General features: G+C 51.5%; 53 protein-coding genes (1 of these 53 running past the window's edge). 34 read left to right on the forward strand and 19 right to left on the reverse strand.

Going from position 1 to position 57671, the window contains the following annotated elements:
• The 3 genes from FHD02_RS19240 to mdtD all read left to right on the forward strand — a co-directional run.
• A partial coding sequence (locus FHD02_RS19240; protein WP_220394201.1) for a hypothetical protein occupies window positions 1–298 on the forward strand: 298 nt, incomplete at its 5' end.
• A 31-nt stretch (window positions 299–329) separates the two neighbouring features.
• Window positions 330–1034, forward strand: coding sequence for a FadR/GntR family transcriptional regulator (locus FHD02_RS19245; RefSeq protein WP_042311382.1), 705 nt, complete (start codon window positions 330–332; stop codon window positions 1032–1034).
• Between the two features lie 3 nt (window positions 1035–1037).
• Window positions 1038–2465 carry a multidrug transporter subunit MdtD gene (gene mdtD, locus FHD02_RS19250; RefSeq protein ID WP_038635809.1) on the forward strand — a complete coding sequence of 476 codons (1428 nt, stop codon included), beginning with the start codon at window positions 1038–1040 and terminating at the stop codon, window positions 2463–2465.
• On the opposite strand, the gene rbsR is transcribed toward mdtD, so the two are convergent.
• From rbsR to kup, 7 genes are all read right to left on the reverse strand, one after another.
• Window positions 2431–3423 (reverse strand): ribose operon transcriptional repressor RbsR, encoded by a 993-nt coding sequence (gene rbsR / locus FHD02_RS19255; protein WP_087857265.1) that lies wholly within the window; start codon window positions 3421–3423, stop codon window positions 2431–2433. The genes mdtD and rbsR overlap by 35 nt on opposite strands.
• 3 nt (window positions 3424–3426) lie before the next feature.
• Window positions 3427–4356: a ribokinase gene (gene rbsK, locus FHD02_RS19260; protein WP_042311386.1), complete on the reverse strand. Its 930-nt coding sequence runs from the start codon at window positions 4354–4356 to the stop codon at window positions 3427–3429.
• Window positions 4357–4496: 140 nt separating this feature from the next.
• On the reverse strand, window positions 4497–5387 hold the full coding sequence (gene rbsB, locus FHD02_RS19265) for a ribose ABC transporter substrate-binding protein RbsB (protein WP_006687780.1): 891 nt from the start codon (window positions 5385–5387) through the stop codon (window positions 4497–4499).
• A gap of 24 nt (window positions 5388–5411) precedes the next feature.
• Window positions 5412–6377 carry a ribose ABC transporter permease gene (rbsC, locus tag FHD02_RS19270; protein WP_003023762.1) on the reverse strand — a complete coding sequence of 322 codons (966 nt, stop codon included), beginning with the start codon at window positions 6375–6377 and terminating at the stop codon, window positions 5412–5414.
• Between the two features lie 5 nt (window positions 6378–6382).
• Entirely contained in the window at window positions 6383–7888 is a 1506-nt protein-coding gene (gene rbsA / locus FHD02_RS19275) for a ribose ABC transporter ATP-binding protein RbsA (RefSeq protein WP_079226197.1), read from the reverse strand.
• Window positions 7889–7895: 7 nt separating this feature from the next.
• Complete coding sequence (rbsD, locus tag FHD02_RS19280) at window positions 7896–8315, reverse strand: D-ribose pyranase (RefSeq protein ID WP_137361479.1); 420 nt, start codon at window positions 8313–8315, stop codon at window positions 7896–7898.
• A gap of 192 nt (window positions 8316–8507) precedes the next feature.
• Window positions 8508–10376 carry a low affinity potassium transporter Kup gene (kup, locus tag FHD02_RS19285; protein WP_003827003.1) on the reverse strand — a complete coding sequence of 623 codons (1869 nt, stop codon included), beginning with the start codon at window positions 10374–10376 and terminating at the stop codon, window positions 8508–8510.
• A gap of 329 nt (window positions 10377–10705) precedes the next feature.
• Between kup and ravA the strand changes: the two genes are divergently transcribed.
• Window positions 10706–12202, forward strand: coding sequence for an ATPase RavA (gene ravA, locus FHD02_RS19290; RefSeq protein ID WP_220394202.1), 1497 nt, complete (start codon window positions 10706–10708; stop codon window positions 12200–12202).
• The gene (gene viaA, locus FHD02_RS19295; protein WP_008786554.1) at window positions 12196–13647 is read left to right on the forward strand and encodes an ATPase RavA stimulator ViaA; all 1452 of its coding nucleotides are present in this window, start codon (window positions 12196–12198) and stop codon (window positions 13645–13647) included. Before ravA ends, viaA begins: the two co-directional genes overlap by 7 nt.
• Window positions 13648–13650: 3 nt before the next feature.
• On the opposite strand, the gene asnA is transcribed toward viaA, so the two are convergent.
• On the reverse strand, window positions 13651–14643 hold the full coding sequence (gene asnA / locus FHD02_RS19300; RefSeq protein WP_003827009.1) for an aspartate--ammonia ligase: 993 nt from the start codon (window positions 14641–14643) through the stop codon (window positions 13651–13653).
• 151 nt (window positions 14644–14794) lie between these two features.
• Here asnA and asnC point away from each other — a divergent pair, with 151 nt between their 5' ends.
• From asnC to phoU, 20 genes are all read left to right on the forward strand, one after another.
• Complete coding sequence (asnC, locus tag FHD02_RS19305; RefSeq protein ID WP_003023780.1) at window positions 14795–15253, forward strand: transcriptional regulator AsnC; 459 nt, start codon at window positions 14795–14797, stop codon at window positions 15251–15253.
• 88 nt (window positions 15254–15341) lie between these two features.
• Entirely contained in the window at window positions 15342–15791 is a 450-nt protein-coding gene (gene mioC / locus FHD02_RS19310) for an FMN-binding protein MioC (RefSeq protein WP_003827013.1), read from the forward strand.
• 372 nt (window positions 15792–16163) lie between these two features.
• Complete coding sequence (mnmG, locus tag FHD02_RS19315; protein WP_220394203.1) at window positions 16164–18053, forward strand: tRNA uridine-5-carboxymethylaminomethyl(34) synthesis enzyme MnmG; 1890 nt, start codon at window positions 16164–16166, stop codon at window positions 18051–18053.
• Window positions 18054–18155: 102 nt separating this feature from the next.
• Entirely contained in the window at window positions 18156–18779 is a 624-nt protein-coding gene (rsmG, locus tag FHD02_RS19320; RefSeq protein WP_003827017.1) for a 16S rRNA (guanine(527)-N(7))-methyltransferase RsmG, read from the forward strand.
• Window positions 18780–19393: 614 nt separating this feature from the next.
• Complete coding sequence (gene atpI / locus FHD02_RS19325) at window positions 19394–19774, forward strand: F0F1 ATP synthase subunit I (RefSeq protein ID WP_003827019.1); 381 nt, start codon at window positions 19394–19396, stop codon at window positions 19772–19774.
• Between the two features lie 7 nt (window positions 19775–19781).
• Window positions 19782–20597, forward strand: a complete 816-nt coding sequence (gene atpB, locus FHD02_RS19330) for a F0F1 ATP synthase subunit A (RefSeq protein WP_003023792.1) — start codon at window positions 19782–19784, stop codon at window positions 20595–20597.
• Between the two features lie 46 nt (window positions 20598–20643).
• Window positions 20644–20883: a F0F1 ATP synthase subunit C gene (atpE, locus tag FHD02_RS19335; protein ID WP_003023794.1), complete on the forward strand. Its 240-nt coding sequence runs from the start codon at window positions 20644–20646 to the stop codon at window positions 20881–20883.
• A gap of 59 nt (window positions 20884–20942) precedes the next feature.
• On the forward strand, window positions 20943–21413 hold the full coding sequence (gene atpF, locus FHD02_RS19340; protein WP_003827022.1) for a F0F1 ATP synthase subunit B: 471 nt from the start codon (window positions 20943–20945) through the stop codon (window positions 21411–21413).
• A gap of 14 nt (window positions 21414–21427) precedes the next feature.
• Window positions 21428–21961: a F0F1 ATP synthase subunit delta gene (gene atpH, locus FHD02_RS19345; protein WP_003827024.1), complete on the forward strand. Its 534-nt coding sequence runs from the start codon at window positions 21428–21430 to the stop codon at window positions 21959–21961.
• A gap of 12 nt (window positions 21962–21973) precedes the next feature.
• On the forward strand, window positions 21974–23515 hold the full coding sequence (atpA, locus tag FHD02_RS19350) for a F0F1 ATP synthase subunit alpha (RefSeq protein ID WP_003827026.1): 1542 nt from the start codon (window positions 21974–21976) through the stop codon (window positions 23513–23515).
• 50 nt (window positions 23516–23565) lie between these two features.
• Window positions 23566–24429, forward strand: a complete 864-nt coding sequence (atpG, locus tag FHD02_RS19355; protein ID WP_006687765.1) for a F0F1 ATP synthase subunit gamma — start codon at window positions 23566–23568, stop codon at window positions 24427–24429.
• Window positions 24430–24455: 26 nt separating this feature from the next.
• The gene (gene atpD / locus FHD02_RS19360) at window positions 24456–25838 is read left to right on the forward strand and encodes a F0F1 ATP synthase subunit beta (RefSeq protein WP_003023806.1); all 1383 of its coding nucleotides are present in this window, start codon (window positions 24456–24458) and stop codon (window positions 25836–25838) included.
• A gap of 20 nt (window positions 25839–25858) precedes the next feature.
• The gene (locus FHD02_RS19365) at window positions 25859–26278 is read left to right on the forward strand and encodes a F0F1 ATP synthase subunit epsilon (RefSeq protein ID WP_003023809.1); all 420 of its coding nucleotides are present in this window, start codon (window positions 25859–25861) and stop codon (window positions 26276–26278) included.
• 675 nt (window positions 26279–26953) lie between these two features.
• Window positions 26954–28324 carry a bifunctional UDP-N-acetylglucosamine diphosphorylase/glucosamine-1-phosphate N-acetyltransferase GlmU gene (glmU, locus tag FHD02_RS19370; RefSeq protein WP_220394204.1) on the forward strand — a complete coding sequence of 457 codons (1371 nt, stop codon included), beginning with the start codon at window positions 26954–26956 and terminating at the stop codon, window positions 28322–28324.
• Window positions 28325–28691: 367 nt separating this feature from the next.
• Window positions 28692–30521: a glutamine--fructose-6-phosphate transaminase (isomerizing) gene (gene glmS / locus FHD02_RS19375; protein ID WP_003827031.1), complete on the forward strand. Its 1830-nt coding sequence runs from the start codon at window positions 28692–28694 to the stop codon at window positions 30519–30521.
• A gap of 334 nt (window positions 30522–30855) precedes the next feature.
• Window positions 30856–31896 carry a phosphate ABC transporter substrate-binding protein PstS gene (pstS, locus tag FHD02_RS19380; RefSeq protein WP_003827033.1) on the forward strand — a complete coding sequence of 347 codons (1041 nt, stop codon included), beginning with the start codon at window positions 30856–30858 and terminating at the stop codon, window positions 31894–31896.
• Between the two features lie 143 nt (window positions 31897–32039).
• Window positions 32040–32999, forward strand: coding sequence for a phosphate ABC transporter permease PstC (pstC, locus tag FHD02_RS19385; RefSeq protein ID WP_008786549.1), 960 nt, complete (start codon window positions 32040–32042; stop codon window positions 32997–32999).
• A complete protein-coding gene (gene pstA / locus FHD02_RS19390) occupies window positions 32999–33889 on the forward strand; it encodes a phosphate ABC transporter permease PstA (protein WP_003827037.1) in 891 nt (296 codons plus the stop codon). Before pstC ends, pstA begins: the two co-directional genes overlap by 1 nt.
• Before the next feature lie 46 nt (window positions 33890–33935).
• Window positions 33936–34709: a phosphate ABC transporter ATP-binding protein PstB gene (pstB, locus tag FHD02_RS19395; RefSeq protein ID WP_003023821.1), complete on the forward strand. Its 774-nt coding sequence runs from the start codon at window positions 33936–33938 to the stop codon at window positions 34707–34709.
• Between the two features lie 14 nt (window positions 34710–34723).
• Window positions 34724–35449 carry a phosphate signaling complex protein PhoU gene (gene phoU / locus FHD02_RS19400; protein ID WP_003023824.1) on the forward strand — a complete coding sequence of 242 codons (726 nt, stop codon included), beginning with the start codon at window positions 34724–34726 and terminating at the stop codon, window positions 35447–35449.
• 121 nt (window positions 35450–35570) lie between these two features.
• Here the strand turns inward: phoU and yieH are convergent, their stop codons facing one another.
• Window positions 35571–36236 (reverse strand): 6-phosphogluconate phosphatase, encoded by a 666-nt coding sequence (yieH, locus tag FHD02_RS19405; protein WP_003827040.1) that lies wholly within the window; start codon window positions 36234–36236, stop codon window positions 35571–35573.
• A gap of 167 nt (window positions 36237–36403) precedes the next feature.
• Here yieH and adeP point away from each other — a divergent pair, with 167 nt between their 5' ends.
• The 5 genes from adeP (at window position 36404) to phsC (ending at window position 43374) form a co-directional block, all read left to right on the forward strand.
• Window positions 36404–37741, forward strand: coding sequence for an adenine permease AdeP (adeP, locus tag FHD02_RS19410; protein ID WP_220394205.1), 1338 nt, complete (start codon window positions 36404–36406; stop codon window positions 37739–37741).
• Window positions 37742–38056: 315 nt separating this feature from the next.
• Window positions 38057–39763 carry a histidine ammonia-lyase gene (gene hutH, locus FHD02_RS19415; protein ID WP_220394206.1) on the forward strand — a complete coding sequence of 569 codons (1707 nt, stop codon included), beginning with the start codon at window positions 38057–38059 and terminating at the stop codon, window positions 39761–39763.
• On the forward strand, window positions 39760–41340 hold the full coding sequence (locus tag FHD02_RS19420; RefSeq protein ID WP_249935549.1) for a flavocytochrome c: 1581 nt from the start codon (window positions 39760–39762) through the stop codon (window positions 41338–41340). Before hutH ends, FHD02_RS19420 begins: the two co-directional genes overlap by 4 nt.
• A gap of 1 nt (window position 41341) precedes the next feature.
• Window positions 41342–41758 (forward strand): cytochrome c3 family protein, encoded by a 417-nt coding sequence (locus tag FHD02_RS19425; protein WP_137361470.1) that lies wholly within the window; start codon window positions 41342–41344, stop codon window positions 41756–41758.
• An 8-nt stretch (window positions 41759–41766) separates the two neighbouring features.
• Window positions 41767–43374, forward strand: a complete 1608-nt coding sequence (gene phsC, locus FHD02_RS19430) for a thiosulfate reductase cytochrome B subunit (RefSeq protein WP_137371340.1) — start codon at window positions 41767–41769, stop codon at window positions 43372–43374.
• Between the two features lie 41 nt (window positions 43375–43415).
• Here phsC and FHD02_RS19435 read toward each other — a convergent pair whose 3' ends face one another.
• The 10 genes from FHD02_RS19435 to rpmH all read right to left on the reverse strand — a co-directional run bounded on the left by FHD02_RS19435 (window position 43416) and on the right by rpmH (window position 52754).
• The gene (locus FHD02_RS19435) at window positions 43416–44879 is read right to left on the reverse strand and encodes a sigma 54-interacting transcriptional regulator (RefSeq protein ID WP_255597425.1); all 1464 of its coding nucleotides are present in this window, start codon (window positions 44877–44879) and stop codon (window positions 43416–43418) included.
• 209 nt (window positions 44880–45088) lie between these two features.
• Complete coding sequence (locus FHD02_RS19440; protein WP_003023832.1) at window positions 45089–45655, reverse strand: NADPH-dependent FMN reductase; 567 nt, start codon at window positions 45653–45655, stop codon at window positions 45089–45091.
• A 30-nt stretch (window positions 45656–45685) separates the two neighbouring features.
• Complete coding sequence (locus FHD02_RS19445; protein WP_042311427.1) at window positions 45686–46435, reverse strand: 4'-phosphopantetheinyl transferase superfamily protein; 750 nt, start codon at window positions 46433–46435, stop codon at window positions 45686–45688.
• Window positions 46436–46601: 166 nt separating this feature from the next.
• Window positions 46602–47561 carry an HTH-type transcriptional regulator YidZ gene (gene yidZ / locus FHD02_RS19450; protein ID WP_042311429.1) on the reverse strand — a complete coding sequence of 320 codons (960 nt, stop codon included), beginning with the start codon at window positions 47559–47561 and terminating at the stop codon, window positions 46602–46604.
• Window positions 47530–48711 (reverse strand): MFS transporter, encoded by a 1182-nt coding sequence (locus FHD02_RS19455; protein ID WP_137361467.1) that lies wholly within the window; start codon window positions 48709–48711, stop codon window positions 47530–47532. The genes yidZ and FHD02_RS19455 overlap by 32 nt, the downstream gene beginning before the upstream one ends.
• 185 nt (window positions 48712–48896) lie before the next feature.
• Window positions 48897–50261: a tRNA uridine-5-carboxymethylaminomethyl(34) synthesis GTPase MnmE gene (gene mnmE / locus FHD02_RS19460; RefSeq protein ID WP_137361466.1), complete on the reverse strand. Its 1365-nt coding sequence runs from the start codon at window positions 50259–50261 to the stop codon at window positions 48897–48899.
• Window positions 50262–50366: 105 nt separating this feature from the next.
• A complete protein-coding gene (gene yidC / locus FHD02_RS19465) occupies window positions 50367–52013 on the reverse strand; it encodes a membrane protein insertase YidC (protein WP_006687746.1) in 1647 nt (548 codons plus the stop codon).
• 2 nt (window positions 52014–52015) lie between these two features.
• Entirely contained in the window at window positions 52016–52273 is a 258-nt protein-coding gene (gene yidD / locus FHD02_RS19470) for a membrane protein insertion efficiency factor YidD (RefSeq protein ID WP_003023846.1), read from the reverse strand.
• Window positions 52237–52596 carry a ribonuclease P protein component gene (gene rnpA / locus FHD02_RS19475; RefSeq protein WP_003844432.1) on the reverse strand — a complete coding sequence of 120 codons (360 nt, stop codon included), beginning with the start codon at window positions 52594–52596 and terminating at the stop codon, window positions 52237–52239. The genes yidD and rnpA overlap by 37 nt, the downstream gene beginning before the upstream one ends.
• A gap of 17 nt (window positions 52597–52613) precedes the next feature.
• A complete protein-coding gene (gene rpmH / locus FHD02_RS19480) occupies window positions 52614–52754 on the reverse strand; it encodes a 50S ribosomal protein L34 (protein WP_003023858.1) in 141 nt (46 codons plus the stop codon).
• Between the two features lie 606 nt (window positions 52755–53360).
• On the opposite strand from rpmH, the gene dnaA reads away from it, so the two are divergent.
• The 4 genes in view from dnaA to gyrB are tightly spaced (at most 28 nt apart) and all read left to right on the forward strand, a layout consistent with a single transcriptional unit that may run on beyond the window.
• Window positions 53361–54764 (forward strand): chromosomal replication initiator protein DnaA, encoded by a 1404-nt coding sequence (gene dnaA, locus FHD02_RS19485; protein ID WP_003827078.1) that lies wholly within the window; start codon window positions 53361–53363, stop codon window positions 54762–54764.
• A 4-nt stretch (window positions 54765–54768) separates the two neighbouring features.
• Complete coding sequence (dnaN, locus tag FHD02_RS19490) at window positions 54769–55869, forward strand: DNA polymerase III subunit beta (RefSeq protein ID WP_005121477.1); 1101 nt, start codon at window positions 54769–54771, stop codon at window positions 55867–55869.
• On the forward strand, window positions 55869–56942 hold the full coding sequence (gene recF, locus FHD02_RS19495) for a DNA replication/repair protein RecF (RefSeq protein ID WP_038635725.1): 1074 nt from the start codon (window positions 55869–55871) through the stop codon (window positions 56940–56942). Before dnaN ends, recF begins: the two co-directional genes overlap by 1 nt.
• Window positions 56943–56970: 28 nt before the next feature.
• Window positions 56971–57671: the beginning of a DNA topoisomerase (ATP-hydrolyzing) subunit B gene (gene gyrB / locus FHD02_RS19500; RefSeq protein ID WP_220394207.1), read on the forward strand. It continues 1714 nt past the right edge of the window; the window shows 701 of its 2415 coding nt (coding positions 1–701); it begins with the start codon at window positions 56971–56973; its stop codon lies beyond the right edge, outside the window.

The following is a 57671-nucleotide window of genomic DNA, read 5'->3' on the forward strand; positions in this document are numbered from 1 at the left end:
AATTGTTAAAGAGCAGTGCCGCTTCGCTTTTTCTCAGCGGCGCGGGGTGTGCATATTACGCTATCCCGCTTCAGAGTCAAGCGTTTATTTACGCTTTTCTCCGCTGACCCGGCGGAGTGTAATCCGTTGTTCCGTGTCAGTGGAGGCGCATTATAGGGAGTTATTTCAGGCTGACAAGGGGAAATTTAAAATAACTTTCCGAGTGCGTATTTTTTCACCAAAAACACCATTAACATGCCATAAAATAAGCAATTTGCCGTTTTTGCAGCCGCAATCACACTTCCTGGTGGCATACTAATGAATAAGAAAAAGAGTAAGGAATAACATTCATGCCTTTAAATGCCCAACAGCTAGCCGCACAGAAGAATCTGTCCTACGTTCTGGCCGAAAAGCTAGCCCAGCGAATATTAAAAGGTGAATACGCACCGGGTGCTATCCTGCCCGGTGAAATAGAGCTGGGCGATCAGTTTGGCGTGAGTCGTACCGCAGTAAGAGAAGCGGTAAAAACGTTAACGGCAAAAGGTATGGTATTACCACGCCCGCGTATTGGCACTCGCGTCATGCCTCAGGCAAACTGGAACTTCCTCGACCAGGAGCTGCTTACCTGGTGGATGACGGAAGATAATTTCCCTCAGGTCATAAAACATTTTCTGGTGATGCGTATCAGTCTGGAGCCTCAGGCCTGTTTACTGGCGGCGACTATCGGGACGGCAGAACAGAAAGCGCATCTCAATACACTGATGGAAGAGATGGTCGAGCTGAAAAGAAATTTCCGGCGCGACCGTTGGATAGAAGTTGATATCGCCTGGCATGAGCACATCTATGAAATGAGTGCGAATCCGTTCCTTATCTCCTTTGCATCACTGTTCCATTCCGTCTACCAGACTTACTTTACCTCTATTACCTATAACGATGTGGTAAAGCTGGATTTGCACCAGGCTATTGTCGATGCGATAGAGGATAGCGATGGCGATCGCGCCTTCACCGCCTGTCAGGCATTGCTGATAGCACCGAACGTGCTACCGGATAAATAATATATGTCAGAAAAGAAATCTCGCAGTATGGCCGGGCTGCCGTGGATAGCAGCCATGGCCTTTTTTATGCAGGCATTAGACGCCACTATCCTCAATACCGCCTTACCCGCAATAGCGCACAGCCTTAACCGCTCTCCACTCGCCATGCAGTCGGCTATTATCAGTTATACCCTGACGGTCGCCATGCTGATCCCGGTGAGTGGATGGCTGGCAGACAGGTTCGGTACCCGACGCGTCTTTATGATTGCCGTGAGCCTGTTTACGCTGGGATCGCTGGCCTGCGCGCTATCCAGTTCCTTAAGTGAACTGGTAGTTTTCCGCGTCATCCAGGGCATCGGCGGCGCGATGATGATGCCTGTTGCCCGTCTGGCTTTATTGCGAGCTTACCCACGCAGCGAACTACTCCCAGTGCTTAACTTCGTGACCATGCCGGGTCTTGTGGGCCCAATTTTAGGTCCGGTATTGGGCGGTGTTCTGGTGACGTGGGCCAGTTGGCACTGGATCTTCCTGATTAATATTCCCATTGGCGTGGCGGGTATCTTCTATGCACGCAAATATATGCCGAACTTCACCACGCCGCGCCGCGGCTTTGATATGACAGGTTTCTTCCTCTTTGGCCTGAGTCTGGTGTTGTTTTCCAGTGGTGTTGAGCTGTTTGGTGAGAAGCTTGTCGCTACCTGGGTCGCACTCAGCATTATTGTGACCAGTATTCTGTTGCTGCTTGCCTACATTCGTCACGCGCGTCGTCACCCAACGCCGCTTATATCGCTTCCAATATTTAAGACCAGAACCTTTTCCGTCGGGATCGCTGGAAACCTTGCCACGCGTCTGGGCACCGGATGTGTGCCGTTCTTAATGCCGCTGATGCTGCAGGTAGGCTTTGGATATCCGGCGCTAATTGCGGGTTGCATGATGGCGCCAACGGCGCTGGGCTCAATACTGGCAAAATCGATGGTGACACAGGTACTACGCCGACTCGGCTACAGAACGACACTGGTGGGTGTTACGGTGTTTATCGGCCTGATGATTGCGCAATTCGCTTTGCAATCTCCTGCCATGCCGGTCTGGATGCTGATCCTACCGTTGTTTATTTTAGGTATGGCGATGTCCACCCAGTTTACCTCAATGAATACCATCACTCTGGCGGACCTGACCGATGAGAACGCCAGCAGCGGTAACAGCGTGCTGGCCGTTACGCAGCAACTGTCGATCAGTTTAGGGGTCGCTATCAGCGCCGCCGTCCTGCGGATCTATGAAGGCATGGAAGGTACCAATACGGTTGAACAGTTCCATTACACCTTCATAACCATGGGCGCGATCACTATTGTCTCTGCGCTGATGTTTATGCTGCTAAAAGCCAAAGATGGACGTAACCTGATCAAAGATCGGCACAAGCCTAAACCGACCCCCGCGCCATCAAAACAGGAGTAAGTTGCAGGCGTTGCTGTTGCAATGCGGGCTGCGCCATCCGGTGGATTAACACATCGATGGCCAGTTCGCCCAATTCATCTTTGGGTTGATGGATGGTCGTCAGCGGTGGCGTCATATAGCGTGCCAGTTCGATATCATCATAACCCACCACCGCCATATCCTGCGGAATGCGCAATCCTGACTGATACAATGCCTGATACGCGCCGACGGCCATTGCGTCGTTCCCGGTGAAAACGGCCTGCGGTCGCTGTTTATGTGATAACAACGTTTGCATAGCTTCAAAACCACCACCGAACTCAAAGTCACCAGTGATCTCGTAACCTTCCGGGACCGGCAAGCCCGCTCGCTTCATGGCCGCCCGATATCCTTCCAGACGTAAACGCGCCGGTGTTTTATCCAGCGGCCCGGTAATACAGGCAATGCGGGTAAAACCTTTATCGATAAGATGCTGAGTGGCTAAGTCCCCGCCTAACAGGGAGTTATCCTGAATCAAATCGCTTTCACCATCAAAGGGCGACCAGTCCATCATCACGGTAGGAATAGAAGGATAGCGTTGCATTATCTCTCTGGAAGGCTGATGTGTTTCCGTGCAGAGCAGCAGCAAGCCATCCACCCGTTTTTGCATCAACGTTTCCAGATTGCGGTTCATGCGCTGTTCATCGCCTTCGGTATTGCATAACACCAGGCTGTAGCCGCGTTCAAAACAGCTACGTTCAACGCCGCGAACCAGCTCGGAATAAAAAGGATTGGTACTGGCAGTGATTAACATACCGATGGTGCGGGTCTGGTTTAACTTGAGGCTACGCGCCAGCGCGGAAGGCGCGTAGTTAAGCTCTTTAATTGCCGCTTCAACTTTGTCAGTGACAGACTCACTGACAAAGCGATCTTTATTGATGACGTGAGAAACCGTCGACGTAGAAACACCCGCCAGGCGGGCGACGTCCTTCATTGTAGCCAAGCGTTACCTCTGTTGACTTAAAAACGCTTCTATTTCTTCGCGCCATGGAACGGAAGGCTGCGCACCTTTACGGGTGACCGCAATCGCCGCAGCTGCATGGGCAAAACGGATCGCTTCAGGCAGCGGTGTCTCTTCCAGTAACGCTGTAATTAATGCGCCGTTAAAGGTATCCCCGGCAGCGATGGTATCAACGGCGTCCACTTTAAAACCAGGCACTCGATGACCTTCACCATTCACGCTGGCCCACACTCCGCGACTACCTAAAGTAATCAGTACAGTATGGATCCCTTTCGCGTGTAATGCCTGCGCTGCTTTGGCCGCATCTTCATCGTTTTCTACCCGGATCCCCGTCAGCTTCTCAGCCTCGGTTTCATTCGGGGTAATAATATCCACCAGCGCCAACAGCTCGTCAGAAAGTTCACGCGCCGGAGCCGGGTTAAGGGCGACCGTGGTCTTATTTTGCTGGGCAATTTTTGCCGCAGCCAGCACGCTTTCGATCGGCGACTCTAACTGCATCAGTAAGGCGGAGGCCTGCGCAATGCGATCGCGCTGTGCTTCCACCAGCGCAGGAGAAAGGGCTGCGTTTGCACCGGCGTGAATGCCAATGACGTTCTCGCCATCACCATTAACAAAAATCAGTGCCACACCGGTCGATTCCCCCGAAATGACGCTGATCGGCGCAATATCGATATTATCTTTGGCCAACTGTTTACGCACACTTTCGCCAATATCGTCATCCCCCGTACAGGCAATGAACGCGATGTTCGCGCCACTACGACCCGCAGCAACAGCCTGATTAGCGCCTTTTCCGCCAAATGCGACCTGATAATGGCTACCGGTTACGGTTTCACCAGGCGTTGGGAAAGATTTAAGGTTGAGGATGTGATCGGCATTGATGCTGCCAAGAACGACGAGGTTGCCTGCGGTTTTCATGTTCGGAGTGTCCAGTAAAGTGCGCCACCGGGTTAGGGTGGCGCGTGCCCTGCTTTTCTTTTTACGCTTTCATCCTCAGAACCAGGTCCAGGGATGGCGTATTTATGTCTCCATCAGGCCGCGAGCGACCTGAATCGGTATTACTGCTTGATGACCAGCTTCAGATCAACCGGATATTTAGCCTGAACCTTCTCGCCTTTCAGAACCTTATCCGCAGTTTCCACGCCTTTCGCGCCGATCTGATCCGGTAACTGAGCAATGGTCGCAGCCAGTTTGCCATCATTTACTGCTTTTTCGCCATCTGGAGTGCCGTCAAATCCAACCACCATCACATCAGATTTACCCGCGGTTTGCAGTGCGCGCAGCGCACCCAGCGCCATTTCATCGTTCTGGGCAAATACGGCCTGCACGTCAGGATGTGCGGTCAGCAGGTTCTGCATGACGTTCAGACCTTTGGTGCGGTCGAAATCTGCCGGCTGGCTGGCCAGTACGTTAAATTTGTGTGCCGCAACAGCCTGCTGGAAACCTTCACCACGCTCACGCGCCGCTGAAGTACCGGCAATCCCCTGCAGTTCGATAACCTTCGCGCCTTCACCTGCTTTCTTCGCGATGTAATCACCCGCAATTTTACCGCCCAGCACGTTATCAGACGCAATGTGGCTCACCACATCACCTTTTGTAGCCTGACGATCCAGGGTAATAACCGGAATTTTCGCCTGGTTAGCCATCTTCACGGCGTTACCCACGGCATCAGAGTCAGTCGGGTTAATCAGCAGAATTTTAGTTCCACGAACCGTTAAGTCCTGAACGTTAGCCAGCTCTTTCGCCGGGTTGTTCTGTGAATCCAGAATCACCAGGTTATAGCCCAGTTTATCCGCCTCTTTTTGCGCGCCATCCTTCAGCGACACAAAGAACGGGTTATTGAGGGTGGAGACCACCAGCGCAATGGTATCTTTCGCCATCGCATTCGCGCTCACGGTGGCGCTCAGCGCAACAGCAGAAACCAGGGTAGCCAGTTTTTTCATGTTCATATTTAAGATGTCCTGTAATCGTTGTTACTGCTTTTTGTTGTCTACCAGTACCGCCAGCAAAATCACCACCGCTTTGACGATCATCTGGTAATAGGAGGATACACCTAACAAATTCAAACCATTATTGAGGAAACCAAGAATCAATGCGCCGATCAGCGTCCCAACAATACGTCCTTTACCGCCCGCCAGGCTGGTACCGCCTAACACCACCGCAGCGATAGCATCCAGCTCATAGCCAGTACCTGCCGTCGGCTGCGCTGAGGAGAGGCGAGCCACTTCAATGATACCCGCCAGCGATGCCAGCAGACCGCACAGGGAGTAAACGATAATTTTGATTTTACTCACGCTGATACCGGACAAACGCGTCGCCGCTTCGTTACCGCCCAACGCGTAGATATAACGACCCAGACGCGTGTGATGCAGCATGTACCACGCCGCCAGGAAGACAATCCCCATGATCCACACAGGCGTAGGGACGCCTAACGGACGACCAATACCAAACCAACCAAACAGATCGGCATTGTCAGTAAACCCGGTATTTACCGGACTGCCGTTGGTGTACACCATGGTCACACCACGCAGTAGCAGCATCATCACCAGCGTGGCGATAAACGCCTGCACGCGGCCTTTCGCGACAATGACCCCGGTTACTGCGCCAATGGCAGCGCCGAGCGCCAGAGCAGCGGCAACGGCTACCAGCGCATTGACTTCAATACCGACAATGGACGCTGCAACCGCACCGGTAAGCGCCAGCAAGGAACCGACGGACAGATCGATACCCGACGTCAGGATGACCAGCGTCATGCCGACGGCCATGATGGCGTTTACCGACGTTTGCTGGAGAATGTTGAACAGGTTATTAACGGTAAAAAAGTTGGGGCTCATGGTGGAAACAATCGCGATCAGCACTAACAGAGCGATGAGCGACTTTTGCTCCAGAAGCCATGCTTTAGTGAAATAACGGCGACCAGAAACAGCCTGGGTAGTCATCTTTTTTACTCCTGATTCACGCGATTAAGCTTGCCCACAGCGGCAGCCATTAATACTTCCTGAGTGGCCTGCTCGCGAGAGAATTCACCGCCGAGATGCCCTTCATGCATAACGATAATACGATCGCTCATGCCCAATACTTCTGGCATCTCAGAGGAGACCAGAATGATGCTCAGCCCATCGGCCTTAAACTGGTTGATAAGCTGATAAATTTCTTTCTTAGCTCCAACGTCGACGCCGCGCGTTGGCTCATCGAGGATCAGGACTTTTGGTCGGGTCATCAGACCGCGCGCAATGGCCACTTTCTGCTGATTACCGCCTGAGAGCAGGCCGATAGCCTGTTCCATCGATGGCGTTTTAACATTGAACAGACGAATAAAATCACCTACCGCCTGCTGCTCATCTTTATGCTTCAGGCTTCCACCGGCGCGGCTGAAATAGCGCAGCGCGGTCAGTGACATGTTCTCTTTCACCGACATGCCCAGCACTAAGCCATCACGTTTACGGTCTTCAGAAATATAGACGATGCCGTTTGCAAGGCCATCCTGTGGCGAACGGGTGACAACTTCATGCCCATCAAGCGTGACGTAGCCGCTGGTGCGCGGCAATGCGCCATACAACACTTTCATCAGCTCGGTACGTCCGGCGCCCATCAGCCCCGATACGCCAAGGATCTCGCCTTTACGCAGCGTGAACGAAACATCATTTACCCCAGGGCCGCACAGATTATCGACCTTCAGACGGATATCACCCGGCGCTTTTTCCAGACGCGGGTACTGATCTTCCAGCTTACGTCCCACCATCATTTCAATCAGCGAGTCTTCAGTCAGCGTTGCGACTTCACGCTCGGCAATAAACTGCCCGTCACGGAAGACGGTCACGTCATCACAGATTTCGAAGATCTCTTTCATACGGTGGGAGATATAGACAATGCCGCGCCCCTGCGATTTCAGCTCGCGGATAACTCGGAACAGAGATTCAGTTTCGGTATCGGTGAGCGCATCCGTCGGCTCATCCATAATGATGACCTTCGATTCAAAGCTCAGCACTTTAGCAATTTCGACCATTTGCTGATCGCCAATCGACAGCTCACCGACCAGCCTGTCGCTTTTAAAGCGTAGATTGAGTTTGGCGAGCAGCAGATCGGCTTCGGCGTACATCTTCTTCCAGTCAATTTTGCCAAAGCGATTCACAAACTCACGGCCAAGAAAAATGTTCTCAGCGATAGTGAGTTGCGGGATCAAGTTAAGTTCCTGGTGGATGATACCAATGCCGGCTTCCTGAGAGGATTTTGGACCGTTAAAGGTGGTCTCTTTCCCCAGCCACAATAAAGAGCCAGCATCACGGGTGTAGATCCCGGTCAGCACTTTCATCATGGTAGATTTGCCCGCGCCGTTTTCGCCCACCAGCGCCATTACGCGGCCTGGATAGACATTCAGCGCAGCGCCGGATAGCGCTTTTACGCCCGGGAACGCTTTATCGATCCCTTTGAGTTGCAGTAATGCGTTCATGATGGCCTCAGAACGTGACGCCAGCACAGAGAATAATATTCGCATACGGAGAACACTCTCCGCTGCGAATTACCGCCTGACTGTCTGCGGTTTGTTTTTTGAATTGTTCATGCGTGGTGTAACGAATTTCTATGGTGTTTCCCTGGTGTTGTTGCAGTTGCTCAATGTGGCTGAGCAACGTTTCGTGGAGTTGCGGATTATGTTGTTTAATTTCCGTCGCGAGAATGGCCGCCTCGACCTGCATTTCACGTGTAACCACATCCAGTACCTGCATAAAAGAAGGTACGCCCTGGGTTAATGCCATATCAATACGCGTTGTGCTGCTCGGGATGGGTAAACCTGCATCACACACCACCAGCGTATCGGTATGCCCCAGACGGGAGATCACCGTTGAAATTTCAGAGTTGAGTACCGTGCCTTTCTTCATTTTCTTTCCCCACTAGCGAAACGTTTCGCTGAGGATAAGTGTAGTGCGAAGAGTGGACAGAAAACCACCGCGACGTTACGAAAATGTGATCGCCATCGAAACGTTTCGCAAGGATTATCATTCGATGAAATGAAAACTGGGAGGGACAAAACAAAACGCCCCCTTTCGTGATGAAAGAGGGCGTCGATTACCTTAAATCTCTACCTGAGTACCAAGCTCAATAACCCGGTTCGGTGGGATTTCAAATTGGTCTGGCGCACGTAGCGCATTGCGCTGGAGCAGCAGATATAGCTTGCCGCGCAGACGCAGATACCATGGTCGTTTGCCGACAATCAGCGACTCGTGCGACATAAAGAAAGAGGTTTCCATCATTCGACAGCTTAAGCCTTCCAGACCGCAGCGATGGAACACTTCCTCAACGTTCGGCGTTTCACGCCAGCCGTAGCTGGCCACTACGCGCCAGAAGGTGGGCGATAACTGCTCAATCTGCACCCTACGCACGTTGTGCACGTATGGCGCATCTTCCGTACGCAGCGTCAGCAGAATCACACGTTCATGCAGCACCTTGTTATGCTTGAGGTTATGCAGAAGCGCAAACGGGATGACGTTCAGCGCACGCGACATATATACCGCCGTTCCCGGCACGCGTACCGGTGGGGATTTCTCCAGAGAAGCAATCATCGCCTCCAGAGAGTTACCGTGCTCATGCATGCGACGTAGCAGACGGAAGCGTTCGCTTTTCCAGGTGGTCATGATGGTGAACATCACCAGACCCAGCGTCAGAGGCAGCCAACCGCCAGAAATAAGCTTATCGAGGTTCGCGGAGAACAGCGGAACATCGACGCACAAGAACGCCACCAGGATCAGGAAGACGAAGTATTTATTCCAGTGCCAGTTTTTGCGCGCCACGGTGGTAGACAGAATAGATGTCAGTACCATTGTCCCCGTTACCGCAATCCCGTACGCCGCGGCCAGATTACTGGAGTGTTCAAAGCTCACAATCACGATAACTACCGCAAAATAGAGCATCCAGTTAACGAAAGGAATGTAAATCTGGCCCGATTCCATTTCCGAGGTATGGATGATACGCATCGGCGATAAATACCCCAGACGTACGGCCTGACGCGTCAGCGAGAAGACGCCGGAGATAACCGCCTGAGAGGCGATGACCGTTGCCAGCGCGGCGAGGATCAACAATGGAATTAATGCCCAGTCCGGCGCCAGCAGGAAAAACGGGTTTTTGATCGCTTCAGGATGCTTTAACAGCAACGCGCCCTGCCCAAAATAGTTCAGCACCAGTGAAGGCAATACCACGGAGAACCATGCCAGACGAATCGGCAATTTACCGAAGTGGCCCATATCCGCATACAGCGCTTCAACACCGGTAATCGACAGCACCACCGCACCCAGCGCGATAAAGGACAGCGTTTTGAATTCGAGGAAGAAATGCACCGCCCAATACGGATTGAGCGCCTGCAGCACTTCCGGATTGCCAATAATACTGCGCACACCTAATACCGCGAGCGTCAGGAACCATAGCAGCATAATCGGCGCAAACAGCTTACCGACCATGCCGGTACCGTGTTTTTGAATCAAAAACAGCAGGGTCAGCACAATTATTGAGAGCGGAACAATCCAGGTATCCAGTTGCGGGGCAACTATCTCCAGACCTTCAATTGCAGACATCACCGAAATGGCTGGCGTAATCACCACTTCACCATAGAAGAAGCTGCCGCCTATCAATCCCATAATGACCAGCATGGAGGTTGTTCGCGCCGAGGTATTACGCCCGGCCAATGACATCAGCGTCAGGATCCCGCCTTCTCCGGCGTTATCTGCGCGCATGACAAACGTCAGGTATTTAATGGAGACAACAAAGATCAGCAGCCAGAAAATCAGCGAGAGAAAACCAAATACGGCATCACGTTCAACGCCAAAACCAAACTGGCCGGACAAACATTCACGAAGCGTATAAAGTGGGCTGGTACCAATATCACCGTAGACAACCCCAATGGCCGCAAGGGTAATCGCAGACAATGATTGTTTATTATCAGTGCTCATAGACTCGTCTTTCGTTTATACACATCATCTTTCAAGCCACTCCGTGTGGGCTGCATTCGTTATTCCCCCCATCCCAGAAGAAAACTCCATTGCCGCCTTGGTGCAGCTTGATTGATTTGGTGTATATATAAGAAATGTGTGCGTCGTCCCTTGGCCCACAAAAAGGCGCACAGTATGCACGATTAATCACAAAATCGTACCCCTAAATGAGACCAGATTAATCTGGCTCAAAGAAAAATAAGCGCACCTTCAGTCTATTACTGCAATGGTGTGAAGCATCTATACTCGCAGTTTATGCAGTACATTTGGCGAAAGGACGCCACTTCATTATGGCTCACCCACATTTATTAGCGGAAAGAATTTCCCGTCTGAGCAATGCGCTGGAAAAGGGACTTTATGAACGTAGCCACGCCATTCGTCTGTGTCTGCTGGCAGCACTCAGCGGCGAGAGCGTTTTCTTATTAGGCCCCCCGGGGATCGCAAAAAGCTTAATTGCCCGCCGACTGAAGTTTGCCTTCCAAAACGCACGCGCTTTTGAATACCTGATGACGCGCTTCTCTACGCCCGAAGAGGTGTTTGGTCCGCTGTCCATTCAGGCGTTAAAAGACGAAGGTCGCTATGAACGCTTAACGGCAGGCTATCTTCCTGAAGCTGAAATCGTTTTTCTCGATGAAATCTGGAAAGCAGGCCCGGCAATCCTTAACACCCTGTTGACCGCCATTAACGAACGTCACTTCCGTAACGGCGCGTATGAAGAAAAAATTCCGATGCGTCTGCTGGTGGCGGCTTCCAACGAACTGCCTGAAGCCGACAGCAGCCTGGAAGCGCTGTACGACCGTATGCTGATTCGTCTGTGGCTGGATAAAGTTCAGGACAAGGCTAATTTCCGCTCCATGCTGTTAAGTCAGCAGGATGAAAGCGACAATCCGGTCCCGGCATCATTGCAGGTGACGGATGAAGAGTATCACCAGTGGCAAAAAGACATTGGTGCGATCAAGCTTCCCGATCGCGTGTTTGAGCTCATTTTCACGCTGCGCCAGCAATTGGACGTGTTACCGAATGCACCTTATGTGTCCGATCGTCGCTGGAAAAAAGCGATCCGCTTACTCCAGGCCAGTGCTTTCTTTAGCGGACGCGATGCGGTAGTACCTATCGACCTGATCCTGCTGAAAGATTGCCTGTGGTACGACGCACAAAGCCTGAATCTGATGCAACAACAGCTTGAAATATTGATGACCGGACACTCCTGGCAACAGCAAGCCATGCTGACGCGCCTGGGCAGCATTGTGCAGCGTCGCATTCAGCTCCAGCAGCAGCAAAGCGACAAAACGGCGTTCACGGTGATCCGCCAGGGCGGAATGTTCAGCCGTCGTCCTCATTATGATTTACCGCCAGAAGCTTCGTCTTCTGTCGTGACATTACTGCTGCAAAAGCCTTTAAAACTGCATGATATGGAGGTTATCCATATAGCTTTCGAACGTGGCGCGCTGGAACTGTGGCTAACAAAAGGCGGGGAGATCCGCGGAAAACTAAACGGGATCGGCTTTGCCCAAACGCTGAATATGGAAGTCGATAGCGCACAGCATCTGGTTGTACGCGATGTCAGTTTACAAGGTTCTCGCCTGGCGCTGCCGGGTGCTTCGCAAGAGAGTATGCCCGCAGAGATAAAACAGGAGCTTGAAGCGCTCGATAATGAGTGGCATCAGCAACACAGCGCATTCAGCGAACAGCAAAAATGCCTGTTTATTCATAGCGACTGGTTAGGCCGCATTGAGGCCAGCCTGCAGGATGTCGGGGCGCAAATCCGCCAGGCGCAACAATGCTGACCCTTGATACGCTCAACATCATGCTGGCAGTCAGCGAAGAGGCGATGATCGAAGAGATGATCGTCGCCCTACTGGCTTCCCCAAAGATGGTGGTATTTTTTAAAAAATTTCCTCGCCTTAAAAAAGCGATCACTGACGACATTCCCCGCTGGCGTGAATCATTGCGTAGCCGCCTCAAAGATACCCATGTACCGCCGGAGCTGATGGAGGAGGTTATGTGCTATCAACAAAGCCAGCTCCTCTCTCATGCGCAGTTTATCGTTCAGCTACCGCAAATATTATCGCTATTGCACCGCCTCCATTCGCCGTGGGCCGGGCAAGCGCAGCAACTGGTCAATGACAACAGCACCTTTACGCCTGCCCTACATACGCTTTTTCTCCAGCGCTGGCGCCTGAGCCTGGTGGTGCAAACCACAACGCTGAATCAGCAACTACTGGAAGAAGAGCGCGAGCATTTGCTCAGTGAAGTACAGGAACGTATGACCCTTAGCGGACAACTGGAACCTGTACTGGCAGAAAATGACAACGCAGCAGGCCGGTTGTGGGACATGAGCGCGGGCCAAATCAAGCGCGGTGATTATCAGTTGATGGTGAAATACGGCGAATTTCTGACGCAACAACCCGAACTCCAGCGCCTGGCCGAGCAGTTAGGTCGTTCCAGAGAGGCGAAATCCGTGCCGCGTAAAGATGCGCCAATGGAAACCTTCCGTACGCTGGTGCGCGAACCGGCAACTGTCCCGGAGCAGGTGGATGGCATCCAGCAAAGTGACGATATCCTGCGCCTGCTACCGCCAGAGCTGGCCACGCTGGGCATTACCGAACTGGAATACGAGTTCTACCGACGGCTGGTGGAAAAGCAACTGCTCACCTACCGCCTGCACGGCGAAGCATGGCGTGAGAAAGTAACGGAACGTCCGGTGGTGCATCAGGATTTTGACGAGCAGCCGCGCGGGCCTTTTATCGTCTGCGTTGATACCTCGGGATCGATGGGCGGGTTTAATGAGCAGTGTGCGAAAGCCTTTTGCCTGGCGCTAATGCGCGTTGCCCTTGCCGATAACCGGCGCTGTTTCATTATGCTGTTTTCAACAGAAGTGGTGCGCTATGAGCTTTCCGGTCCGGAGGGCATCGAACAGGCGATCCGCTTTTTAAGTCAGCGCTTTCGTGGCGGCACTGATATTGCCAGCTGTTTTCGCGCCATAATTGAGCGCATGCAGGGTCGGGAATGGTTTGATGCAGATGCGGTGGTGATCTCAGATTTTATCGCTCAGCGATTGCCCGATGAGGTCGTCAATAAAGTGGGCGAATTACAGCGGGTACACCAGCACCGTTTTCATGCGGTAGCGATGTCAGCACATGGCAAACCCGGCATCATGCGCATTTTCGATCATATCTGGCGCTTTGATACCGGGATGCGAAGCCGCCTGCTCAGACGCTGGCGGCGTTAATTGTTACAGCAGAGATGCGACGCTTTCACGTACCTGGGCCGGCCATACGCCACACTGAACCTGACCAATGTGAGGTAATTGCAGCAACAGCATGGTCAGACGCGACTGCCCAATGCCGCCACCAATTGTCTGAGGCATTTCACCGCGCAGCAGCGCCTGGTGCCACTCCAGACTCAGGCGATCTTCATCACCGGTCAGAGACAGCTGGTGTTTCAGGGCGTCAGCATCCACACGGATCCCCATAGAAGACAGCTCAAACGCATCTTCCAGAACCGGGTTCCAGACCAGAATATCACCGTTCAGACCGGCATGACCCAGCTCGGACGCTGAACTCCAGTCATCATAATCTGGCGCACGTACGTCATGACGGTGACCGTCACTGAGCTTACCGCCGATCCCCACCAGGAATACCGCACCCAGCTCTTTAGCGATCGCACGTTCACGACCTTTTGCATCAAGATCCGGATAACGAGATAACAGCTCCTGGCTATGAACAAAGTGGATCTGCTCTGGCAGGAACGGTGCCAGACCAAACTCTTTGCTAACCGCAGCTTCGGTGGCCTTAATTCCCGCCCAGATAGCCTCTACCGTGCTTTTCAGAGTGGAGAATTGACGCTCACCGTCACCCATCACGCGCTCCCAGTCCCACTGGTCAACGTACACTGAGTGCAGCGGGGAGAGGCGATCTTCATCGGGACGCAGGGCTTTCATGTGCGTGTACAGCCCCTCGCCTGCGCTAAAGTCGTGTTGTCCTAACGTTTGACGCTTCCACTTCGCCAGTGAATGAACCACTTCGAATTGAGCGTCTGGCAATGCTTTAACCTTCACCTGCACCGCTTTTTCACAGCCCGACAAGTTATCCTGCGTGCCATCTCCAACGCGGCTGAGGATCGGCGCCTGAACTTCGATCAGGCCTAAACGCTCTTCCAGCTGGCGAGAAAAATGAGATTTTACGAAGCTAATTTGACGTTGTTTGGCAATGTAAGCGGTTTTCATTATGTGTACTCCTGTGTCCTGTTGCCTATGATTAAGCAACAGAATGGAGGTAATATTCAATAATCAACAAACAAAAAGCCGACTTCGATTTTGATTCGTTAAAAATTACGTCTAAAATAGAGTGAATCATTAATCTACATAAGAAAAACCTATGGAAAATTATCAGATCGACAATCTGGACCGCGGCATTCTTGACGCCTTAATGGAAAATGCTCGTACCGCCTACGCAGAATTAGCCAAACAGTTCGGCGTCAGCCCAGGAACAATTCACGTTCGCGTAGAAAAGATGAAGCAGGCGGGGATTATTACCGGCGCGCGGATTGATGTTAGTCCCAAACAATTGGGTTATGACGTCGGCTGCTTTATCGGCATCATCCTGAAAAGTGCGAAAGACTATCCGTCAGCGCTGGCCAGACTGGAAAGCCTCGATGAAGTGACCGAAGCGTATTACACCACCGGGCACTACAGCATCTTTATTAAGGTGATGTGCAAGTCGATCGACGCATTGCAGCAGGTACTTATCAACAAGATCCAAACAATTGACGAAATTCAGTCCACGGAAACGCTGATCGTCCTGCAAAACCCGATCATGCGTACCATCAAGCCGTGATCGCTTTTTTTAATACCCTGGTTTTCCACAGGTAGATCCCAGCTCGCTCACAGCGTACAATACGCCCTCTTTATAAAGGTGGGCGATCATGGCAGACATCACTCTTATCAGCGGTAGTACGCTTGGCAGTGCGGAATATGTAGCAGAGCATCTGGCTGAAAAGCTGGACGACGCCGGTTTTTCCAGCGAAATACTGCATGGGCCAATGCTTGAAGAGGTTCCGACTGACGGGATCTGGCTGATTATCAGCTCCACGCACGGTGCGGGAGATATTCCTGACAACCTGCAGCCTTTATATGATGCGTTACGCGAGCAAAAGCCGGACCTGTCACAAGTGCGCTTTGGTGCAATCGGGATCGGCAGTCGTGAATATGACACCTTTTGCGGCGCAATCGACAAGCTGGAAGCCGAATTGAAGGCCTGTGGGGCAAAACAGATCGGCGAAACACTCAGGATCAACGTGCTGGAACATGAAATTCCGGAAGATCCGGCAGAAATTTGGCTGGGATCGTGGCATCCGTTGCTCAGAGATTTGTAAAGATCGTACTTTTTTATGTGGATAACTCTGGTTAAAAGCTTGGATCAACCGGTAGTTATCCCAAGAACAACCGTTGTTCAGTTTTTGAGTTGTGTATAACCCTTCATTCTGATCCCAGCTTATACGGACCAGGATCACCGATCATTCACAGCTAATGATCCTCAGCAACCTGTTGATCTTACTTAAAGGATCGTCCTTATCCACAGAAAGGTGCGATCCTAATAAGAGATCACAATAAAACAGATCTCTAAATAAAAAGATCTTCTTTTTAATACCCAGGATCCCAGGTCTTTCTCGATCGACTAAAGTTGAGTAGAATCCACGGCCCGGGCTTCAATCCATTTTCACACCGCGTTATGCGAGGCAATCACCATGTTTTATCAGGATCCTTTTGACGTCATCATCATTGGCGGGGGTCATGCAGGCACCGAGGCCGCAATGGCCGCGGCGCGAATGGGTCAACAGACTCTGCTTTTGACACACAATATCGACACTCTGGGGCAGATGAGCTGCAACCCGGCGATCGGCGGTATTGGGAAGGGACACCTGGTAAAAGAAGTGGATGCGCTTGGTGGGTTGATGGCAAAAGCGATCGACCACGCGGGTATCCAGTTTAGGATACTAAACGCAAGCAAAGGGCCAGCCGTTCGCGCTACCCGAGCTCAGGCCGATCGTGTGCTCTATCGCCAGGCGGTACGCACTGCACTGGAGAATCAACCCAACCTGATGATCTTCCAACAGGCGGTTGAAGATCTGATTGTCGAAAACGATCGCGTTGTGGGTGCAGTAACCCAAATGGGACTGAAGTTCCGTGCCAAAGCGGTCGTATTAACCGTGGGGACTTTCCTCGACGGCAAAATTCATATTGGCCTGGATAACTACAGCGGTGGCCGCGCTGGCGATCCGCCGTCCATCCCGCTGTCACGCCGTCTGCGTGAACTGCCGCTGCGCGTCAGCCGCCTGAAAACCGGTACACCGCCGCGTATCGATGCGCGCACGATTGATTACAGCGTGCTCGGCCAGCAAAACAGCGATAACCCGATGCCGGTCTTCTCATTCCTGGGCGATGCTTCTCAGCATCCGCGCCAGATGCCGTGTTACATCACGCATACCAATGAGAAAACCCATGACGTGATCCGCAACAACCTAGATCGTAGCCCAATGTACGCTGGCGTGATCGAAGGTATCGGCCCACGCTACTGCCCGTCGATCGAAGACAAAGTGATGCGCTTTGCCGATCGTAACCAGCATCAGATCTTCCTCGAACCGGAAGGACTGACCTCTAACGAAATTTACCCGAATGGCATCTCCACCAGCCTGCCGTTCGATGTGCAGATGCAAATTGTCCGTTCCATGCAGGGGATGGAAAATGCCAGAATCGTCCGCCCAGGCTACGCGATTGAGTATGATTTCTTCGATCCGCGTGACCTGAAACCTACTCTGGAAAGCAAATTCATCCAGGGTCTGTTCTTTGCGGGCCAGATTAACGGTACAACCGGTTATGAAGAAGCCGCTGCACAAGGCATGTTGGCAGGTCTGAACGCCGCACGCTTGTCTGCCGAAAAAGAGGGTTGGGCACCGCGTCGCGATCAGGCTTATCTTGGCGTGCTGGTGGACGACCTGTGTACGCTGGGTACCAAAGAACCGTACCGTATGTTCACATCTCGCGCTGAATATCGTCTGATGCTGCGTGAAGATAACGCCGACCTGCGTCTGACCGAAATTGGTCGTGAACTGGGTCTGGTGGACGATGAGCGCTGGGCTCGCTTCAACGAGAAACTGGAGCGTATTGAACAGGAACGCCAACGTCTTAAATCAACCTGGGTGAATCCGTTAGCGGAGTCCGCAGCAGAAGTGAATGCTCACCTGGCTACACCTCTGTCACGTGAAGCGAGCGGTGAAGATCTGCTGCGTCGCCCGGATATGACCTATGCTCAGTTGACCTCTTTATCTGCGTTCGCACCCGCGCTTGATGATGCTCAGGCCGCGGAACAGGTTGAGATTCAGGTGAAATATGAAGGGTATATTGCCCGTCAGCTGGAAGAAATTGAAAGACAACAGCGCAATGAAAACACCCTGTTGCCTGCAACGCTGGATTATCGTCAGGTCTCTGGCTTGTCGAATGAAGTTATCGCTAAGCTGAACGATCACAAACCCGTCTCGATCGGTCAGGCATCGCGTATTTCCGGCATAACGCCTGCCGCCATCTCCATTCTGCTGGTATGGCTGAAAAAACAAGGTATGCTGCGCCGCAGCGCTTGATAACACTATTTTGGCGGGGGCGCTTCGCTTGCCCGCCGTACAAATTTGTAGGCCCGATAAGCGAAAGCGCATCGGGCATTTGATTATTAACAGGTAACGACCGTGCTCAACAAACTCTCTCGTCTGCTGGCTGATGCCGGTATTTCTCTTACCGATCACCAGAAAAATCAGCTGATTGCGTATGTCGATATGCTGCACAAATGGAACAAAGCCTACAACCTGACGTCGGTGCGGGATCCAAACGAAATGCTGGTGCGCCATATTCTGGACAGCATTGTCGTTGCACCGTATCTGAAGGGTGAGCGTTTTATCGATGTAGGTACGGGGCCGGGCCTGCCGGGAATTCCGCTCTCTATCGTGCGCCCTGAAGCGCATTTCACACTGCTCGATAGCCTGGGAAAACGCGTTCGTTTCTTGCGTCAGGTGCAGCATGAGCTTGCGCTTACTAACATCACTCCAGTGCAAAGCCGTGTTGAAGAATTTCCTTCAGAACCGCCGTTTGATGGGGTGATTAGCCGTGCTTTCGCTTCACTCAATGATATGGTGAGCTGGTGTCACCATTTGCCGGGCCAGAATGGGCGTTTTTATGCGCTAAAAGGGCAGTTGCCTGCAGATGAAATTGATTCGCTGCCTGCAGAATTCAGCGTTGAGTCCGTCGAAAAATTACGCGTTCCGCAGTTGGATGGTGAACGTCATTTGGTGGTTATTAAGCCAAACAAAATTTAATTTTTATCAAAAAAAATAGAGAAAAAACGGCTTTTCAGGTGTTAAAAGTCATAGGTAATAGTGTGGTTAAATGTCGTTACATTTCACTAGTGCCTTACGGTTTTGCATCATAACTATAACGTACCGTTTTTTGTTAAAAGCGAAACAAGTCAGCTGTGAAAATATCAGTCTGCTAAAAATAGAACGTAAGAATCACCGTTTGTGTTAATTTTTTATTATAAATGTCAATGAGCGGTTTTTTTGTTGTTAGGCGTTGTTTTTTAAATAGTGGCTATTTTTACGCTTAAATATCAAAAAGATGAAAAGGCATCAATTGCCACGTAAATAAATTATGCGAAGGTGAATATGTTCAATATGTGATCTGGTGCACGCTTTGACGCCAGTGTTTTCGCGGCATTTGCAGTTTTGCATGATCGTTCACAGTTTGCCTAAAAGTAATAAATGTGGGGCAGCGAAAAATATTTAAACATTTATTCACTTTTTAGCTACTTATTGTTTGAAATCACGAAGGCGCACCGTATAATTTGTCCGCTTTTTGATGCTTGACTCTAAGCCATAAAGAACGTTTTATACGACACGCGGCATACCTCGAAGGGAGCAGGAGTAAAAACGTGATGTCTATGTCGCTCTTGAGTCGAAACGTTGCTCGTAAGCTTTTGCTCACACAGCTTCTGGTTGTAATAGCAAGTGGATTGCTGTTTAGCCTCAAAGACCCTTTCTGGGGCATCTCCGCGTTGTGTGGAGGATTGGCAGTGTTACTGCCTAATGTGTTGTTTATGATATTTGCCTGGCGTCACCAGGTACATACACCAGCGAAGGGCCGAGTAGCCTGGTCGTTCGCTTTCGGCGAAGCCTTCAAGGTATTAGCTATGCTGGTGTTGTTGGTGGTGGCGTTGGCTGTTTTGAAAGCGGTATTCATGCCGCTGATCGTTACGTGGGTTTTGGTGCTGGTGGTTCAGATACTGGCGCCGGCTGTAATTAACAACAAAGGGTAAAGGCATCATGGCTTCAGAAAATATGACGCCGCAGGATTACATAGGACACCATCTGAATAACCTTCAGTTGGACCTACGTACATTCTCGCTGGTGGATCCGCACAACCCCCCAGCCACCTTCTGGACGCTCAATATTGACTCCATTTTCTTCTCGGTGGTTCTGGGTCTGTTGTTCCTGCTTATGTTCCGTAGCGTAGCCAAAAAGGCGACCAGCGGCGTACCAGGTAAATTTCAGACCGCGATTGAGCTGGTAATCGGCTTTGTGCATGGTAGCGTGAAAGACATGTACCATGGCAAAAGCAAGCTGATTGCTCCGCTGGCCCTGACGATTTTCGTCTGGGTATTCCTGATGAACTTGATGGATTTGCTGCCTATCGACCTGCTGCCGTATATCGGTGAGCATATCTTTGGCCTACCGGCTCTGCGTGTGGTTCCGTCTGCTGACGTGAACATCACCCTGTCGATGGCGCTGGGCGTATTTATCCTCATTCTGTTCTACAGCATCAAAATGAAAGGCATCGGTGGCTTCGCGAAAGAGTTGACGCTGCAGCCGTTCAATCACTGGGCGTTCATCCCTGTCAACTTAATCCTTGAAGGGGTAAGCCTGCTGTCCAAACCAATCTCTCTTGGTCTGCGACTGTTCGGCAACATGTATGCCGGTGAGCTGATTTTCATTCTGATTGCTGGTCTGTTGCCGTGGTGGTCACAGTGGATCCTGAATGTGCCTTGGGCCATTTTCCACATACTGATTATCACGCTGCAAGCCTTCATATTTATGGTTCTGACGATTGTCTATCTGTCGATGGCATCTGAAGAGCATTAATTTACCAACACTACTACGTTTTAACTGAAACAAACTGGAGACTGTCATGGAAAACCTGAATATGGATCTGCTGTACATTGCTGCCGCTGTGATGATGGGTCTGGCGGCAATCGGTGCTGCGATCGGTATCGGCATCCTCGGGGGTAAATTCCTGGAAGGCGCAGCGCGTCAACCGGATCTGATTCCTCTGCTGCGTACTCAGTTCTTTATCGTTATGGGTCTGGTGGATGCAATCCCAATGATCGCTGTAGGTCTGGGTCTGTACGTGATGTTTGCTGTCGCGTAGTAAGCGTTGCTTGAATTAAGAGCAATATCAGAACGTTAACTAGATAGAGGCATTGTGCTGTGAATCTTAACGCAACAATCCTCGGCCAGGCCATCGCGTTTGTCCTGTTCGTTCTGTTCTGCATGAAGTACGTATGGCCGCCATTAATGGCTGCCATCGAAAAACGTCAAAAAGAAATTGCTGACGGCCTTGCTTCTGCAGAACGAGCACATAAGGATCTTGACCTTGCAAAGGCCAGCGCGACCGACCAGCTGAAAAAAGCGAAGGCGGAAGCTCAGGTAATCATCGAGCAGGCGAACAAACGCCGTGCTCAGATCCTGGACGAAGCTAAAACTGAAGCAGAGCAGGAACGTACTAAAATCGTGGCACAGGCGCAGGCGGAAATTGACGCCGAGCGTAAACGTGCTCGCGAAGAGCTGCGTAAGCAAGTTGCTATCCTGGCTGTTGCTGGCGCCGAGAAGATCATCGAACGTTCCGTGGATGAAGCTGCTAATAGCGACATCGTGGACAAACTTGTCGCTGAACTGTAAGGAGGGAGGGGCTGATGTCTGAATTTATTACGGTAGCTCGCCCCTACGCCAAAGCAGCTTTTGACTTTGCCGTTGAGCACCAAAGCATTGACCGTTGGCAGGATATGTTGACGTTCGCCGCTGAGGTGACAAAAAACGAACAAATGGCAGAGCTTCTCTCTGGCGCGCTGGCGCCGGAAACGCTCGCTGAGTCGTTTATCGCCGTGTGCGGTGAGCAGCTGGACGAAAGCGGCCAAAACCTGATTAGGGTTATGGCTGAAAATAACCGTCTGAATGCGCTCCCGGATGTTCTTGAGCAGTTTATTCACCTGCGTGCAGCCAGTGAGGCTATCTCTGAGGTAGAAGTCACTTCTGCCAATGCACTGAGTGATGAACAGCTTACGAAGATTAGTGCTGCGATGGAAAAACGTCTGTCACGCAAAGTTAAGCTGAATTGCAAAATCGATAAGTCTGTAATGGCAGGCGTAATCATCCGAGCGGGTGATATGGTCATTGATGGCAGCGTACGCGGCCGTCTTGAGCGCCTTGCAGACGTCTTGCAGTCTTAAGGGGACTGGAGCATGCAACTGAATTCCACCGAAATCAGCGAACTGATCAAGCAGCGCATTGCTCAGTTCAGTGTTGTGAGCGAAGCTCATAACGAAGGTACTATTGTTTCTGTAAGTGACGGTGTTATCCGCATTCACGGCCTGGCCGATTGTATGCAGGGTGAGATGATTTCCCTGCCGGGTAACCGTTACGCTATCGCACTGAACCTGGAGCGCGACTCCGTAGGTGCAGTTGTGATGGGTCCATACGCTGACCTCGCCGAAGGCATGAAGGTTAAGTGTACGGGTCGTATTCTGGAAGTTCCGGTTGGCCGTGGCCTGCTGGGTCGTGTGGTGAACACTCTGGGTTCCCCGATTGACGGTAAAGGTCCGGTTGATAACGATGGCTTCTCGCCAATCGAAGTTATCGCACCAGGCGTAATCGAACGTCAGTCCGTCGACCAGCCAGTACAGACCGGTTATAAATCTGTTGATGCCATGATCCCAATCGGTCGTGGCCAGCGTGAGCTGATCATCGGTGACCGTCAGACAGGTAAAACTGCGATGGCAATCGATGCCATCATCAACCAGCGTGATTCCGGCATCAAATGTGTGTACGTGGCTATCGGCCAGAAAGCGTCCACCATTTCCAACGTGGTTCGTAAACTGGAAGAACACGGCGCACTGTCCAACACCATCGTTGTTGTGGCGACCGCGTCTGAATCTGCTGCACTGCAATACCTGGCACCATATGCCGGTTGCGCAATGGGCGAATACTTCCGTGACCGCGGTGAAGATGCACTGATCGTTTACGATGACCTGTCTAAACAGGCTGTTGCTTACCGTCAGGTTTCCCTGCTGCTGCGTCGTCCGCCAGGACGTGAAGCATTCCCGGGCGACGTATTTTACCTCCACTCCCGTCTGCTGGAACGCGCATCCCGCGTAAACGCGGAATACGTTGAGAAGTTCACCAATGGTGAAGTTAAAGGTAAAACCGGCTCCCTGACCGCTCTGCCGATTATCGAAACCCAGGCGGGTGACGTTTCTGCGTTCGTTCCGACCAACGTAATTTCCATTACCGATGGTCAGATCTTCCTGGAAACCAACCTGTTTAACTCCGGTATTCGTCCGGCAGTTAACCCGGGTATCTCCGTATCTCGTGTTGGTGGTGCAGCGCAGACCAAGATCATCAAGAAACTGTCCGGTGGTATTCGTACCGCTCTGGCACAGTATCGTGAACTGGCAGCGTTTTCTCAGTTCGCTTCCGACCTGGATGAAGCTACTCGTAAGCAGCTGAGCCACGGTCAGAAAGTAACTGAACTGCTGAAGCAGAAACAGTATGCGCCAATGTCTGTTGCACAGCAGGGTGTGGTGCTGTTTGCGGCTGAACGCGGTTACCTCGAAGATGTGGAACTGGCGAAAATCGGTAGCTTCGAAGCGGCTCTGCTGGCTTACGTTGACCGTGACCACGCTCCGCTGATGCAAGAGATCAACCAGTCCGGTGGCTATAACGATGAAATCGAAGGCAAGCTGAAAGCTATCCTCGATTCCTTCAAGGCAACCCAGTCCTGGTAACGTCTGGCGGTCTGCTTTAGGGCGGACCGCAAGGCATTGAGGAGAAGCTCATGGCCGGCGCAAAAGAGATACGTAGTAAGATCGCAAGCGTCCAGAACACGCAGAAGATCACTAAAGCGATGGAGATGGTCGCCGCTTCCAAAATGCGTAAATCGCAGGATCGCATGGCGGCCAGCCGTCCTTATGCAGAGACCATGCGCAAAGTGATTGGTCACCTTGCGAATGGTAATCTGGAATATAAGCACCCTTACCTGGAAGAACGCGACGTTAAACGCGTGGGCTACCTGGTGGTGTCGACCGACCGTGGTCTGTGCGGTGGCTTGAACATTAACCTGTTCAAAAAGCTGCTGGCGGATATGAAAACATGGTCCGATAAAGGCGTTCAGTGCGATATCGCAATGATCGGCTCTAAGGGCGTGTCTTTCTTTAACTCCGTTGGCGGAAACGTGATCGCTCAGGTAACCGGCATGGGGGATAACCCTTCCCTGTCCGAACTGATCGGTCCGGTTAAAGTGATGCTGCAGGCCTACGACGAAGGTCGTCTGGACAAACTGTACGTTGTCAGCAACAAATTTATTAACACCATGTCTCAGACGCCAACCATCACTCAATTGCTGCCTCTGCCGGCATCAGATGATGATGAATTGAAGCGTAAATCCTGGGATTACCTGTATGAGCCAGACCCGAAAGCGCTGCTGGATACCTTGCTGCGTCGTTATGTCGAGTCTCAGGTTTATCAGGGCGTGGTAGAAAACCTGGCCAGCGAGCAGGCCGCACGTATGGTGGCGATGAAAGCCGCGACCGACAATGGCGGCAGCCTGATTAAAGAGCTGCAGTTGGTATACAACAAAGCTCGTCAGGCCAGCATTACTCAGGAACTCACCGAAATCGTCGGTGGTGCATCCGCGGTATAACCAGGTTAATTCGTAGAGGATTCAAGATGGCTACTGGAAAAATTGTCCAGGTAATCGGCGCCGTGGTTGACGTCGAATTCCCTCAGGATGCCGTACCGCGCGTGTACGATGCTCTTGAGGTTATGAATGGTAAAGAGAGCCTGGTGCTGGAAGTTCAGCAGCAGCTCGGCGGCGGTATCGTACGTACCATCGCCATGGGTTCTTCCGACGGTCTGCGTCGTGGTCTGGAAGTTAAAGACCTCGAACACCCGATCGAAGTCCCGGTAGGTAAAGCAACCCTGGGTCGTATCATGAACGTCCTGGGTCACCCGATCGACATGAAAGGCGATATCGGTGAAGAAGAGCGTTGGGCTATCCACCGCGCAGCACCTTCCTACGAAGAGCTGTCCAGCTCTCAGGAACTGCTGGAAACCGGCATCAAAGTTATCGACCTGATGTGTCCGTTCGCTAAGGGCGGTAAAGTCGGTCTGTTCGGTGGTGCGGGTGTAGGTAAAACCGTAAACATGATGGAGCTGATCCGTAACATCGCGATCGAACACTCCGGTTACTCCGTGTTTGCGGGCGTAGGTGAACGTACTCGTGAGGGTAACGACTTCTACCACGAAATGACCGACTCCAACGTACTGGACAAAGTGTCCCTGGTATATGGCCAGATGAACGAGCCGCCGGGAAACCGTCTGCGCGTTGCACTGACCGGTCTGACCATGGCTGAGAAGTTCCGTGACGAAGGTCGTGACGTTCTGCTGTTCGTTGATAACATCTACCGTTACACCCTGGCCGGTACAGAAGTATCTGCACTGCTGGGTCGTATGCCATCAGCGGTAGGCTACCAGCCGACCCTGGCGGAAGAGATGGGTGTTCTTCAGGAACGTATCACCTCTACCAAAACCGGTTCTATCACCTCCGTTCAGGCGGTATACGTACCTGCGGATGACTTGACTGACCCATCCCCAGCAACCACCTTTGCTCACCTGGATGCAACCGTGGTACTGAGCCGTCAGATCGCTTCTCTGGGTATCTACCCGGCAGTTGACCCGCTGGACTCTACCAGCCGTCAGTTGGATCCGCTGGTTGTTGGTCAGGAACACTACGACACCGCGCGTGGCGTACAGTCCCTGCTGCAGCGTTATCAGGAACTGAAAGACATCATCGCCATCCTGGGTATGGATGAACTGTCTGAAGAAGATAAACTGGTGGTAGCACGTGCGCGTAAGATCCAGCGCTTCCTGTCCCAGCCGTTCTTCGTTGCGGAAGTATTCACCGGTTCTCCGGGTAAATACGTTTCCCTGAAAGACACCATCCGTGGCTTTAAAGGCATCATGGAAGGCGAATACGACCACCTGCCAGAGCAGGCGTTCTACATGGTTGGTTCTATCGACGAAGCCGTGGAAAAAGCCAAAAAACTTTAACGCCTTAATCGGAGGGTGATATGGCAATGACTTACCACCTGGACGTCGTCAGCGCAGAGCAACAAATGTTCTCTGGTCTGGTCGAGAAAATCCAGGTAACGGGTAGTGAAGGTGAACTGGGTATTTTCCCGGGTCACGCACCGCTGCTCACCGCCATTAAGCCTGGTATGATCCGCATCGTTAAACAGTTCGGTCATGAAGAGTTTATCTATCTGTCCGGCGGCATTCTTGAAGTGCAGCCTGGCAGCGTGACCGTACTGGCTGATACCGCGATTCGCGGACAGGATCTCGATGAAGCGAGAGCCCTGGAAGCGAAGCGTAAGGCTGAAGAGCATATCAAGAGCTCTCATGGTGACGTGGATTACGCTCAGGCATCTGCGGAACTGGCCAAAGCGATCGCGAAACTGCGCGTTATCGAGTTGACCAAAAAAGCGATGTAACACCGGCTTGAAAAGCACAAAGGCCAGTCTGGTTTCCAGGCTGGCTTTTTTTATGGCTTGGTTACAGGAAATATGTAAATAAAAATCAGTTTTATTATTTCGTGATTTAGATCATAAAAATATTGATTGGTTAAAAAATGAGGCGTAGACTCTTTTTTATGTGATGTATGTCACATAATGAACTCAGATAAAAAAAGAGATACCAACATGAAATTGATCAACAAAATCATCGCCCTGTTCAGCAATATGAGTTTTTAGTCTTTCCCCGCCTGCTCTGTGGCGCGAAGCTTAATGCGGTTTATCAGCTAGCGTCATCGTCATTAAATCCCCCCTCCTTCGCTGTATCATTTGTTCTCTATCATTCCTCCCCTCAATTTTCCCAACCCGTTTTTCTGCTTCTCACTGAATCACATAAATAAAATCGTACTATGCTGATGTAATGCTTTATTCATGCGGTAAAAAAATAGCAAAAACATTAACCTAAGGCTTTAATAAGAGCAGTCTCCTGGTTTTTGGGAGACAAAAGACGCAGATATAGACGAAAATAGTGAGTTATCAGATGGGGAATCCCCCCTGTTGAACGTTTTATCTTCGGTCCATTTCACGCTGAAAAAAATGTAGTATTTTCAATGTGAAACGGTATAAATTCGTTCTCAAATTACAGTCAGGACGTGTATGTTGAATAATGCTATGAGCGTTGTGATCCTTGCCGCAGGCAAAGGCACGCGTATGTATTCCGATCTTCCTAAAGTGCTGCACACCCTCGCAGGAAAGCCGATGGTTCAGCATGTCATTGATGCAGCTAATGAATTAGGTGCGACTCATGTACACCTTGTCTACGGACACGGTGGCGATCTGCTTAAGCAAACGCTGAAAGATGGCAATCTGAATTGGGTTCTGCAGGCTGAGCAGTTGGGTACCGGCCATGCAATGCAGCAGGCGGCGCCATTCTTTAGTGATGACGAAGACATTTTAATGCTCTATGGAGATGTGCCGCTGATCTCTACCGATACCTTACGTCGCCTGCGTGAAGCCAAACCGCAGGGTGGTATCGGTTTGTTAACGGTAAAACTGGACGACCCATCCGGCTATGGGCGTATTACCCGTGATAACGGCAAAGTTACTGGCATTGTTGAGCATAAAGATGCAACCGACGAGCAGCGTCAAATCCAGGAAATCAACACTGGCATTCTGATTGCCAACGGCGCTGACATGAAGCGTTGGCTGTCTAAACTGACCAACAACAACGTGCAGGGTGAATACTACATCACCGATATCATCGCGATGGCGTATCAGGAAGGACGTGAAATTGCGGCAGTACATCCGGCACGAATCAGTGAAACGGAAGGGGTAAATAACCGCCTTCAGTTATCCCGTCTGGAACGTGTGTATCAGTCCGAGCAGGCAGAAAAACTGCTGCTGGCGGGCGTGATGCTGCGCGATCCTGCACGTTTTGATCTTCGCGGTACGCTGATTCACGGGCGCGATGTTGAAATTGATACTAACGTTATCATTGAAGGTAACGTAACCGTTGGGGATCGCGTCAAGATTGGAGCTGGCTGCATCATCAAAAACAGCGTGATTGGTGAGGGTTGTGAGCTTAGCCCGTACAGTGTGGTGGAAGATGCCCATCTGGAAGCCGCTTGCACCATCGGTCCATTCGCGCGTCTGCGCCCGGGTGCTGAGCTGCAGGAAGGCGCACACGTGGGTAACTTCGTCGAAATGAAAAAAACGCGTCTGGGTAAAGGCTCTAAAGCTGGTCATTTGACCTATCTGGGCGATGCGGAAATTGGCGATAACGTGAATATCGGCGCGGGTACGATCACCTGCAACTACGATGGTGCCAATAAGTTTAAAACCATTATTGGTGATGATGTGTTTGTGGGTTCTGATACTCAGCTGGTGGCACCTGTCACCGTGGGTAAAGGTGCGACGATTGCCGCAGGAACCACCGTAACGCGTAATGTCGCCGATAACGAATTGGTATTAAGCCGTGTACCTCAGGTCCATAAACAGGGCTGGCAGCGTCCGGTGAAGAAGAAGTAATTTATTTTTGCCGGATGGCGGCTTTGCCTTATCCGGCCTACGTGCGGTGACGTTCTGTAGGCCTGATAAGCGTGAGCGCCATCAGGCAGACAAGAGATGAGGGGATAATATAATCCTCCGCTCAACAAGCAGTACCTATAAAAATAACCCCACTCTCTACAAGGCTCGGGGCGCCCGTAAATACGGGTTTTATCCAAAGATTTCGCGTTGTGGTAAGGCGGCAAGCGCGTGAGACCATGGGAGCTTACAATCAGTAAGTGACCATGGCGAAAGCGTGCAGCCAACGCAGCCACAGCGTGAAAGATGAAGGATAAATACAGGTTGACCGACAACGACAGGCTAATGCCTAAATTCGGAATCAAAAAATATGTGTGGAATTGTTGGCGCTATCGCGCAGCGTGATGTAGCTGAAATCCTTCTCGAAGGTTTACGTCGTCTGGAATATCGTGGTTATGACTCTGCTGGTCTGGCCGTTGTCGATGCTGAAGGCAACATGACCCGTCTGCGTCGTCTGGGTAAAGTGCAGATGCTGACTGCTGCTGCGGAAGAACATCCGCTGCATGGTGGTACTGGTATTGCTCACACCCGCTGGGCGACACACGGTGAACCTTCAGAAGCGAACGCGCATCCCCATGTTTCTGAACACATTGTTGTGGTGCATAACGGCATCATTGAAAACCATGAACCACTGCGTGAGCTGTTGAAAACGCGTGGCTACACCTTTGTTTCTGAAACCGACACCGAAGTGATTGCTCACCTGGTGCACTGGGAGCTGGAACAGGGTGGTACGCTGCGTGAAGCCGTGCTGCGTACTATTCCGCAGCTGCGCGGTGCCTACGGCACGGTGATCATGGATACCCGTAACCCGGAAACCCTGCTGGCGGCCCGTTCTGGCAGCCCGCTGGTGATTGGTCTGGGTATGGGTGAGAACTTTATCGCTTCCGATCAGCTGGCACTGCTGCCGGTAACCCGTCGCTTCATCTTCCTGGAAGAGGGCGACATCGCGGAAGTAACCCGTCGTTCGGTCTCTATTTTCGACAAGTCTGGCGCGGAAGTTAAACGTCAGGATATCGAATCTAATCTGCAATACGATGCGGGCGAAAAAGGTATTTATCGCCACTACATGCAGAAAGAGATCTACGAACAGCCGAACGCAATTAAAAACACGCTGACCGGCCGTATCAGCCACGGTGAAGTGGATTTAAGCGAGCTGGGTTCGCATGCCAACGAGCTGCTGTCTCAGGTTGAGCATATCCAGATTATCGCCTGCGGTACGTCGTACAACTCCGGTATGGTGTCCCGCTACTGGTTTGAATCGCTGGCTGGCATTCCTTGTGATGTCGAAATTGCTTCCGAATTCCGCTATCGCAAATCCGCCGTGCGTCGTAACAGCCTGATGATCACCCTTTCCCAGTCTGGTGAAACGGCAGATACCCTGGCGGGTCTGCGCTTATCCAAAGAGTTGGGCTATCTGGGTTCGCTGGCTATTTGTAACGTACCGGGCTCTTCTCTGGTGCGCGAATCCGACCTGGCGATGATGACCAATGCCGGTACCGAAATCGGCGTGGCCTCCACGAAAGCATTTACCACTCAGCTGACCGTTCTGCTGATGCTGGTGGCGAAACTGTCTCGTCTGAAAGGCCTGGATGTGGCTATTGAGCAGGAAATCGTTCACGGTTTGCAGGCGCTGCCGAGCCGTATTGAGCAGATGCTGTCTCAGGACAAACGCATTGCCGCTCTGGCTGAAGGTTTCTCTGATAAACACCATGCGCTGTTCCTGGGCCGTGGCGATCAGTACCCGATTGCGCTGGAAGGCGCGCTGAAGCTGAAAGAGATCTCGTATATTCACGCTGAAGCATATGCCGCAGGCGAACTGAAACACGGTCCGCTGGCGCTGATTGATGCCGATATGCCGGTTATCGTGGTTGCGCCGAACAACGAACTGCTGGAAAAACTGAAGTCCAACATTGAAGAAGTTCGCGCCCGTGGTGGTCAACTGTACGTCTTTGCTGACCAGGATGCTGGCTTTACCAGCAGCGAAAATATGCACATCATTGAAATGCCGCATGTGGAAGAGGTGATTGCACCGATCTTCTATACCGTTCCGCTGCAGCTGCTGGCGTATCATGTGGCGCTGATTAAAGGCACCGACGTGGATCAGCCGCGTAACCTGGCGAAGTCGGTTACCGTAGAGTAATCCGTACCTAACTGAACTGAAAATGCCCTGCTATGAGCGGGGCATTTTTTTAAACTTGTTCTGTTTTTAATCAATTATCCCGCCTGTTTTATGTGACAAACCGTCATCTTCAGCTACTGTTTGCAGTGTCATAAAAAGAAAATTTTAGCGAAATGTTATTGTCATGGTAATGGTTAACGTTTTGTTTTAAATGTATTTTTAGACAAATAACTTCCCGTGTTTTTCATTGTCATAAAACTGTCATATTTCGTACATTTAACTGTCACCTGTTTGTCCTATTTTGCTCACAGTAGCAACTCAAACAACGATTTACGAAAACCGTGCAGGAGACATTATGAAAGTTATGCGTACCACTGTCGCAACTGTTGTCGCCGCGACCTTATCCATGAGCGCGTTCTCTGCGTTTGCAGCAGCGAGCCTGACAGGTGCAGGTGCAACCTTCCCTGCGCCAGTGTATGCCAAATGGGCAGATACCTATCAGAAAGAGACCGGTAGCAAAGTAAACTACCAGGGTATCGGCTCCTCCGGTGGTGTAAAACAAATTACGGCCAATACCGTTGATTTCGGCGCTTCTGATGCCCCGCTGTCTGACGAGAAACTGGCACAAGAAGGCCTGTTCCAGTTCCCGACCGTTATCGGCGGTGTGGTGCTGGCGGTGAATATCCCTGGACTGAAATCCGGCGAGCTGGTGCTTGACGGTAAAACGCTGGGCGACATCTACCTCGGTAAAATTAAGAAGTGGGATGACGAAGCCATCACCAAACTGAACCCAGGTCTGAAGCTGCCTTCGCAAAATATCGCCGTTGTGCGCCGTGCTGATGGTTCTGGTACTTCCTTCGTCTTCACTAGCTACCTGGCGAAAGTGAACGAAGAGTGGAAATCTAAAATTGGTTCCGGCTCTACCGTTAACTGGCCGACCGGTCTGGGCGGTAAAGGTAACGACGGTATCGCCGCGTTCGTACAGCGTCTGCCGGGTTCTATCGGTTACGTTGAGTACGCTTACGCTAAGCAGAACAACCTGGCGTACACCAAGCTGGTCTCTGCTGATGGTAAACCGGTAAGTCCGACCGAAGAAAACTTTGCCAACGCCGCTAAAGGCGCTGACTGGAGCAAAACTTTCGCTCAGGATCTGACTAACCAGAAAGGTGACGATGCGTGGCCAATCACTTCCACCACCTTCATCCTGGTCCATAAAGAGCAGAAGAAGCCTGAGCAGGGCGTTGAAGTGCTGAAATTCTTCGACTGGGCATACAAAAATGGTGGCAAACAGGCTAATGACCTGGATTACGCCAGCCTGCCGGACAGCGTGGTTGAGCAGATTCGTGCTGCATGGAAGACCAACGTGAAAGACAGCAGCGGTAAAGCGCTGTACTAATAGAATATCTTTAACGAGTTGGCGGATGGCGCTACGCTTATCCGCCCTACAGTTCCGACTGTAGGCCCAATTTGTAGGCCGGATAAGCGTAGCGCCATCCGGCAGGGCAATTTCGTAAACGCGTTTAACTTAAAGAGTGATTTATGGCTGCAACCAAGCCTGCTTTTAACCCACCGGGTAAAAAGGGTGACATGATATTCAGCGCGCTGGTAAAACTGGCTGCGCTGATTGTGCTATTGATGTTGGGTGGCATTATTGTCTCTCTGGTTATCTCCTCCTGGCCAAGCATTCAGAAATTTGGTTTCTCCTTTTTGTGGACCAAAGACTGGGATGCGCCGAACGATATCTACGGCGCGCTGGTACCGATTTACGGTACGCTGGTCACCTCGTTTATTGCATTGCTGATTGCCGTTCCGGTGAGTTTCGGCATTGCGCTGTTCCTGACTGAACTTGCACCCGGTTGGCTGCGTCGTCCGCTGGGTATCGCTATTGAACTGCTGGCAGCAATTCCGAGTATCGTATACGGCATGTGGGGCCTGTTTATCTTTGCCCCGCTGTTTGCGACGTACTTCCAGGAGCCGGTCGGAAACATCCTTTCCAACATTCCGTTTGTTGGCGCGCTGTTTGCTGGCCCGGCGTTTGGTATCGGTATTCTGGCGGCTGGTGTGATCCTCGCTATCATGATCATTCCGTACATTGCTGCGGTTATGCGTGATGTGTTCGAACAAACGCCGGTGCTTATGAAAGAGTCAGCCTACGGCATCGGCTGTACCACCTGGGAAGTTATCTGGCGTATCGTCCTGCCGTTCACCAAAAATGGTGTGATCGGTGGTGTGATGCTGGGTCTGGGCCGCGCGCTGGGTGAAACCATGGCGGTGACCTTTATCATTGGTAACACCTACCAGCTCGATAGCGCCTCGCTGTACATGCCGGGCAACAGTATTACCTCTGCGCTGGCGAATGAATTTGCCGAAGCGGAATCGGGACTGCACGTTGCTGCGTTGATGGAACTGGGTCTGATTCTGTTTGTGATCACCTTCATCGTACTGGCGGCGTCTAAGTTCATGATCATGCGCCTTGCGAAGAACGAGGGGGCACGCTAATGGCTACGCTTGAAATGCAAAACACCACTGCGCTGGCGGAGTCCCGCCGTAAAATGCAGGCACGTCGCCGTCTGAAGAACCGCATCGCGCTGACGCTCTCTATGGCGACCATGGCGTTCGGTCTGTTCTGGCTCATTTGGATCCTGATGTCCACGATCACCCGTGGTATTGACGGTATGTCGCTGGCGCTGTTCACCGAAATGACGCCTCCGCCGAATACAGCGGGTGGTGGTCTGGCGAACGCCCTGGCCGGTAGCGGACTGTTAATTCTGTGGGCGACCGTGTTTGGTACACCGCTTGGCATTATGGCGGGTATCTACCTGGCAGAGTACGGACGTAAGTCCTGGCTGGCTGAGGTTATCCGCTTTATCAATGACATTCTGCTGTCTGCGCCATCAATCGTAGTCGGTCTGTTCGTTTACACCATTGTGGTCGCAAAAATGGAACACTTCTCTGGCTGGGCGGGCGTTATCGCGCTGGCGCTGCTGCAGGTGCCCATTGTTATTCGTACCACGGAGAACATGCTCAAGCTGGTGCCGGATAGCCTGCGTGAAGCTGCCTATGCACTGGGTACGCCGAAATGGAAGATGATTTCTGCAATCACCCTGAAGGCGTCTGTCTCGGGGATCATTACAGGCGTTCTGTTAGCGATTGCTCGTATCGCAGGTGAAACGGCTCCGCTGCTGTTTACGTCGCTCTCCAATCAGTTCTGGAGCACCGACATGATGCAGCCTATCGCCAACCTGCCGGTCACTATCTTTAAGTTTGCTATGAGCCCGTTTGCTGAGTGGCAGCAACTGGCCTGGGCCGGGGTACTGATTATTACCTTGTGCGTACTGCTGCTGAACATTCTGGCGCGCGTCATTTTCGCGAAGAAGAAACACGGTTAATTTTTACGGCGTGGCTGATGCGGCGCCGGATGAGGAAGAGATTGAAATGAGTATGGTTGATACTGCCCCAGGTAAGATTCAGGTTCGTGATTTGAACTTCTACTATGGCAAATTCCATGCCCTGAAGAACATCAACCTGGATATTGCTAAAAACCAGGTAACGGCGTTTATCGGGCCGTCAGGCTGTGGTAAATCAACGCTGCTGCGTACGTTCAACAAAATGTTTGAACTGTACCCGGAGCAGCGTGCGGAAGGTGAAATCCTGCTGGATGGCGACAATATTCTCACCAATACCCAGGATATCGCTCTGCTGCGTGCCAAAGTGGGCATGGTATTCCAGAAGCCGACGCCGTTCCCGATGTCCATCTACGACAACATTGCTTTTGGCGTACGTCTGTTTGAGAAACTCTCGCGTGCGGATATGGACGAGCGTGTGCAGTGGGCATTGACCAAGGCCGCATTGTGGAACGAAACCAAAGATAAATTACACCAGAGCGGGTACTCTCTCTCGGGTGGTCAGCAGCAGCGTCTGTGTATTGCGCGTGGTATCGCCATTCGCCCGGAAGTGCTTCTGCTTGATGAGCCATGTTCAGCGCTCGACCCTATTTCTACCGGGCGTATCGAAGAGCTGATCACTGAGCTGAAAGAGGATTACACCGTCGTTATCGTTACCCACAACATGCAGCAGGCTGCGCGTTGTTCCGATCACACGGCATTTATGTACCTGGGCGAGTTGATTGAGTTCAGCAACACGGACGATCTGTTCACCAAGCCCGCGAAGAAACAAACTGAAGATTACATCACCGGTCGTTACGGCTGATTCAGGAGCTTGTTGTGGATAACCTTAACCTTAATAAACATATTTCCGGCCAGTTCAATGCAGAGCTGGAAAGCATCCGTACCCAGGTGATGACCATGGGCGGCATGGTCGAGCAGCAGCTTTCTGATGCAATCACGGCGATGCACAACCAGGACAGCGAGCTGGCAAAACGCGTCATTGAAGGCGATAAGAACGTCAACATGATGGAAGTGGCGATCGACGAAGCCTGCGTGCGTATCATCGCCAAGCGTCAACCGACAGCGAGCGACCTGCGTCTGGTGATGGCGATTATCAAAACCATCGCTGAGCTGGAACGTATTGGCGACGTGGCGGACAAAATTTGCCGTACCGCGCTGGAGAAGTTCTCGCAACAGCACCAGCCGCTGCTGGTAAGCCTGGAATCACTGGGCCGCCACACCGTACAAATGCTGCATGACGTGCTGGATGCGTTTGCGCGTATGGATCTGGACGAAGCAGTGCGTATTTATCGCGAAGATAAGAAAGTTGACCAGGAATATGAAGGCATCGTGCGTCAGCTGATGACTTATATGATGGAAGACCCACGTACCATTCCAAGCGTGCTGACCGCGCTGTTCTGCGCACGTTCCATCGAACGTATCGGTGACCGCTGCCAGAATATCTGCGAATACATCTTCTACTTCGTGAAGGGACAAGACTTCCGTCACGTGGGCGGGGATGAGCTGGATAAGCTGCTGGCGGGCAAAGATCCGAAGGAATAAGCAGTTTGTTGCGTTCGCCGGGATCCCCCGGCGTCGCTATTGTAGGCCGGATAAGGTGTTACGCCGCATCCGGCATTCTGCGCCATTCGCCTGATGGCGCTTTGCTTATCGGGCCTACTGTTTATTCGACGATATTCCAACCCCGCGCTTTCCACAATTCCGGCAACTGTGCCAGATCGGTAAACGTCGTCACTTTTGGATGATCGATCGGTTTGTTATGCGGATCGGCGCAGAAGTAGAACACTTCCATCCCGGCGGCAATCCCCGCCTGCGCACCTGCGCTGGAATCATCAACCAGAATGCAGTTCTCAACGTTAACGTCCATCGCTTTCGCCGCATGGAACATCAGGGCCGGATCGGGCTTCCAACGCTGAATATCGTAGCCGCTGAACAGTAAATCAGGGAAATGGTGCAACATGCCCAGCTTACCCAGCGAATGCTGCATTTTGCTGACTGGACCGTTAGAGACCACACACATTGGTACGGCCATGCTGTCCAGTAGCGCATTGGCACCGGCAATTACCTCCAGTTCCGTATCGAACAGACGTGCGACCTCAGCGCGGTAAACCGGTTCTAAATCGGCTTTTGCCAGTTCGACACCGTGCTCTTCGTTGATAATGTCGATGATCTCGTACAGCTTTACCCCCTTGAAGCGTTTGAAAATTTCTTCAAGATCGAGCGTAATGCCAAACGCCTGGAACATGCTGACATACGCGCGAGAACAAATCACTTCACTGTCGACAAGGGTACCGTCACAGTCAAAAAATACGGCTTCTATCTGGGACATGTCATTTCCGTTTTAACAAGTTTAACGTTTTCGTAATGCATTATTGGGCGACGCAATCGTTGCCGTATAAGCAAAATCAATGAAAAAAGTTGCTCATAACCCAACCCTATTGTCGCATTTTGGTATAGGATAGCGACGAATTTTCCCTCCTTGTTCGGAAATTGATAATGAGTCAACAACACACAACCCAGGCTTCTGGCCAGGGGATGCTGGAACGCGTGTTCAAACTGCGCGAACATGGCACGACGGCACGGACCGAAGTGATCGCCGGTTTAACGACCTTCCTGACGATGGTGTATATCGTTTTTGTTAACCCGCAAATTCTTGGCGTGGCTGGCATGGATACCAGCGCTGTCTTTGTTACCACCTGCCTTATTGCTGCATTTGGTAGCATCCTGATGGGCCTGTTTGCCAACCTGCCGGTCGCACTTGCGCCTGCTATGGGCCTGAACGCATTCTTCGCTTTCGTGGTCGTTGGCGCGATGGGACTGTCATGGCAGATTGGTATGGGCGCTATCTTCTGGGGCGCTGTTGGTCTGCTGCTGCTGACGATTTTCCGCGTTCGTTACTGGATGATTGCCAATATCCCGGTTAGCCTGCGTGTGGGGATCACCAGCGGTATTGGTCTGTTCATCGGCATGATGGGGCTGAAAAACGCCGGTGTTATCGTCGCCAACAAAGACACGCTGGTGTCCATCGGCAACCTGACCTCCCACAGCGTACTGCTCGGCATTCTGGGCTTCTTTATCATCGCTATTCTGGCGTCACGTAATATTCATGCGGCGGTGCTGATCTCTATCATCGTGACCACGCTGCTGGGCTGGATGCTGGGCGATGTTCATTACAACGGTATCGTTTCTGCGCCACCGAGCGTGATGTCCGTTATCGGACATGTCGACCTGGCCGGTTCGTTTAACATTGGCCTGGCGGGTGTGATTTTCTCGTTCATGCTGGTTAACCTGTTCGACTCCTCCGGTACGCTGATTGGCGTTACGGATAAAGCCGGTCTGGCGGATGCGAAGGGCAAGTTCCCGCGCATGAAGCAAGCGCTGTATGTGGATAGCGTGTCGTCGGTTACCGGGGCGTTTATCGGGACTTCTTCCGTTACTGCGTATATCGAATCTTCTTCCGGGGTTTCGGTCGGTGGACGTACCGGTCTGACCGCCGTGGTCGTTGGCCTGCTGTTCCTGCTGGTTATCTTCCTGTCGCCGCTGGCGGGGATGGTACCGGGCTATGCAGCAGCAGGTGCGCTGATTTACGTTGGCGTCCTGATGACATCAAGCCTGTCGCGCGTGAAGTGGGATGACCTTACAGAAGCGGTTCCGGCGTTTATTACTGCCGTGATGATGCCATTTAGCTTCTCAATTACCGAAGGTATTGCGCTGGGCTTTATTTCTTACTGCGTGATGAAGATTGGTACCGGACGTTTGCGCGATCTCAGCCCGTGCGTCATCATTGTCGCGCTGCTGTTTGTGCTGAAGATTGTGTTTATCGACGCGCACTGATGTAAAGCATGCTTCAGTCTTTTGATTTAAGGCTGAAGCATATCTCTTCTGATTTTTTACTCTTCCCCACTAGCAAGTCTGAAATTATCTTGCCTTCAAAAAATCCTAAGTGATTTATTCACGATTCTTAAATCTGATTAGTTTATCGTACGCTGTAATTTGAACTGGTGAATTATCTGTTAATAAATTGAAATGTTTTCATTTTGATTTTTTTTGAAATATCAAAAATAGCCTTAATAAATGCAGGGGCTATTTCAACTTTTGCACAGGCTTTTTTCGTTACTGTTTCTTATCTCTATTAAAAGGAGTTAAGAAATGAAGAAGACGGTCATTGCGACGTTCTGCGTATCTCTGTTGTGTCCACTATTCGCTAACGCGGCCACCAGCGTAACACTGGATGGTCATTCATTGACGCTGGATGATGCATGGGCTATTGCCCAAGGGGAAAAACAGGTCGACATTGCTTCAACAGCGATGGAACGCGTCGATAAAGCAAACAAACTCTTGATGATTGCTGCAGGAAAAGGCGTTCCGGTTTACGGGCTGACGGTGGGGGTAGGTCTCAATAAAGATAAATCATTGTTCGATGCGCATGGAAAACTGACTCCAGAAGTTCTTCAGGCTTCTCATGAGTTTAATATCAATGCGTTGCATGCTCATGCGGCGGGTGTTGGGCCTGATATGCCGGATGAACTTGTGCGTCTGGCAATGGTTATTCGCCTTAATACGATGCTAACGGGAAATACTGGTGCTCAACCGCAGGTTGCCAAAATGTATCAGCAGTTTCTCAATAAGCATATTACCCCTGTTGTCCCCTCACGCGGTTCCGTTGGTGAAGCGGATATCACTCTTGCGTCTCATATTGGCGATGTGATGATTGGTGAATGGCGCGTTCGCGTGAAAGGTGTCGAGATGGATTCGGCAAAAGCGCTGAAACAGGCGGGTATTAAGAAGCTGGAACCCTTGGGAAAAGATGCGCTTTCAATTCTTTCTTCTAATGCAATATCAACAGCCTACTCTGCTTGGGCCTTACTGGAATCCAGACAGATTATTAACGTTACGCCAGCGATCTTTGGGTTATCTTTGGAAGCCCTGAATGGCAACGTTGCTCCATTCTTGTACCAAAGTTTAAATGTGCGGCCTTTCCCCGGAATTCAGGATACTGGCGGAACTATTCGTAATGCGTTAAACGGCTCTTATCTCTGGCAGCATCAGGATGGACGTCCTTTACAGGACCCGCTCTCTTTCCGTACGACGGTATTTGTTCTTAATGAAGCGCGTCGTGAATGGAATGAAGCGTATCAAATGCTGGAAATCCAGATGAATAGCTCGGATGACAACCCGGCGGTGATTGTAAATGCCGATCGTTCGTTGGCTGAAAATAGCCAGGTTGAGCAGTACTTCGTTAGTGCTAAAGAAACCAACGGCGAAACCATCAGCGGCGCGATTTTCCCGACATCTAATTTTGAACCGCTGCCACTGGCGCTGGCGATTCAGAATCTGTCTTTAGCGATGGGACATCTGGCGCATAACAGCGTTCAGCGTACTTTGCATTTATCTGACGATCATTTCACCGGACTGAGTAGATTCCTCGCCTCTGACACCAATCAACAAGGGCATGCTTTCGGTGCTATCCAGAAGCCACAGGTTGCGCTACTGGCGGATATTCGCGATCTGGTTAATCCCGTATCCCTTGATGGACAACCGATGGCGGGCACGATTGAAGATACATATACCAACAATCTCCGGGCGTCCAAACGGTTGAGTCAGATCGCTGATGATATGCGCAGCATTTATGGTCTGGAACTGTTGCATGCCAGTCAGGCTGTTGATCTACGCAAGCAAAAAAATCCTGACCTGAAACTGGGAGAACTGACCGGCAAACTCTTCGCCGCTTATCGCGAAAAAGTACCGTTTGTTTCGCAGGATCGGATTTTCAGCGACAACATTGCGGATTCATCTGCGTTAGTCGCATCGTTTCCCGCTGGATCTTTGGTGAGCGCGCAAACAGGGAGCAAATGACGACAATGAAAAAAACCGTTAATGCGTCGCGGCGAGCCTTTTTAACGAAAAGCACTCTTCTGGCGACAGGCGGCGCGCTTACGGCGCTGACGGGAAAAGCGCGGGCGCAGGATAGCTGCGCCCCAGCTTCGGCGGTTCGTTACCATAAGGTCTACGATGTGATTGTCGTTGGAAGTGGTTTCGCCGGGTTAGCCGCTGCGCTTGAAGCCGCACAGGCCGGGCGCAGTGTACTGGTGATTGATAAAATGCCTGTTTTTGGCGGTAACTCAGCGATTAACGGTGGCGCTGTTGCTGTTGCGGGTTCTCCCCTACAGGAAAAAGAGGGAATCGTCGATTCTCCTGAGCTGATGTTTAAGGACATGCTGAAAGCCGGACGCGGGCTTAATGATAAAGATCAGTTGAAAATTCTGGTCAGTAATACCATGGCGGCCTATGAGTTTACTCTCCGACATGGTGTGAAATATAAACCGTTTGTGCAGCATTTTGGCGGCCACTCAGTACCCCGAACGCTGCAAACGGTCGAGAGCTCAGGGGCGGGGATCACCCGACCACTGAAAGAATCTGCTGCAAAAATGGGCGTCGTTTTTCGTTCTCGCTGCAAACTGGAATCTTTCCTACAAAATGCCCAAGGGCGTGTAACTGGCCTGACAGTTCGCGATGGTTATCGTTTCCCTGACGAAATGAGCGGTCAGATCAGACATTACGGCGCCCGCTACGGCGTGGTGATGTGCTCAGGCGGTTTTTCCAATGATTTGCGTTTTCGTAAAATGCAAAATCCTATGCTGGATGAACGTGTTGATTCCACTAATCATCCAGGCGCCACGTCGGAATGTCTGGTGCAAATGCTGCGTATTGGCGCAACGCCGGTACAGCTTGATCTTATCCAGTTAGGTCCATGGTCTTCGCCGGACGAACGAGGATTTGGCTACGTCTCGCAGTTCAATACTATCTCAGGTTTTCCTAACGGAATCATGGTTAACCCGCGCTCTGGTCATCGTTTCACAAACGAACTTGCCGATCGTAAAGAGCGTGAAGAGGGGATTTTGGCGCAAGTCGATGAAAAGGGGAATCCGCTCTATCCCATCTGTTTCACCACGCTTGAAGGCGCAAAACTGGCACAAAGCCTGGGGCATGCTCTGCACTATGGCGTGGCCTGGCAGTTTGACTCACTGGAGCAGTTGGCTACGCATTTCGGTATACCTTACGACGTACTGGCAGAAGAAGTGGATGCCTACAATGCCGCCGTAGCGCGTAAAGGGGGCGATCGCATGAAGAAAGATGTGAGTCGTGCGGTTTTGCTGGATAAAGGGCCATTTGTCGCCGTACGTGTATGGCCCAAAGTGCACTACGTAATGGGCGGTGTGCAGATAAGTATGCGAACAGAGGTACTTAATGCTGCAGATAGTAAACCGATCCCGGGTCTGTATGCAGCCGGAGAGGCTACCGCGGGTTCACATGGTGGAAGCCGCCTTGGTAGTTGTGCTGTGGCTGATTGTCTGGTGTTTGGCCGAATTGCGGGTGCCAGCGTTGCCGCCGCGAGCGCAGCAGATGATGTCTTTGATGTTGAGGGAATTTAACATGGCAAAGTTATGGATAGCCCTGTTGCTACTGTTTATTGGTGGTTTTTCTCAGATGATCGCTGCGGCAGACGATGAAGCTGCTTTTCATCAGCAACTGAATACAATGAACGTTAAGCCTTATCATCATTCACTGGAAGCAACCGGACGCGATACATCATGTCAGTTGTGCCATGGCGCCAGTACGCCAGTTGCTGCACCCAGTGATAAGTCTTGCCTTAATTGTCACGGTTCTCGCGATCAGATTGCCGAATTAACGCAACCCAATCCACATGATAAGAATGCTGAGCCTAACCCGCATGATTCAATGCATTACGGTAAAGACGTTCCTTGTACTGCTTGTCATAACGAGCATAAACCCTCGGTGATTTATTGTAATAATTGCCATCTCTTTAAATATCCGGATATGAAGCCATGAGGGAAATCATGCGCGGATTGTTAACAAGGAGCTTCTTTTTCCTACTGGTAGGGGCGATGCCGCTGGCGGGATTTTCTGCGCCAATTCCGACAGAACAACTCAATCAACCTTGTCTGGCATGCCATGCAGACGAAGATATTGAGGGAATCTCGACGGATAAAGTGCAAAATAACTTATTTGTTTCCCCGGATAAGTATCACGACAGTGTGCATGGTGAGGTGCCGTGTATCGCTTGCCATCAGAGTAAACCTGGTAGTGAGGGATTTTCTGTTACTCCTCATGTTCTAAATGCAGGAGGAGATAAGAACTGTGAAAGCTGTCATGGTGTGGTAATGCGCGATACCGTACATGCCATACAGCAGAGCGTACACAATGAAAAGATCGCCAAAGGACAGTTCTCCTGTACCTCGTGTCATAACGCACACACCATGACTGCGGGAGAAATCAATCATCCGGGTAAACAACGGATTGCCGACGATAATTTGATGTGTACGAATTGTCATTCGCGGGCGGGGGTCTTTACGCAGCTGTCAGGGGGAAAAGCCTCAACGTCTCAGGATATGGCGCATTCAGTGCTCCCTTATGCAACTGAACATCTCAAGAGCTTACGCTGTATTGATTGCCATGCTGATATAGCTGATACCACCTTGCATCGTATTCAGCCTGCCTCGCAAACGATCGGTTGTGAACAATGTCATGGAGATAGCGCGTTGTTGGCTACCCGACTAAAAACGTTTGCGCCGGATGAAGATGCGCTGGTTGGAAGTCTGCTTGGAAAAGGGTTATTTGATGATACGTCTCTCAGAGAAAAACTGGCGACGGTGGCGCCTCGTGTTCCTATGGTTCGTCAGATCGATGGCGTGTTGTTTACCGATACCTATATGATTGGTAATAATGGAAGCGGGCAGGCAGATCGCCTCATAGCCTGGGGGTTAGGCGGTTTCGTTGTCTTGTTACTCTGTCATGGTTTCGGTCGGCTTATCATGTCACGCCGTACCGCTGATATGCCGATGGAGAAAAGTTATCTCTATACACTTCCTGTTCGTTGCTGGCACTGGCTGAATGCGCTGTGTTTCGCTGCGCTAATCATAAGCGGTTGCGCATTACACTGGGTAAGCGCGCGATTCTCACTTTGGGTCGATGTGCATAATATTGCTGGTGTAGCGTTATGCGTTATTTGGCTGGGGTTTATCCTGGTGGCGATATTTGGTAACGGACATCACTATCGCGTGCGCTGGCAAGGTTTTGTTGGGCGGTTTATCCGTCAGACACGCTATTATCTATATGGCATTTTCCGTGGTGAATATCATCCAGAGCATGCATCGTCAGAGGCCAAATTCAATATCCTCCAGCAACTGGGATATATCTGCGTGATGTTTTTATTATTGCCAATGTTGATCGTGACTGGGTTATTGATGATGTTTCCTGCTCTTACTCCCGAAACGTTATTGGCGTTGCCGGGTAGGCAGGTTGTGGCCTGGCTTCATTACGGTCTGGCAGTGGTGATGGTAGTCTTTATTATCGTACATCTTTATTTATGCAGTACAGGTGATACGCCAGGCGCACTCATTAAAGGTATGCTTGACGGTTTCCATCGTTCCAGAAAGAAAAAATAATGGGTGTCTCCCCTTTCCCGGATGTGGGAAAGGGGGGAAGATCATTTATCTTTAACGACTATACCCAGTTTTTTTATTTTACTGTACAGCGTGTTACTGTTGATACCAAGTAACGCTGCGGCGCCATCTTTGCCAGATATCTTTCCCCGAGTTTGTTGTAATGCTTTTTGAATGTGTTGGCGTATAGCCTCATCCAGTGTGCTAATTAATAAGGTATCCCTCTCTCGCGGTAAAACAATATTCAATTCGTTGGTTGTGCAACGGAAAAAAGCATTTTCTAATAGACCAATCAATTCCGAAATGTTACCAGGCCAGTTGTACTTTAACAATGAACGGAGAGAATCATCGCCTAATACGGGTAAAGATGTATGCTTATGCTGGCTTGATAACCTCCTCAAATAGTGTGTTAATAGCAGAGGAATATCATCATGACGATATCGTAGCGGGGGTAGTGTAATTACCTGACAGAGAATATTTGCATACCGTTGGCTTGTCAGATAGTCATTAGATATATCGTTGTTTACGGGATTTTGTACCATTGAAAATGGTTGTGTTTGTATAGCAATGATCTGTAGTTGGCAATACTCGAGATAGTTTGAATGAAGCCCGAGCAGAAAGGTTTGCCAGCGTTCAGGGAAGGATTTTATTTCTTTGATGAGTAAAGAACCCTGATGTAAAATCAGAAATAAAGCAATGTTGGGTGGTTTACTTAAGTCGATGCTTATTGTCCTGTCCACAACACCGTTTCTCATAATGATCAACTGGCCCTGAGGCGTTATAAATCCATAATAATTACTGTGGTTTGGGTTGCGTTGTTGAATTTCTGAGGCAAACGTTTTTTTGCCGACACCATCCTCCCCAAGAAGTAGAATAGGTTGTTTGCTATTTGCCAGTTTACTCAAGGAGCGGTACAGCTGATACAGATGAGTATTAGTTTGACTGATAACAAATTTTTCACTTTCTTCTGCGACAGAAAACGCGGGCAAAGGAGGCGGAGTATTATTCAATAAAAGATTTTGCCGTGACAGGGCAATAAAAGCCAGTAAGGAGAGTTCACCTCTTACTGATTCAAATAATTCAGCATGTTGAGGTGTAAAGGCGTTAGCATGATGGCTAAATATACCCATTGCACCAAGGCGTAGGCCGTCCAGATGCATGCGCATCAGGATTAGCGATTTGATATTACGAAAACAGGTGCTAACGACGTATTCAGTCAACGGACATTGGCTCAGATTATCTATAACCTGAGTAGAAAAATTATCTGAATGATTGAATTGTCGGGCAATATTTTCGGGGATAGGAATAACGTCTCGTTTCAATCGTGCCGTTTTGTGCGTTGCTAACGCTAAAAACTGAATACAACGAATATCATTACGATAGTAGTTAAAGAAAATACCGTCACAAATTATTGAGTCTGGTATCGACTGTAGGCAGGCATACATGGATTTCTCCAGTTGTGTACTGCTACATAATGCGGTTCTCAGATGTGAAAATGTCCTGTCCATGGTATATCCATTATTCACGTTGGCTACATGTCGAAAAAACGTATCAAATATATTTGATGTTGCAACTGCAATATTAAGTATCACTATGCCACAATAACGAAGGAGAAAAAACAAAGAAAAGTGAGTGATGGGACAGGCTTAAGCAAAAAAATAATCCAGAAGCATAAACACTTACTGGATTATTTTAGAATAAAAAATGAATTTCGTTATCAGGCTTTCACGCGCTGAATATAATCGCCAAATGCGGTCAGTTGACCGGTCAGATGGTCCAGCGTGCTTTGGTCGATGACTTCACCCGTCTGCGGGTCCACCTTGTTCTGAATGACGCCGCCCATAAATTCCGGCTTGTTCATCACCATGGCGTCGAGGAACACCAGGATCTGACGCAGATGGTACTGACAGCGCGCGCCGCCAATAGCGCCCATTGAGCTGGTCTGAATCAGTACCGGCTTGCCAGATAATGGCTGATCGGGCAGGCGGGACAGCCAGTCGATGGCGTTTTTCAGTCCGCCAGGAACAGAATAGTTATATTCCGGTGTCACGATAACAACACCATCAGCTTTCCTGATTTGCTCTGCCAGCGCTTCTACGCTGGCCGGGAAACCTTCTTCCTGCTGGAGGTCGGCATCGTACAGCGGGATATCACCAATCGACGGTAACGCGCTCACTTCCATTCCTGCGGGCGCAATTTTAGGCAGTGTGCGGGCAACCATGCCGTTAAACGAACCTTTGCGCAGACTTCCCAGTAACGTAACAACATTCAATGTTTCAGACATGGTGACTCCTGTTTCATCATGAAGGTTAAATCAGTTAAGCGTATGGCTTTTCGCTGCGCATAATTGAGAGAACCGGATCAGACGACCCGTTGGCTCATTGGCGCGAGTCTGGATATCAGGCAAACTTTTCCAGTCCTGTTTACCATCAAACTCCCAAACCTTGAGTTTTTCAATGGTTGGCGTAACCGCAACCGACCACACCAGCACATCTTCCGCATCGCAAATGGCTTCAACCTGCGCAACATGGGCACATTTCAGACGCCCTGCGCCGGGTAAAAGCTGGAGTTCGCGCGGATCGTCATTACACACATCGCCGGTGAGTTTGAGAACGCTCTGGCGCAACGTAATGAGTTGCGCACGCGCTTCGTTAGGGTCGTTTTGGTTATTGATCCACAGATTTTCGTTACTGGAGAAGCGCCAGGTTTGTGTTGAATTCGGATTGTGAAAACCGCGTGTCGCTCGCTGAAGCTCCATATCCAGGCCGCAAACACCTTCTGTTGTCAGTGCAACGCCAACAATATTTCCGGCATAAGAAATCGAAAATCCCGGCAGGTTTTTATCGCGAAAAACGGGCTTACCTTTCGCCTCAGTAACAATCTCAGGCAACGTGCTGGTGCCGTAAAGCATGAACATCAGTTCTGCGAGAAGACTTCGGGAGGCCAGGAAGCGTGTTCGACGGTGAGCGGGTAGATTACTTGCTTCAATGTGATATGGAGTAGGGAGACGAACTGAAACCAAGTGTCCCTCCGTAAGAATCCCTCTGGCAAAATGTGTCGCCATTTTTCGCTCCGTGATTAATGGTCCGTGATTATAACCAGAGTAACATTTACACGGCGTTCAGGCAGGTTTTACGGGTTAAAAAATAAACGGAAACGGGATACATTACGCGACATTTACATTTCTGTTGCAAGAATGGTCATTTAAGCAACACTGTGGCGGCGGATCGTCAGGACATATCGCGATACAGCGCCTTGATCGTTTCTTTCAGCCAGACGATCTTCGGATTATGGCTGTTACGTTTATGCCAAAGGAGGGTGAACGGTACGCGCATTTTCTCTAACTGCGCAGCATCAAATGGCATAGGACGCGCCACCAGCGGAAGCTGGTGGAGTTGGTTATAACGCTGACAATAGACCGGCGCTGTGGCTATCAGCGCATGATCCGGCTGGGCGGCCATAAACAGCGACTGCTCAAAACCTGGCAGGCATAACGCGATATTGCGTGTGCGCCCCATCTCCTGAAGCACATCGTCCAGCGCCCAGGTATCGCTTTGCTCCCAGCTAATACTGATGTGGGGATAGCGCAGAAATGTATCCAGACTCCACTCTTCCTGCAATGCCGGATGATCTTCACGTAGCCAGACGCAAGGGAGATCGGAAAACAACACTTCATGGTCGATCGACAACGGCAGTAGGCTCAGCAGTTCTCGCGAACGCGGATGGCTTTCGCGGCCGGTGAAGCCGATATCCACCTCGCCGCGAATAATCGCATCCAGCGAATCATAGTCCCAGTTGCGTATTTTGATCGTCGCCTGGGGATAACGCTGATAGATTTGCCGGGAGAGGGCGTTAAACATGATCATGACCAACGGCGTTTCGGCCACCAGATCAAACTTCAACCCGCGCGGAGCCTCATGGTGCGGCTTATCCAGCAATTGATTGCTCATCTGCATCCACTCTGCCAGATTCTGCTCCATGCTGACCATTAACGGCGTCGGCGTAAGTCCCAGCGGGGTGTTTACAAACAACGGGTCGTCAAACCAGGTCCGCAGTTTCGACAGCGACTTACTGACCGCCGACGGCGTGACGTTCATCCGTTTGGCGGTTTTGGTCACGCTGCGTTCCTGCATCAATAACTGCAGGCAGAGCAACAAATTAAGATCGAGACTGCTGAGGGATTTCTTCATGAGTTGGCGCGGACCGGTTGGGGGCAACAGTGATAATCAGCATGATACTCACTATGCTACAGCCAATCAGAATCCCGATCAGCATATTCAGCGCATCAAGGCCGAGGACCGCTGCCAGCCAAATCCATAGTGATGAACCGCAAACCTGTGCAATACCTAACGCCGAGCTGGCAACTCCTGCACGCAGCGAGAACGGTCCCAGCGCCTGACTCATGGCGACACCAAAACCAACCGAGAACCCGGCGCAGATTAAAGTCAGCCCAAACAGCGTTACTGCGTGTGAGGCGGCAAGGGTTAACACTACGCCCGCTGCCAGAAATAACGCCTGTGAAGTCAGCATCAGAACGCGAGGCTTGAATACACTGAGGGCGAACGGCGTCGAGAAAGAGACCGCCATACTGATGCCTGCGGTCATAGCCATCGTCGTGGCGTATTCACCACGGTCGAAGCCCATCACTTCCATCAGCAGCACCGGAGAGGTATTCACGAAGGTCAGGATCACCGACACACTGAGGGTGGTTATGGCCAGGCGGCTTAAGAAAAAACGGTTCACCAAAGACTCGTTGGTGTGGTTCTTTGGTGTAGACGTCGTGAGGGTCGCTGGGCGCGATTCTCGCAGGATAAATACCGACAGCAGGCATACGACTACACCCATACCCATCATCGTGTAGAACAGGCTTTGCCACGGATACTTGAGCATAATCAGATGCCCCATGACCGGAGCCAGCACCGGTACGATACAGGTGATTCCGTTCAACAGCGACAGCACTTTTGCGCGGCGGCGATCGTCGAGCGTATCGCGCAGAATAGCGAAAGCCACCACATAGCAGCCGCCAGCGCCCACTCCCTGAATAAAGCGGCCTACCAGGAACGGCGTACCGCTCTCGGCGAAAGAACATAGCGCAGAGGCGAAAATAAAGATGAGTGCGCCGACTATGGCGACCGGTTTGCGGCCTGACTGGTCGGCAATTTTACCGGCGAAAAGCATCGCCGTCGCCATTCCCGCCAGATAAACCGAAAACGCAATATGCAGTTGCGCCTCGCTGGCCTGTAGATCGGCCGCAATGCGGGGCAGCCCCACCAGATACATATCAATACCGGCAGGATAAAGAAGAACCAGGGCGAAACTGCAGATTAGAAAGCGTGTCATAGCGACCTCATGAGGAATGTGGCGCTAAGCATACGGGCAGAGAGTCAACTGCACGAGTTGCCATTTGGACAACAGTGATTTCCACATGGGAAATCATTGTTGTTGCCGGGTGGCGGCGTAAACGCCTTCTCCGGCCTACGGGGCCTGTAGGCCCGGTTAGCATCGCGCTACCGGGCAACACAAGGTTACTTACCGATACAGAAGCTGGAGAAAATCCGTCCCAGCAGATCGTCGGAGGTAAATTCACCGGTGATCTCACTGAGGTTTTGCTGCGCCAGACGTAGCTCCTCTGCCAGTAGTTCCCCGGCCCATGCTCCGAGCAGTTGAGCTTTGCCCTGCTCGAGATGCTCCGCCGCTTCTGCCAGCGCCTGTAGGTGACGACGACGCGCCAGGAAGCCGCCTTCCATATTGGTTTCAAAGCCCATGCTCTGCTTGAGATGGTTGCGCAGCACATCAACACCTTCCCCGGTACGTGCGGAGAGACGAACCAGTGAGTGGCCATTTACTTCGCTAAGACCCAGCGTTTCACCGGTAATATCCGCTTTGTTACGCACCACGGTAATAGGTAGTTTGGCTGGCAGACGGGCAATAAAGTCCGGCCAGATCTCCGCCGGGTCGGTAGCGTCAGTGGTGGTGCCATCAACCATAAACAGCACGCGGTCGGCCTGCTCAATTTCCTGCCACGCGCGCTCGATCCCAATGCGTTCCACTTCATCGTTAGCGTCGCGCAGACCGGCGGTGTCGATGATGTGCAGCGGCATGCCGTCGATATGGATATGCTCGCGCAGGACGTCGCGGGTGGTACCGGCGATGTCGGTGACAATAGCCGCTTCGCGGCCTGCCAGCGCGTTTAGCAGGCTTGATTTCCCGGCGTTCGGGCGACCAGCAATCACCACCTTCATCCCTTCGCGCAGCAGGCTGCCCTGACGCGCTTCGGCACGTACAGCATCAAGGTTGCTGATAACGCTATTGAGCTGCGCTTCAATCTTGCCGTCAGACAGGAAGTCGATTTCTTCATCCGGGAAATCAATCGCCGCTTCCACGTAGATGCGCAAGTGAGTGAGCGCTTCCACAAGATGATCTACCCGTGCGGAAAATGCGCCCTGCAACGAGTTCAGCGCTGAGCGAGCCGCTTGCTCCGAGCTGGCATCGATCAGGTCGGCAATCGCCTCGGCCTGGGCTAAATCGAGCTTATCATTGAGAAACGCTCGCTCGGAGAACTCGCCCGGTCGGGCAATGCGCACGCCTGGAAGCGTCAGGATACGTTTTAACAGCAGGTCCAGGATCACCGGACCGCCGTGCCCTTGTAGCTCCAGCACATCTTCACCGGTGAAGGAGTTCGGGCCGGGGAACCACAGCGCAATACCCTGATCCAGCGCGCTGCCGTCAACGTCTTTAAACGGCAGGTAGTCGGCATAGCGCGGCTTTGGCAGCTTGCCCAGCACCTCTTGCGCAATGTCACGCGCTTTCAGACCAGAGATACGCAGGATACCCACGCCACCGCGTCCCGGAGGGGTGGCCTGAGCGACGATGGTGTCGTTATGGCTCATGATATGTCTCTTTGTGATGCAATAAAAAAGGCGGTCTAATGACCGCCCTTTACGTTATGTTCCGTTTGCCGGATGGCGGCTTCGCCTAATCCGGCCTACACCGAATCAGGAGTTTTTCTTCTCGCGGCTATGCAGCCCACGCTTCTCCAGACCACGGTAAATCAGCTGCTGCTGAATAATGGTTACCAGGTTGCTGACGATATAGTACAGCACCAGACCTGACGGGAACCACAGGAAGAACACGGTGAAGATGACCGGCATAAAGGTCATGATCTTCTGCTGCATCGGGTCGGTCACGGTGGTAGGAGACATCTTCTGAATGAAGAACATCGTCACGCCCATCAGGATCGGCAGAATGTAGTACGGGTCCTGTGCAGACAGGTCATGGATCCACAGCGCGAACGGCGCATGGCGCAGTTCAATGGAGCCCATCAGCATGTAGTACAACGCCAGGAAGATTGGCATCTGGATGATCAGCGGGAAGCAGCCGCCCAGCGGGTTAACCTTCTCAGCTTTGTACAGGGCCATCATTTCCTGGCTCTGACGCTGTTTGTCATCGCCCAGACGCTCACGCATAGCCTGAATCTTCGGCTGCAGCATACGCATCTTCGCCATGGAGGTGTACTGCGCTTTGGTCAGCGGGTACATGATGCCACGAACGATAAAGGTGATAACGATGATGGAGAAGCCCCAGTTACCCAGGAAGCTATGGATCCATTTCAGCAGTTTAAACAGCGGCTGAGAGATGAACCACAACCAGCCGTAATCCACGGTCAGATCCAGGTGCGGTGCAACGGCCGCCATTTTATCCTGAATTTCCGGGCCGACCCACAGGGTGCTGGTCATCGCACCAGTCTGGCCTGGCTGTACCAGTACCGGCTGTGATTTATAGCCGATAGCGGCAATGCCGTTACCCAGGTTAGCGGTATAGAAGTTGTTGGTACCGTCGTTACGCGGAACCCATGCCGTTGCGAAATACTGTTGCAGCATTGCGACCCAACCGTCTTTAGCGTTGACGTTCAGGTTTTCGTTTTCAGCAATGGTGTCGAATTTGTATTTCTCATACTTCTCATCCGGCGTGGAGTAGGCCGCGCCACGGAAGGTGTGCAGCGCAAAGTTGCTGCTACCGGTGTCGCGATGAGATGGCAGATTGATGGATTGCTTCAGCTGACCAAAGGTGGAGATTTCCAGCGGTTTCTCGCCGGCGTTCTGCACGCTGTAGTTAACGTTGACAGCATATTCACCACGCTTGAGGACAAACGTTTTAGTGAACGTGTTACCCGCTGCGTCAGTATAGGTCATCGGGATCTGCAGTTCGTTCTGACCGTCTGCCAGTACAAATGCGTCTTTTTCGACGTTGTACAGCGGACGTGGGCCGTTAGCCGGGTTATCCGGGCCGTCACGACCGGTCAGGCCACTCTGTGCCTGGTAGATGAACTGTGGCGTAGTTTCCAGTAACTGGAACGGTTCGGTAGAACCAAGTTCTTTCGGGTAAGCTGGCAGCGAAGCCTGTTCCACATCACCACCACGGGTGTTGATGGTCAGATCAAGCACGTCAGTCTTAACCGTAATCAGTTTCCCCTGGCCACTGGCCGGTACGCCCTGGTCTGCGGCGCTACCCGCTGCGGTGGTCGTTGTCTGCGTGGTCTGTTGGGCCTGAGGTTGCGGGTTTTTATCCTGCTCCCAGGCTTGCCAGATCATGAAAGACACGAACAGCAAAGCGATGACTAAAAGATTGCGTTGCGAATCCATCGTTAGTGTTCTCTGGTATCAAATGGTCCGGGCGGGACGGGATCGTCACCACCAGGGTGTAAAGGGTGGCATTTTAATACGCGTTTCACCGTCAACCAACTGCCTTTTATCACTCCAAACCTGCGCAATGCCTCAATTCCGTAGCTCGAACAGGTTGGAGTGAAACGGCAATGCGGCCCAAGCAGCGGACTGATCAGGCGTTGATAGACCCGAATGAGGGCTATCAGGACCCGCGAGCCAGGCGACAATGGCGACGCCATAATTTTTCCAACGCTTCCGAGAGAGCACGGTTATCGAGGTCAGCAACCCCTTTTTTCGCCACCACCACGAAATCCATTGCGGGAAGTTCGTGCTGACGTAAACGGAAGCTTTCACGCGTCAGACGTTTAATCCGATTGCGTTCATGCGCACGTTTAACATTTTTCTTGGCGACGGTAAGACCGATACGGGGATGCCCCAGCGAATTCAGGCGGCCGAGGATGGTGATTTGCGGCGTGCCAGCCCGTTGTGGCTGCTGGAAGACGAATGTGAAATGAGTGGGAGTTAACAAACGTAACTCCCTGGGAAATGCGAGCTTAACCACTCAGGGGCTAGCTTTTATTACTTAGAAACGGTCAGACGAGAACGGCCTTTAGCACGACGACGTGCCAGAACCTGACGACCATTTTTATTAGCCATACGAGCACGGAAGCCGTGAGAACGGTTGCGCTTCAGTACAGACGGTTGAAAAGTGCGTTTCATGGCGATTTCTACCTAAACTTGAATAAATTCACTGACTTTTGCGTATACCCGAACGAGTTTCGAACGACTTACGCCACAGTGTGGGTGATTAAAGAGGCCGGATTGTAATAATTGTACACTCCGGAGTCAATTCTCTTTCCTTATTTCCCGCTTTTTTCCACAAGGTTTTGTGTGAAAAACAGGCAGCGTTGACGCCGTAAGGCGACCGTTACTCGCTGGGGGTAAGAATTATACGGGCTGGTGGATAAAGCGCAAGGATCGCACGGGATCTTTATTAGATCGTTTAAGCAGTAAAGCATCTTTACTCATTAATTTTTTCAATATGCGCGCTAAAACCTGCAGCACTTCTCCAGGATCGTTTACACTTAGCCGATTCTGGATCATCCTGTGGATAAATCGGGAAGAATCTGTGAGAAACAGAAGATCTCTTTCTCAGTTTACGCTATGATCTGCGGTCCCGATCGTTTCAATGGATCCTGATCGGGGAAAAATTGCAGATAGCAATTCGCACGTCACCCTTTGCATAGGGTCTTGTCGGTGTGCGTCAACAATCATGAATGTTTCAGCCTTTGTCATTTATCGACTTTTGTTCGAGTGGAGTCCGCCGTGTCACTTTCGCTTTGGCAGCAGTGTCTTGCCCGATTGCAGGATGAGTTACCAGCCACAGAATTCAGTATGTGGATACGCCCGTTGCAGGCGGAACTGAGCGATAACACGCTGGCTTTGTATGCGCCAAACCGTTTTGTGCTCGATTGGGTAAGGGACAAATACCTTAATAATATTAATGGATTACTAAATAACTTCTGTGGAGCGGATGCCCCACAGCTGCGTTTTGAGGTCGGAACTAAACCCGTCACGCAAACGCTGAAGACGCCGGTAAATAACGTTGTCGCGCCTGCCCATGTGGCGCAACAGGTACAACCGCAACGTGCTGCTCCTGCGGCGCGCCCTGGTTGGGACAACGTCCCGGCTCCGGCAGAACCTACCTATCGCTCTAACGTCAACGTTAAACATACGTTTGATAACTTCGTTGAAGGTAAATCTAACCAACTGGCGCGCGCGGCGGCACGTCAGGTGGCGGACAACCCTGGCGGCGCCTACAATCCGTTATTCCTTTATGGTGGTACGGGTCTGGGTAAAACCCACCTGTTGCATGCTGTCGGTAACGGCATTATGGCGCGTAAACCGAACGCGAAAGTGGTGTATATGCACTCCGAGCGTTTTGTGCAGGACATGGTTAAAGCTCTGCAAAACAATGCGATCGAAGAGTTTAAACGCTACTACCGCTCCGTCGACGCGCTGCTGATCGATGACATCCAGTTCTTTGCCAACAAAGAGCGCTCGCAGGAAGAATTCTTCCACACCTTCAACGCCCTGCTGGAAGGTAATCAGCAGATCATCCTGACGTCGGATCGTTATCCGAAGGAGATCAATGGTGTTGAAGATCGACTGAAATCCCGCTTCGGCTGGGGGCTGACTGTTGCGATCGAACCGCCAGAGCTGGAAACACGCGTGGCGATCCTGATGAAAAAAGCCGACGAAAACGACATTCGTCTGCCGGGGGAAGTGGCGTTCTTTATTGCCAAGCGTCTACGCTCTAACGTGCGTGAACTGGAAGGCGCACTGAACCGCGTGATCGCCAACGCCAATTTTACCGGCCGGGCGATTACCATCGATTTCGTGCGCGAAGCGCTGCGCGATCTGTTGGCTTTGCAGGAAAAGCTGGTCACCATCGACAATATTCAGAAGACGGTGGCGGAGTATTACAAAATCAAAATTGCGGATCTGCTTTCTAAGCGTCGATCTCGCTCGGTAGCTCGTCCGCGCCAGATGGCGATGGCGCTGGCAAAAGAGCTCACCAACCACAGTCTGCCGGAAATTGGCGACGCGTTTGGTGGGCGTGACCATACTACCGTGCTTCATGCCTGCCGCAAGATTGAGCAGTTGCGTGAAGAAAGCCATGATATTAAAGAAGATTTCTCCAATTTAATCAGAACATTATCTTCGTGACGCTATGAAATTTACCGTTGAACGTGAACATTTATTAAAACCGCTTCAGCAGGTCAGCGGCCCGCTGGGTGGACGTCCTACACTGCCGATCCTCGGAAACCTGCTGCTGCAGGTCGCTGACGGTGCGCTTTCTCTGACCGGTACCGATCTCGAAATGGAGATGGTGGCGCGCGTGGCGTTGATCCAGCCCCATGAACCTGGTGCGACCACCGTTCCGGCACGTAAATTCTTCGACATTTGCCGCGGGTTGCCGGAAGGCGCGGAAATAGCCGTTCAACTGGAAGGCGACCGCATGCTGGTACGCTCTGGTCGCAGCCGTTTCTCGCTGTCCACGCTTCCTGCTGCCGACTTCCCTAATCTGGATGACTGGCAGAGCGAAGTCGAATTCACTCTGCCACAGGCCACAATGAAGCGCCTGATTGAAGCCACGCAGTTTTCGATGGCGCATCAGGATGTGCGTTACTACTTAAACGGCATGCTGTTTGAAACCGAAGGGGAAGAGCTGCGTACTGTGGCGACCGACGGTCACCGTCTGGCGGTTTGTTCAATGCCTGTCGGTCAGCCGTTGCCCAGTCATTCGGTGATCGTACCGCGTAAAGGTGTGATTGAACTGATGCGTATGCTCGACGGCGGTGACAACCCGCTGCGCGTGCAGATTGGCAGCAACAATATTCGTGCGCACGTGGGGGATTTCATCTTTACCTCCAAGCTGGTAGACGGCCGTTTCCCGGATTATCGCCGCGTATTGCCGAAAAATCCGGACAAACATCTGGAAGCCGGTTGCGATATCCTCAAGCAGGCGTTTGCCCGTGCGGCGATCCTCTCGAACGAGAAATTCCGCGGCGTGCGTCTGTATGTCAGCGAAAATCAGCTTAAAATCACCGCCAACAACCCGGAGCAGGAAGAAGCAGAAGAAATTCTGGATGTCTCCTATCCTGGTACGGAACTGGAAATCGGTTTTAACGTTAGCTACGTGCTGGACGTTCTGAACGCGCTGAAGTGCGAGAACGTGCGTATTCTGCTGACTGATTCCGTATCGAGCGTACAGATTGAAGATGCCGCATCACAGTCGGCTGCCTATGTTGTTATGCCAATGAGACTGTAATGTCGCTCACCCGCCTGTTGATCCGCGATTTTCGCAATATCGAAAGCGCGGATCTCGCTTTATCCCCTGGCTTTAACTTCCTGGTTGGCGCGAACGGCAGCGGCAAAACCAGTGTGCTGGAAGCCATCTATACGCTCGGCCATGGCCGGGCGTTTCGCAGTTTGCAGATTGGCCGCGTGATTCGCCACGAGCAGGAGTCGTTTGTTTTACACGGACGTTTGCAGGGAGAAGAGCGTGAGACGTCGATTGGTCTGACGAAAGACAAACTGGGCGACAGCAAAGTGCGCATTGATGGCACCGACGGGCACAAGGTCGCTGAACTGGCGCACCTGATGCCGATGCAGCTGATCACGCCAGAGGGGTTTACTTTACTCAACGGCGGCCCCAAATACAGAAGAGCATTTCTTGACTGGGGATGCTTTCACAATGAAGCCGGATTTTTCACCGCCTGGAGCAACCTGAAGCGACTGCTCAAGCAGCGCAATGCGGCACTGCGTCAGGTGAGTCGTTATGAGCAACTGCGCCCGTGGGATAGAGAACTTATCCCGCTGGCGGAACAAATCAGCACCTGGCGCGCGGAGTACAGCGCGGGTATCGCGCAGGATATGGCGGATACCTGCCAGCAGTTTCTTCCCGAGTTTTCTCTCTCGTTCTCTTTCCAGCGTGGTTGGGAGAAGGAGACAGATTATGCCGAGGTGCTGGAACGCAGTTTTGAACGCGATCGCATGTTGACCTACACCGCACACGGCCCGCATAAGGCGGATTTCCGCATTCGTGCCGACGGTGCGCCGGTAGAAGACACGTTGTCGCGTGGGCAGCTAAAACTGCTAATGTGCGCCTTACGTCTGGCGCAAGGGGAGTTCCTGACCCGTGAAAGCGGACGGCGCTGCCTGTACCTGATAGATGATTTTGCCTCTGAACTGGATGATGCGCGTCGCGGGCTGCTGGCCAGCCGCTTAAAAGCCACGCAATCACAGGTCTTTGTCAGCGCAATCAGCGCTGAACACGTTATAGACATGTCCGATGAAAATTCGAAGATGTTTACCGTGGAAAAGGGTAAAATAACGGATTAACCCAAGATAAAATGAGCGAGAAACGTTGATGTCGAATTCTTATGACTCCTCCAGTATCAAAGTCCTGAAAGGGCTGGATGCGGTGCGTAAGCGCCCGGGTATGTATATCGGCGACACGGATGACGGCACCGGTCTGCACCACATGGTATTCGAGGTGGTAGATAACGCTATCGACGAAGCGCTCGCGGGTCACTGTAAAGATATCGTGGTAACGATTCACGCTGATAACTCCGTGTCTGTTACTGACGATGGCCGTGGTATCCCAACCGGTATTCATCCGGAAGAGGGCGTTTCGGCGGCGGAAGTTATCATGACCGTTCTGCACGCAGGCGGTAAATTCGATGATAACTCCTATAAAGTTTCCGGTGGTTTGCACGGCGTAGGTGTCTCCGTCGTTAACGCCCTGTCGCAGAAACTGGAGCTGGTGATTCGTCGTGAAGGCAAAGTGCATCAGCAAACTTATGTGCACGGTGTGCCGCAGGCGCCGCTGGCGGTAACGGGCGAAACCGAAGTGACGGGGACCCAGGTGCGTTTCTGGCCAAGCCATGAAACCTTCACTAACGTGACCGAGTTCGAATACGACATCCTGGCGAAGCGCCTGCGCGAACTGTCGTTCCTGAACTCCGGTGTCTCTATTCGTCTGCGCGACAAGCGTGACGGCAAAGAAGATCATTTCCATTACGAAGGCGGCATCAAGGCGTTTGTTGAATATCTCAACAAAAACAAAAC

Source organism: Citrobacter sp. EC_71, assembly GCF_019584005.1.
Lineage (GTDB): Bacteria > Pseudomonadota > Gammaproteobacteria > Enterobacterales > Enterobacteriaceae > Citrobacter > Citrobacter werkmanii.

Bases quoted from the DNA above. Each gene is read 5' to 3' on its own strand.
- FHD02_RS19245 (WP_042311382.1), top strand. From the start codon at position 330: ATGCCTTTAAATGCCCAACAGCTAGCCGCACAGAAGAATCTGTCCTAC.
- mdtD (WP_038635809.1), top strand. From the start codon at position 1,038: ATGTCAGAAAAGAAATCTCGCAGTATGGCCGGGCTGCCGTGGATAGCA.
- rbsK (WP_042311386.1), bottom strand. From the start codon at position 4,356: ATGAAAACCGCAGGCAACCTCGTCGTTCTTGGCAGCATCAATGCCGAT.
- rbsB (WP_006687780.1), bottom strand. From the start codon at position 5,387: ATGAACATGAAAAAACTGGCTACCCTGGTTTCTGCTGTTGCGCTGAGC.
- rbsC (WP_003023762.1), bottom strand. From the start codon at position 6,377: ATGACTACCCAGGCTGTTTCTGGTCGCCGTTATTTCACTAAAGCATGG.
- rbsA (WP_079226197.1), bottom strand. From the start codon at position 7,888: ATGAACGCATTACTGCAACTCAAAGGGATCGATAAAGCGTTCCCGGGC.
- rbsD (WP_137361479.1), bottom strand. From the start codon at position 8,315: ATGAAGAAAGGCACGGTACTCAACTCTGAAATTTCAACGGTGATCTCC.
- kup (WP_003827003.1), bottom strand. From the start codon at position 10,376: ATGAGCACTGATAATAAACAATCATTGTCTGCGATTACCCTTGCGGCC.
- ravA (WP_220394202.1), top strand. From the start codon at position 10,706: ATGGCTCACCCACATTTATTAGCGGAAAGAATTTCCCGTCTGAGCAAT.
- viaA (WP_008786554.1), top strand. From the start codon at position 12,196: ATGCTGACCCTTGATACGCTCAACATCATGCTGGCAGTCAGCGAAGAG.
- asnA (WP_003827009.1), bottom strand. From the start codon at position 14,643: ATGAAAACCGCTTACATTGCCAAACAACGTCAAATTAGCTTCGTAAAA.
- asnC (WP_003023780.1), top strand. From the start codon at position 14,795: ATGGAAAATTATCAGATCGACAATCTGGACCGCGGCATTCTTGACGCC.
- mioC (WP_003827013.1), top strand. From the start codon at position 15,342: ATGGCAGACATCACTCTTATCAGCGGTAGTACGCTTGGCAGTGCGGAA.
- mnmG (WP_220394203.1), top strand. From the start codon at position 16,164: ATGTTTTATCAGGATCCTTTTGACGTCATCATCATTGGCGGGGGTCAT.
- atpI (WP_003827019.1), top strand. From the start codon at position 19,394: ATGTCTATGTCGCTCTTGAGTCGAAACGTTGCTCGTAAGCTTTTGCTC.
- atpB (WP_003023792.1), top strand. From the start codon at position 19,782: ATGGCTTCAGAAAATATGACGCCGCAGGATTACATAGGACACCATCTG.
- atpE (WP_003023794.1), top strand. From the start codon at position 20,644: ATGGAAAACCTGAATATGGATCTGCTGTACATTGCTGCCGCTGTGATG.
- atpH (WP_003827024.1), top strand. From the start codon at position 21,428: ATGTCTGAATTTATTACGGTAGCTCGCCCCTACGCCAAAGCAGCTTTT.
- atpA (WP_003827026.1), top strand. From the start codon at position 21,974: ATGCAACTGAATTCCACCGAAATCAGCGAACTGATCAAGCAGCGCATT.
- atpG (WP_006687765.1), top strand. From the start codon at position 23,566: ATGGCCGGCGCAAAAGAGATACGTAGTAAGATCGCAAGCGTCCAGAAC.
- atpD (WP_003023806.1), top strand. From the start codon at position 24,456: ATGGCTACTGGAAAAATTGTCCAGGTAATCGGCGCCGTGGTTGACGTC.
- FHD02_RS19365 (WP_003023809.1), top strand. From the start codon at position 25,859: ATGGCAATGACTTACCACCTGGACGTCGTCAGCGCAGAGCAACAAATG.
- glmU (WP_220394204.1), top strand. From the start codon at position 26,954: ATGTTGAATAATGCTATGAGCGTTGTGATCCTTGCCGCAGGCAAAGGC.
- glmS (WP_003827031.1), top strand. From the start codon at position 28,692: ATGTGTGGAATTGTTGGCGCTATCGCGCAGCGTGATGTAGCTGAAATC.
- pstS (WP_003827033.1), top strand. From the start codon at position 30,856: ATGAAAGTTATGCGTACCACTGTCGCAACTGTTGTCGCCGCGACCTTA.
- pstC (WP_008786549.1), top strand. From the start codon at position 32,040: ATGGCTGCAACCAAGCCTGCTTTTAACCCACCGGGTAAAAAGGGTGAC.
- pstA (WP_003827037.1), top strand. From the start codon at position 32,999: ATGGCTACGCTTGAAATGCAAAACACCACTGCGCTGGCGGAGTCCCGC.
- pstB (WP_003023821.1), top strand. From the start codon at position 33,936: ATGAGTATGGTTGATACTGCCCCAGGTAAGATTCAGGTTCGTGATTTG.
- yieH (WP_003827040.1), bottom strand. From the start codon at position 36,236: ATGTCCCAGATAGAAGCCGTATTTTTTGACTGTGACGGTACCCTTGTC.
- adeP (WP_220394205.1), top strand. From the start codon at position 36,404: ATGAGTCAACAACACACAACCCAGGCTTCTGGCCAGGGGATGCTGGAA.
- hutH (WP_220394206.1), top strand. From the start codon at position 38,057: ATGAAGAAGACGGTCATTGCGACGTTCTGCGTATCTCTGTTGTGTCCA.
- FHD02_RS19420 (WP_249935549.1), top strand. From the start codon at position 39,760: ATGACGACAATGAAAAAAACCGTTAATGCGTCGCGGCGAGCCTTTTTA.
- FHD02_RS19425 (WP_137361470.1), top strand. From the start codon at position 41,342: ATGGCAAAGTTATGGATAGCCCTGTTGCTACTGTTTATTGGTGGTTTT.
- phsC (WP_137371340.1), top strand. From the start codon at position 41,767: ATGCGCGGATTGTTAACAAGGAGCTTCTTTTTCCTACTGGTAGGGGCG.
- FHD02_RS19435 (WP_255597425.1), bottom strand. From the start codon at position 44,879: ATGGACAGGACATTTTCACATCTGAGAACCGCATTATGTAGCAGTACA.
- FHD02_RS19440 (WP_003023832.1), bottom strand. From the start codon at position 45,655: ATGTCTGAAACATTGAATGTTGTTACGTTACTGGGAAGTCTGCGCAAA.
- FHD02_RS19445 (WP_042311427.1), bottom strand. From the start codon at position 46,435: ATGGCGACACATTTTGCCAGAGGGATTCTTACGGAGGGACACTTGGTT.
- yidZ (WP_042311429.1), bottom strand. From the start codon at position 47,561: ATGAAGAAATCCCTCAGCAGTCTCGATCTTAATTTGTTGCTCTGCCTG.
- FHD02_RS19455 (WP_137361467.1), bottom strand. From the start codon at position 48,711: ATGACACGCTTTCTAATCTGCAGTTTCGCCCTGGTTCTTCTTTATCCT.
- mnmE (WP_137361466.1), bottom strand. From the start codon at position 50,261: ATGAGCCATAACGACACCATCGTCGCTCAGGCCACCCCTCCGGGACGC.
- yidC (WP_006687746.1), bottom strand. From the start codon at position 52,013: ATGGATTCGCAACGCAATCTTTTAGTCATCGCTTTGCTGTTCGTGTCT.
- yidD (WP_003023846.1), bottom strand. From the start codon at position 52,273: ATGGCGTCGCCATTGTCGCCTGGCTCGCGGGTCCTGATAGCCCTCATT.
- rpmH (WP_003023858.1), bottom strand. From the start codon at position 52,754: ATGAAACGCACTTTTCAACCGTCTGTACTGAAGCGCAACCGTTCTCAC.
- dnaN (WP_005121477.1), top strand. From the start codon at position 54,769: ATGAAATTTACCGTTGAACGTGAACATTTATTAAAACCGCTTCAGCAG.
- recF (WP_038635725.1), top strand. From the start codon at position 55,869: ATGTCGCTCACCCGCCTGTTGATCCGCGATTTTCGCAATATCGAAAGC.